Below are 57671 nucleotides of genomic sequence, written 5' to 3'. Positions count from 1 at the left end.
CAGTTCGCGGGAGATTGCCAGCACGACCTCCTTCTCACGGACGCCACCAGGACCGATCGCACCAGGGTCTTCACCGCCGTGTCCGGCGTCGATGGCGATCTTGATATTGCGTTCACCCCCCGGGCTAGAGGGGCGACTGGGCGCCTGGGGCAACGGCGACGCTGTTGGTGGCGCGGGAGCGGTCAGGGTTTCACGCGGCTCGGCATGGTCATACAGGTCGATAACCAGCCGATGCCCGTACTGCTGATTCGGCGGCAAGGCAAAACTCTTCGGGTTGACTGCCCTGGAGAGGTCCAACACCACTCGCAGGTCTTTCTCCTCCCTGGGGGCAGAGCGCACGCCGGTCAATGGCGTATCGCTCAAAGGCAGACCCGACACGTCGGCAGTAAAACGGGCCCCGCTGACATCAATGACCAACCGCTCGGGATTGGACAGACTGAACAGGCTATGGTCGGCGGGACCGGAAAGATCGAATACCAGGCGGGTATTGTCTGGAGCCCGCCATAACCTGACATTCTCTATGTCTACCGCCTGCGCCAGCCCGGCAAACAGCATGCACAGGCCCGCCACTAGCCAGCAAATTGTTACCCGACCTGTACTTCTGCCTTTCAAGATCACGTCTGTGCATCATCCTGTATTTGTAATTGTTGGCAGGCGCTCTGGCCATGCTCACTATGCCCTTCAATCTCAAGCCTGCGACCGGTTTGCGTAGTACTTATGGTAATGGTCATGTCCGGGCTTGGCAAAACCCCCCGCCCCTTGTCGGGCCACTCGACCAGACACAGGCTGTCGGCTGAAAAATAGTCACGAACGCCCAGAAACTCGAGCTCTTCAGGGTCCAGCAGACGATACAGGTCAAAGTGATAAATAGCGCTACCATTCAGCTCATAGGGCTCAACCAGGGTAAAGGTCGGGCTTTTGACAGCGCCCGAATGTCCCTGCGCGCGAATAAGACCTCGGCTCAGGGTAGTCTTGCCCGCACCAAGATCGCCCTGCAAATAGATTACGCCACGCGCCTGCATAGCGCGACCGATGGCCGCGCCGGCAGCCTCCATGGCTTGATCTCCCTGGGCAAGGATGACGTGAATCATGTTATTTCCCGTATATTGAGCAAGCGACGAATAGCCATCATCAGATCGGTAGCCAGCAGGCCGCGCTGACCCTGCTCGGCAGCCTGGTCCCCGGCCAACGCATGCAGCAGGGTTGCATAACGGGCGGCAGTACCAGAAGGCAACTTCTGCGCCAGTAAAGCGCCACACAGACCCGACAGCACATCACCCATGCCAGCCGTGGCCATGCCGGGGTTGCCCGCGGTGCACAAACCGACAGGCTCTCCCCCAGGCTCTCCGCCGCCAACCAGACTACCCACTCCCTTGAGCACCACCGCGCAACCATAACGCCGGGTCAGTTTCTCCAACGCCTGCAGGCGATCTTGCTGAATATCCGATGTAGAACAGCCTAGCAGGCGTGCGGCTTCGGCCGGGTGGGGTGTAATGATACAGTTCTCCCCAAGGTCCCTGCCATCCACAAAACGTTCAGCGATAATATTCAATGCGTCAGCGTCCAGCACCTTGGGAAGATCGCTGCGCAATACAAGGTCCATTATTTCCTGCGCCCATGAACTCCTGCCCAAACCCGGACCCACAACCAGCACGCTGGCACCGGCCATGAGTTCTTCAAGCCCCTGCGGATCATCCACGGAATGGACCATCACCTCGGGGCAGCGGGTGAGCAAGGGGGCGATATGCACACTACGTGTCGCGGCACTTACTTTGCCAGCACCACTGCGCAGCGCGGTTTCAGCAGCAAGCAGCACCGCGCCGCCCATTCCCGGCCCACCCCCAATGACCAGCGCATGTCCGAACATGCCCTTGTGGGAACTGCGCGGTCGCGGGGCAAGCGTTTCAGACCACCCTTCCAGGCCCAGCCGATGGGCAACGGGCAAGGTCATCTCGGCTGGCATATCCGCCAGCCGAGCAAAATGCAGCTCTCCAACGTGATCCGGGCCCTGCCCGGTGAACAGACCTATTTTCAGGGTGATAAAGGTGACCGTCATGTCGGCCGTGACGGCTTCACCCAACACTACACCGCTATCGGCGTGCAGACCGCTAGGCAAGTCGACGGACACTGTGGGCAAACCGCTGGCATTGATCGCTCTGATCGCACCGGCATAAGGCTCGCGGACTTCGGCATCAAGGCCAGTACCAAGCATGGCATCCAATACCACTCCGCGCAGAGACTCACCCTCCTGCCACGCCGTTATTTCGATACCCTCAGCCATCGCCAACCGGTACGCCCGCTGCGCGTCCCCATGCAGCTTTTCGGGTGCACAGAGGGCAAGCACACGCACATCCCAGCCCGCCATACGAGCCAGGCAGGCGACCAGGTAGCCGTCACCCCCATTATTACCACCCCCGCAGAGCACCGTCAGCACGTCCTCATCAGGCCAGCGCCGCAGGAGCTGCTCCCACAGTGCCCCGGCAGCCCGCTGCATCAACTCGCCACCTTCAACACCGCCAGCAATAATCGCCGCGTCGATGGCGCGGGTCTGGGCAGCGTTGTAGATATGGGTCGGCAGTGTGATGGTCATGGGCATGTCCCTTCTGGCAATGTCTGGCACAATTGTAGGTTCTAAACAGCCGCCGCCCCAACTATTCAGGCCCAATCAGTATGACCGACGTTAACGCCAACCCTGCCGCGGACCCTCATACGCTCGGCGAGCAGATCAGGGAACTCGGGCAGGAGCTGGGATTTCAACAGGTGGGCATCAGTGCAGCCCAGATAGGCGAGCATGAAGCGCGCCTCAATGCCTGGCTGGACGCAGGTTACCAGGGCGAGATGGCATGGATGGCGAGCCACGGCAACAAGCGCACCCGCCCCGCCGAACTGATTCCGGGTACCTCTCGGGTCATATCCGTGCGCATGGATTACCTCCCAGCCGATACCGCCATGGCCAAACGACTCAAGCAACCCGAACACGCCTATATTTCCCGCTATGCCCTGGGGCGCGACTATCACAAACTGATGCGCCGCAGGTTACAGCAGCTGGCCGAGCATATTCAGACCCTGATAGGCCCATTCGGTTACCGGGCCTTTGTCGACAGTGCGCCGGTAATGGAACGCGCACTTGCCACCCGGGCAGGCCTTGGCTGGATCGGCAAGAACACCATGCTGATCAATCCAAAAGCCGGCAGTTATTTTTTTCTCGGCGAGCTGTTTACCGATCTGCCCCTGCCCCTGGACCTGCCCCAGGAGAAGGAGCACTGCGGCAGCTGCACAGCCTGCCTGACGACCTGCCCGACTGACGCGTTCGTCGACGCCCACGTACTCGATGCCAGGCGCTGCATTTCCTATCTGACCATCGAACTCAAGGGAGCGATACCCCTGGAACTGCGTCCACTGATGGGCAACCGCGTCTTTGGCTGTGACGACTGTCAGATGGTCTGCCCATGGAACAAGTTCGCCAGGCCGACTGCCGAAAGCGACTTCAACCCCCGTCATCAGCTCGACCAGGCGACACTGGCGCAGCTTTTCCTGTGGGATGAGAACACCTTCATGAGCAAAACAGAAGGCTCTCCGATACGCCGCATCGGTCATGAGCGCTGGCTGCGCAATCTGGCTGTAGGGCTGGGAAATGCGACCACCAGCATCCCGGTAATCGAAGCATTAAAGGCACGCATCGATTACCCCTCGGAACTGGTTCGCGAACATGTCGTCTGGGCTTTGCGGCGCCACGGACATGCACCTTGAGGCATACCTCAGTACTTCAGAAAGTGTTCGCGGTAGTATTTGAGCTCGGCAATCGAATCATATATGTCATCGAGGGCCAGGTGGCTGCTGTCTTTCTTGAAACCAGCCTTGAGATCCGGCGCCCAGCGGGAAACAAGCTCCTTCAGGGTCGAGACGTCGAGATTGCGGTAATGAAAGTATTGCTCCAGATCGGGCATACCCCGGTGCAGAAAACGCCGGTCCTGGCAAATGCTGTTACCGCACATGGGTGACTTGCCTGCGGGCACCCATTGCTGGAGAAATGCCAACGTCTGCGCCTGAGCCTCGGCAGCACTGGTCTGACTCTCCCGTACCCGCTGGGTCAGACCCGAGCTACCATGCTGACGAGTATTCCATTCATCCATACCATCCAGCAGAGCATCGGGCTGCTTCACCGCCATGACGGGCCCCTCCGCCAGCACGTTGAGCTGTGAATCGGTCACTACTGTGGCAATCTCGATGATAACGTCGTTGTCGGTATCCAGACCGGTCATCTCCAGATCGATCCAGATGAGATTCTCGTCGTTGGTCATATGTTCTCCTGCTGTCAGATGGATGTAATCGAGTATACGCGGCGCGTGCTACACTGGCGAAACTTCCGGAAATAGTGCGACACATGGCCAAGCGACACCTCACCCGACGCCAGAACTGGCGGATTCAGAAAATTCAGGACGAGCGCACGGTGCGTGCCAGTCGCAGGGCCGACCAGGCCGAAGAGAGCCTGATTGGCGGTGATCTCGGTCCGGAGCAGCAAGGGCTTGTGATCGCTCACTTTGGCGTACAGGTCGATGTTGAAACGAGCGCCGGACCCGACGCCGGCCAGATACGCCGCTGTCATCTGCGCGCCAATCTGCCCGCGATGGTTACCGGTGACCGGGTCATCTGGCGAGCTGACAACCAGTCCGGCGGGGTGATCGTCGCCCAACTGCCACGCGAGTCCGAACTCAATCGTCCGGATCACCGGGGTCAGCTAAAGCCGGTAGCCGCCAACGTTGACCGACTCGTTATTGTGTTTGCACCCTTGCCCACCCCCTACACAACGCTGATCGATCGTTACCTGGTCGCCGCAGAGCAATCCGGATTGAACCCGCTTCTGGTGCTTAACAAGGCTGACCTGTTACTGGGCGGTGAGTTTGCAGATATTCGGTCCTGGCTGGATGTGTATGCCAGGCTGGGTTATCAGGTACTCGAGCTTTCAGCCAGTTCGGGAGCAGGATTAGGGGAGTTACAGGCGGCGCTGAAGGACCATATCAGCGTATTTGTCGGCCAGTCTGGGGTGGGCAAATCATCTCTGATCAATGCCCTGCTTCCCGGCATCGATCTGCGCGTCGGTGCCCTGTCGGAATCCAGCGGTCAAGGGACGCATACAACCACCACGGCCAAGCTCTTCCACTTTCCGGAGGGGGGCGACCTGATCGACTCACCCGGTATTCGGGAATTCGGGCTTACCCACATCAGCCATGAGGATCTGCTGGAGGGCTTCGTTGAGTTCCGGCCGTTTCTCGGGCACTGCAAATTTCGCGATTGCGCACATTTGCATGAACCGGGTTGCGCGCTACTCAATGCCGTGGAGCGCGGCGATATATCAGCCAGCCGGATCAGCAGCTACCGGCAAATCCTGTCCAGCATTGGTCCGCAAAGCTACTGATCGCTAAGGGTCAAGAGATTGCGGGGTCCCGCCGTCATCGAAGAAGTTTGTCGGCCGCGGAGGTGGTGGCGCAGCATCTTGGCTTGAGGGCTGGATCATGGCCGGTTCAGCAGCAGGCACATCAAAGACAGGTATATCCAGATCCGAATCAGGGCCTGCTGCAGGCAACTGAACGGAATCTGTATCCTCTTCCCTTTCACCCAGGCCATCAAGCATCAGCTCTTCCGCACGCTTGTTAAGCACCACAATATCGATACGTCGATTGATCGGATTCAAGGGATCGGCCCGATCAAACAAGGCAGAGTCAGCAAACCCCACTACTCTTGCAAGCTGATTTTCGGGATAGCCCGCTGCCAGCAAGGTGCGGCGAGCAGCGTTGGCCCTTTCTGTCGACAACTCCCAGTTTCCGTAACCGCGACGACCAACAAAGGGTGCTGCGTCAGTATGACCACCGATACTGATCTTCTTCGGCACGACGGCGATGGTATCGCTGAGGGCCAACAGGATCTCTTCGAAGTAGGGCTGCAATTGCGGGCTGCCGCTGGCGAACATGGGGCGGTTTTCAGCATCCATGATCTGGATACGCAGCCCGTCCTGGGTAATCTCCAGCAGAATCTGATCCTTGAAGCGCTGCAGCACTGGCTCTTCATCAATCTTGTTCTGTAGCTCCTGCAGCAACATCTCCAATTCGAGCTTCTCCACCCGCTCACTCACAACCCGTTCAGCCTGTTGCGCAGCCGACTCGGACTGGCTGTCATCGGGAATACGGGACTGATCGTCCTGCGCGTCGTTGAGCGTGCGATCAGGCGCGACTGTCGGAGTACCGCCCAGATCGATGGCATAGGGACTCCCACCCTCCTCGAACCCGATGGGGTCATTAAAATAACCGGAGATCTGCTTGAGCTGTTCAGGCGTCGCAACGGCCAGCAGCCACATCACCAGGAAAAACGCCATCATCGCCACGGCGAAGTCGGCAAAAGCGATTTTCCAGGCGCCGCCATGGTGACCACCACCCTTACGGGAGATGCGCTTGACGATGATCGGCTGATTATTATCCACCGATCAGCGTCCCTTCACCGACTCTTCAAGCTCCAGAAAGCTGGGACGATGCTCAGGCAAAAGCGCCTTGCGTCCAAACTCGACGGCCAGTGCCGGCGGCAGGCCCTGGGCACTGGCAACCAGGCACATCTTGATGGCTTCGTAGGTGTTGGCTTCCTCATGCGCCTCGTGCTCCATCGCTGCTGCAAAAGGGCCTACAAAGCCGTAGGCCGCCCAGATACCCAGGAATGTACCCACCAGCGCAGTAGCAACCTTTTGACCGATCATTGTGCTATCGGCATCACCCAGAATACTCATGGTGATCACGATACCCAGCACCGCCGCAACAATACCAAAGGCCGGCAAGCCGTCGGCAATACGAGTGACCGCGTGACTGGGGCCTTCAAGCTCTTCGGTGAGGCTGGATATCTCGACATCAAAGAGTGCTTCAAGCTCGTGGGGCGCCATATTGCCGGTCGACATGATGCGCAGGTAATCGCAGATGAATTCGGTCATGTGCTTGTCTTTGAGGATCGCCGGGTACTTGCTGAATATCGGGCTTTCCGCAGGTTCTTCGATGTCCGCTTCAATTGACATCATGCCTTCTCGGCGGCTTTTGTTCAGGACCTCGTAGAGAACGCCAAGTACGTCCAGATAGAAAGCCTTGCCAAAACGGTGGGAAAAAAGGATCACCGGCGCCTTGGCAAACACCTTCTTGATCGTAGTCATGTTGTTGGCGACCATGAATGCGCCGAACGCAGCCCCGCCGATAATCAGGATTTCAAAGGGATGCCAGAGCGCTGCGAGCTGCCCTCCGGAGAGCATGAAGCCCCCCAGCACGCTGCAGAGAACTACCAGATAACCGCCGATTTTCAACATAAAGCCGTCAAATTCCTTGAAAGAAACGAAACCACCGCACCGCGGCAGCAAAACAACCGTGTTCACGTTATAGTCTTGTGAGTAACCAATGCCCTAATTGTAAAGCCGCAAAGCCTATGAGCACAGAACAAGAAAGTAAAAATGCAATCGAGCATGATATCGGCAGCCTGCGGCAAAGCCTGAACAGCTTTGTGTTGCCAATTGAAAAAAGCCAGCAGGTAATGCTGTGCAACCACCTCGAGAGCGAAATGCTGAACCTGTCGGAGCTGACCGCCATGCTCCTGCGGGTGCCCGCTGCAGCACTACAGGTCTGCCGTATAGCGGGTGAGGCAGCACGACGCCGGGACATCGACATTCTCACTCTGGAACACGCATGCAACATGCTGGGCACACAACGCCTTGGCACTATCATCAAGGAACTCCCGGTCCTGGAGGCCGAGCACACACCATACGCCTATCGCCAACTGCTGAGCATCAGCGAGCACGCACTGTCGCAGGCTCAGGGCCTGTTTGCCCATCGCATGGCACGCCTCTGGCACGAAGTCTCCCTTGCCAGCCTGCTGTTCCTGGCGCCCTGCTGGGTTCTGGTCTATCAGCGTCCTGAGGTTTTTGCCGAGTGGGACGCACGTCACCTTGACCAGAAAACCAATGGCAACGGCTTCAGTCACTGGCTACTGGACAGCGATCGGGTACTTGGGCTGGCCCAGCAACTAGCAGAGGATTGGTGGCTGCCCCCATGGATTTTGCAGGGCTATCGGTCCCTGGGCAGCAGCCGCAGAACCATGGTTCGCGCTTTGCACATTGCCCGCGACAGCCAGCATCCTCGGGATCAACAGGCCGCCCTGGACGCCGACCGCAGCCTGTACCGATGGTTGACGCTGCCAGCCAACAGCTTATTGATGGCCAACGGCCTCGCCCTGGGGGCACATCACGACTGGGATGCCAGGCACACACGTCGTTGGCAGCAGCTGACCGCCCTCTATCTGGGCCAACAGGTTGCCGAAGTACAAACCGCCAGCCATGCCAACGCAGTCGAGAGCGCCAGATCCCTGTACAGGCACTACGGCAACTCCGTCTGGCTGCCGGCAGAAGCCTTGATATGGCCCTGTGGCTCACGGCAAAACGAAGGTCGAGGTCCTGAACGGCTATCGGCAGCATCCCCGGACGGCATCAACAACGCTCAACCTCTGGTTGGCGCAGCTCTCTGGCGGAAAAACTGTCTCTCGCTGGTCGCTCAACCTCCAAACTTCACCAGCCTCGCTGCGATAGTCGACACCGCCCTGCAGGCAGTGACTCAGGGCCTTGGATCCGACAAGTGCTGGATCGCACTCTATAACGCTCGCAAACACCAGTTGACTGTTTATGCCGCTGCCGGCTTCGCCGCGGACAGAGATCCGGTGGGCGTCCAGCTCGGCGAGTGCCGAGGTAACGCCTGGGGTCGCTGGCTGCAAAGCAGTACCAGTCATGACCTGAGCATTCCAGGGCGACACCCCAATAAGGAGCTTGTGCCACCGCAGTTGGCTCGACTGACTGGCGACGGCGCCTCGAGCCTGTTCCCATTACTGCACAAGGGCCAGATTATTGGGCTGCTTGGCAGTCAGAGCGGCACGGCCCCGGCACCTCTTGATGAGAAACACCGGAAGGCGCTGATAAAAACCGCAGAATGCCTGAGCCGCGCCCTTGTCGGCTTCATGCAGAAGCCCTGAACCGTTATCATGTTCCCCTATGACGCCTGGAGATACGCATGCTTGAGCCCCTGTTACCACTGCTGATTGAACCTGAAGAGTGTCCGCAGCCCCTGGACCAGAATCTCCTGCGCCTGGTGGATATGTCCTCTCTGGACCAGTACAACAGTGCCCATATACCCGGAGCTGTGCATTTGCCCCCAGCGCGCACCACCTCCAGCGCTCCGGTTCCGGGATTACTGCCGCCACAGGATCAGTTGCAACAGATGCTCGGCGAGCTCGGCCATCATGACGGGCTTCATTATGTGGTTTATGACGACGAGGGCGGCGGCTGGGCCGGACGCTTTATCTGGTTACTCGACTCGATTGGCCACAAGAGTTACAGCTATATCAATGGCGGAATAAGAGCCTGGATCGCAGCGGGACTGCCGACCGAGCAAACGTCAAACAGCGCACCAATCACCTTTCCCCAGCTGCATATCGTGAACTCGCCCAGCATCAGTCTGGATGAGCTCAACGGGAGCCTGAGCAACGAAAATCTGGTCGTCTGGGATGCCCGCTCCCCCGCCGAATATCGGGGCGAGAAGGTCCTGGCCAACAAGGGCGGCCATATCCCAGGCGCAATCAACTTCGAATGGACCGCAGGCATGGATCCAGAGCGAGGGCTGCGACTGCGCAGTGATCTCGCTCGACAGCTCGAAGCACGGGGCATTACCCCTGACAAGCAGATTGTCACCCACTGCCAGACCCACCACCGCTCCGGCTTTACCTATCTGGCGGCAAAAATTCTTGGTTATCCACACGTCAGGGCCTACCCAGGTTCCTGGTCCGAGTGGGGCAACCACCCCGACACCCCCGTCGAATCCTGAGGACACCCAATGCGCGATCGCTTGTTTATCATCATGCAGTACTTGCTGCCCCAGCATCTGCTCTCACGGCTGGCCGGCTGCGTTGCGGACTGCCGCTGGCCATGGCTGAAAAATGCCTTCATCGGCTGGTTCGCCAAGCGGTACCAGGTAGACATGTCCGAGGCAGTCCAGGAGGATCCTACCGCCTACCCCTGCTTCAACGACTTTTTCACCCGTCAGTTGAAAGACGGCGCACGGCCGCTCGATCCGGCAGCGGACAGCATTCTGTGCCCTGCCGATGGAGCGATCAGCCAACTGGGAGCCATCGAGCACGGTCGTATCTTTCAGGCCAAGGGCCAGAGCTTCAGCGCACTGGAACTACTGGGCGGGAATCCCGAGCACGCGGCGTTATTTCAGGGCGGACAGTTTGCCACTGTGTATCTTTCGCCACGGGATTATCACCGGGTGCACATGCCGCTGGGCGGCGTGCTGCGCGAGATGATCTACGTGCCGGGCAAGTTGTTCTCGGTCAACCGCAATACTGCCGAGAATGTGCCCGAGCTGTTTGCACGCAACGAGCGCGTGGTGTGCCTGTTCGATACCGATGCCGGACCAATGGCGGTTGTGCTGGTCGGAGCAATGATCGTCGCCTCCGTCGAAACCCCCTGGGCCGGACTGGTGGCACCACCACGACGTCAACTCAAGACGCAGGCATATGGTCAGGCTGCACCAGGCCTGGGTCGCGGAGAGGAAATGGGGCGATTCAAACTCGGCTCGACCGCCATTGTGCTATTTGGTCCGGGACGCACTGGCTGGAATGACGCCCTCAAGGCCGGCGATGCGGTACGCATGGGCCAGAGCATGGGGCGCTTCAACGCCAATTGATTATCGACCGCATCTGGTCAGGCGCGGTCAAAGCCGAACGCGATCACCTGATCAATGCGCTCGGCCCCCAGCGCCAGCATCACTAATCGATCCACTCCCAACGCGACCCCGGCACAGGACGGCATACCGGCACGCAGCGCCTGTACTAGCAGCTCATCCACCGGTAGAACTGCCTTGCCCGCCTCTTTACGCTGCTGAATGTCTGCGCTGAAACGCCGACTTTGCTCGTCAGGATCGGTCAGCTCCAGATATCCATTGGCCAGCTCCATTCCTTGCACAAACAATTCGAAGCGTGCCGCACTGGGCACCGCATCATCATGCTCGACAATCATGGCCAGCGCAGCCTGCGAAGCTGGAAACGCATACACCAGGGTCGGCTCTATCAGGCTGGGCTCGATACAATGGGAAAACAGCAGCTCAAGCCAACCATCGCGGCTCAACTCCCCAACAAACCCACACCGCTCACGCCCTTGCCTGGCAAGCTCCTCTTCAGAGCAGCAGTGGATGTCCAGCTCAAGCACCTCGGCAAAAAGCGCTGCATAGCCAACGCGTCTGGCCGGAACGCACGCCAGGATGCCACCCACCAACTCGTCAACCTCATCCATCAGGCGATGATGATCAAAGCCTGGCCGATACCACTCCAGCATACTGAATTCCGGATTATGGCGGCCTCCGCTTTCACCATTGCGAAACACCTTGCATAGCTGCCAAATGGGCCCGCTGCCAGCAGCAAGTAGGCGCTTCATGGGGTATTCGGGAGACGTATGCAGATAACGCCAGACAGGCTCACCCCCGCCGTCGGGAACAAAGGCAGTTGCGAATGGGAATAGCTGGGGATCACTCACCGCAGCGACCGAGAGGGCAGGTGTATCTACCTCCAGCACATCCCGGGCAGCGAAAAACTGCCGTATACGATCAATCACCGCCGCTCGGCCGCGCAGCGCCTCTATTGAAGCGGAGGGTTGCCACTGCTGCATATGTTTTCCTCTGCACTGGAATGAGAAAACCGGAGCAATGCTCCGGTTTTTCTATTACATATGAGGCGCTCAACAGGCGCCTCAGGCATCCGCAAATCAGGCGCGTCCGACGTAATCGCCGCTGCGCGTGTCGACCTTGAGTACGTCGCCAACGTTGATGAACAGCGGCACCTTGACCACAGCGCCAGTCATCAGCTTGGCAGGCTTGGTACCACCGCCAGAGGTATCACCGCGCACGCCAGGGTCTGTCTCGACCACTTCAAGCTCTACGAAGTTGGGAGGGGTAACGGCAATCGGCGCACCATTGAACAGGGTTACCTGGTAGATAACCTGTTCCTTGAGCCAGTTGCTGGCTTCACTGATGGCCTTCTCATCCGCGGCAACCTGCTCGAAGGAGCCGTCGGTAGCCATGAAATGCCAGAATTCACCGTCGGCATAGAGATACTCCATCTCGCGGTCCATGACATCGGCACCTTCCAGGCTGTCGCCCGACTTGAAGGTACGCTCGTTCACTCGACCGGTCTTCAGGTTGCGCACCTTGACCCGATTGAACGCCTGACCCTTGCCCGGCTTGACATACTCGTTCTCGAGAATCGCACAGGGATCGCCATCGAGCATCACCTTGAGACCCGGCTTGAATTCGTTGGTAGAATAATTGGCCATACATTTCCCACTGACAGTTTGAACGGAATATCCGGTAACGCGCAGAGCAAAGCTCCAGCCAGCAAACCCGGACTGCGACCGACGTATCGAACCATCGTCAGACGAATGCCCTGCCACCCATGCGCGGAAAGCCGCAATGATACATGTATCTTCGACGCCTGTTGAGCCCGCAAGCTGGCAAAATCTGCTCGCTTCGAGCATCACTGATCCCGCTGAGCTGCTGCGCAGACTCAATCTGGCTCAAACCCTGGCACCACTTGCCAACGCGGCAAGCCGCGAGTTTGCCCTGCGCGTGCCAGAACCCTACCTGAACCGGATGAAGCCTGGAGACCCGAACGACCCCTTGCTCAGACAGGTACTCCCGGTGGGCGAAGAGCTTGAGGATCACCCAGGCTATGTACTCGACCCACTGGGCGAACAGCATGCCAACGCCCTGCCCGGCGTCATACACAAATATCATGGCCGGCTTCTGCTGATTGTCAGCGGCGGCTGCGCAGTCAACTGTCGCTACTGCTTTCGTCGACATTTTCCCTACGAGCAGAACAATCCCGGCACGACCCAGTGGCAGGACGCCATCGACTACATTCGTCAAGATGCCAGCATAAGCGAAGTCATCTTCAGCGGTGGGGACCCGCTGGCAGTCAATGACCGCCGGCTAGCCTGGCTGACGCGGGAAATTGCTGCCATACCCCATGTGCGACGCTTGCGAGTGCATTCCCGGCTCCCGGTAGTCATCCCCCAAAGGGTAACTGACACATTGATTGAAGCCCTGTGCGGTACACGCTTACCTGTCACCATGGTTCTGCACTGCAACCATGCAAACGAAATCGACCAGGATCTGGCCAGGGCGATTCAGCAGATGCGCAGGTCCGGAATGACCCTGCTGAATCAGACAGTGCTGCTGCGTGGCGTTAATCACCAGCTCGAACAATTGATCGATCTGAGCGAAGCACTGGGCGATCAGGGTGTTATACCCTATTATCTCCATGTACTTGATCGGGTCAGAGGTGCGCACCACTTTCACGTGGATGACGCCGACGCCCGACAGCTTGTTGGCAGGATGCTTACTCGACTCCCGGGGTTCCTGGTGCCCCGACTTGTGCGCGAGGTCGCCGGAGAAGCGGCCAAGGTGCCAATTCACGTGGACCTGGTATTGGAGTGAGGCCTCTCGGGTTCAGATGGCCGCCAGGACAAGCGTCATGTCATGGCACAGGACGAGCAGAGCTTCGCGCAAATCAGCGTTTGCTGCTAGAGTATTGACGATGCTGCCTTCTTTTCGCATATTCGGAACCCGCTCCAAAAAAAGCGGAACTCAGACTGGAACGTTTGATAGGGACAAGACCGTTATGGATAGCAACGCCCAAAAGCTGAATTTGCGCATACCTCAGCAGAGCCTCAAATCATTGAGCTTTGCCGAGAGTAGCGAGAAGGGCATTGTGCACTGGATTGCCAATCTGCCGAAAGCCAACATCGGTGAGACGGCCCGGCAACTCTACCAGGGACTGATAGAGATCAATCAGCTCGAGATTTCGCCGGAAAAACGCCTGGCGATACTCGAACAGATTCGCCCCCAGGTACATTATGTATGCAGCGCCCTGTCCCGATACTATCTGGGCCAGTCCATCGTGCTCGAGGACAAGCCTCGCAAGGTGGCTAATCTTTCCCAGTCGCTGCAAAACCATCTTGCCAACGGTTACAAGATTGTCGTCGCCCAGGAACGGCAGGTTCGCTCACGTGATCATGGGCCCATCATCGGCTTGGCAATACAACGGGCCATGCGCGGACTTTGCGGACCCCTGCTCAGAGCATTTCAGCTCTACTGCCCGGTGGCTGATGGTGTCTGGGTCGAGCTGCACCAACTTTATCAACTCGCCCGCAAGCGCAACCTGCACCTGCAACCAATCCAGGACAACGAAAGCCTGGAAGGCAAGCCGCTGAGTGTTGAACAGTGTTATCTGATCGCACTTTTGATGGGTTCTGCCAGGCCCAATCAGATGCGCCAGAGCGCGATGGGCAAACTTTTTGCCGTTCTCGAAGACTGGTCTAAGCTTGCCTCGCTGCTCCCCCCAGACGACCCGAAAACGCTCTTCATCATCAATCCAACGATGGATTGTCCGCCCCGATATCGTTCCCTGATTCGTGACGAAGACTTGTCCGAAAGCCTTGGGCTGAGCACCGACAAGCTTGTCGGGGCTATCAAGGAATACATGCTCAATGGCGAAAGCAAGACTGGCTTGCGCGTTCCGGACGGCCTGGGCGTCGAGATGCTGCAACACCTGAGTCAATCGTGGGGAGATCTGGCTGAGCGTACCTTCAACCGCGTACCTGGCCGAGGCACCCTGAAAATCAGCATCGGGATGAGCGCAACGCACTTTCGCATCGCCCAGAACACATTTGCCAACTTTATCAGCGCTGATGAGCGCGACATCAACCCCTTCTCCGATTCTGCCCAGCGCGCCCGCCAGGAAGGCTGGAGCAGCGCCTTCGACGGCGGTGGCCAGTCAGTGGACTGGGAACCCAGTAACGTCGAACAAATCAATTACAACGAACTCGGTGATAACAGCGCCGACGAGGGCGAGGAGCATTACCCGATCCATGCATTGCCCATCGTCAACCATAGTCCCGGCGGCTTTTGCCTGACGTGGCCCAAGGAAGTGCCAAAGCAACTGCAAGCTGGTGAGTTGCTGGGCGTCCAGGAAGAAAGCGACCAGGACTGGAGCCTGGCCGTCGTGCGCTGGATTCGTCAGGTAAGAGGCGGCGGCACGCAGATGGGCGTCGAATTGATTGCGCCACACTGCACCCCGTGCGCCGCCAAGCTGATCCGCAAGACCGAGCAGCCGAGCCAGTACCTGCGCGCCCTGATTCTGCCCGAAGTGACCGCTATAGACCGACCTGCGACCATTATTACTCCCAGAGTGCCATTCAGCGTCAATAGCAAGGTAATGATCCTGCAAGGTAATCGCGAAATCCGTGGGCACCTGACCGACCGTGTAGCCGCAAGCGGCAGCTTCAGCCAATTCGAATATCGCCTGATCGAAGAACCTGGCGATCCAAAGAACAAGCCCCAGCCTGCTGGCTCCGCACTCACGGTCAGTACCGATGATGACTTTGACTCCCTCTGGAAGTCTCTGTAAATTCAGGTCTTGAAAACACCGGGCCGCGTCGGCCCGACTCAGTCTGGAAGACCATGGGCACCGATACTCACGCCATCAGATTATTGATTCTGGACGACTCGCAAAACAATGCCGAGCGCCTGGTTAGCATCCTGCGAAACGCAGGTCACGCCACCCGTGCCCACCGTATCACCTCGATTGAAGACCTGCAGGAATCACTCCAGCAGAATTGGGATCTGTGCCTGGCGGCTGCTGAAACCAGCTTTATGGCCGCCACTGATGCCCAGGCCATGATCATCCGCCAGTCCCGCGATATACCCTTCGTGCTCATCACCAGCGACATGACCGAGAGCATTCGGACAGAAGCCCTTGGCCAAGGCATGCATGATGCAGTAGCAGACACCTCCGACGCACTGCTTGCCCTGGTGGTCAAACGTGAACTGGCCAGTCTCTCTGCACGCCGCCAGCAACGTATTGCCGAGCAATCACTGCGAGAGACCGAAAAACGCTGCCAACTATTGCTCGACAGCTCCGTTGACGCCATTGCCTATGTACACGATGGCATGCACATTTATGCCAACCGGGCCTATATTCGACTGTTCGGCTATGACGATGCCGATGATCTGGCGGCCGAACCCATGGTCGGACTCATAGCGTCCAAAGACCAGGCTGATTTCAAGGTTTTCCTGCGTCATCACAACGACAAGGGTGGCCAGAATGAAATGCGCTGCTGCGGTGTGGACGTGGACGGCAAGCAGTTCCCGGTCACCCTGAGTTTTTCCCCCGCCAGTTATGATGGCGAGCCCTGTACGCAGGTAGTCATACGTGTCGAAACGGCGAGTGCCGATTTCGAGCAGAAGCTCAAGACCCTGGCCAGCCAGGATCTGGTCACAGGTCTGTTCAACCGTGCCTACTTCCAGGAAGAGCTGGAGAAGGTCAGTGAGCAGGTGGTCCAGGGTGGCATGGCCAGCTCGCTGATTTACATGAGCGTGGACAGCTTCAACGCGGTGCAGACCGACATCGGGATCGGCAGTGCCGACCTGCTGCTGGCTGACCTGGCCCAGATACTGCGCAAGGCGTTCCCCGAGTCGACGCTGATTTCGCGCTTCAGCGACGACGCCTTCAGTATTCTGCTCAACGGCAAGGAACCCGAAGCGATTCTCAAGGCTCTGGATAACTTGCGCGGCAAGATCGAAGCAAACCTGTTCGAGGCGAGCGGGAGAACATTACAGATAACAGTCAGCATGGGGGTTTCTTCTATCAATGAAACCAGCCCCAAGCCCGAGGAGGCCATCGACCGCGCCCACCGCCTGGCCGAACAGGTCAGTCAGGCCGGCGGCAACGCAATCAAGATCTTCAACCCGCTGGAAGAACTGGCCAACCAGGCCAACCGCGGGAACCTGATTGCACTGGTAACCCATGCGCTCGAGACCAACGGTTTCAAACTGCTCTTTCAACCGGTAATTAGTCTGCGTGGCGACAATCACGAGCATTATGAGACCTACCTGCGTCTGCTCAACTCCCAGGGAGAAGAAGTACCCGCGGGCGAGTTTCTGCCAGCCATAAGTGACGCCGGGCTCGCAGCCCAGATTGATCGCTGGGTGATCTGCCAGGCTATCCGGCTGCTTGCCGGGCAACGCGGCAAGGGTTCTGATACACGGCTACTGATCAATCTCAGTAGCGCCAGCCTGCAGGACCCTCAACTAGCCCATTGGTTATCGGGCTTACTGCAGGAAAATCGGCTGCCCTCCGATTGCATCATATTCCAGTTCAACGATGCCGACGCCAACACATACATGAAGCAGGCCAAGGCGCTGACCGAATCCCTGAAAACGATGCATTGCAAAGTATCGCTGAGCCATTTTGGCTGCGCACTCAATCCCTATGCCGCACTCAAACACCTACAGGTCGACTTCATCAAGATTGATGGCTCCTTCGCCCGCGATCTGTCGGACCCGGAGGCAGTCAAAACCCTGAAAGAAATGATAGGAACACTGCATGGCATGGGCAAGTTGACCATTGTCCCTTACGTAGACAGCGCGACCATGATGCCGACCCTCTGGCAAGCAGGGGTCAACTATATTCAGGGCCACTACCTGCAGTCGCCGAGCGACAGCATGAATTACGATTTCTCCGCCGAGTAATCGGCGGCTCAGAAGCCTTCCCTATCGCGGAACCCCAATAAATAGAGGATGCCATCCAGACCCAAAGTAGAGATAGCCTGCTTGGCTGACTGCTTGACCAACGGCTTGGCGCGGAAGGCCACTCCCAGTCCGGCAATGGATAGCATCGGCAAATCGTTAGCTCCATCACCCACCGCGATTGTCTGTTCCAGGCTGATGCCCTCACGCTCAGCCAGCTCACGCAACAGATCGGCCTTACGCTGGCCGTCAACTATGGGTTCTACCACCTCACCAGTAACCATGCCGTTCTCGATTGGCAACGCATTGGCGTAAACATAATCGATACCCAACCGCTTCTGCAGTCCTTCGGCAAAATAACTGAAGCCACCTGAAAGAATGGCGGTCTTGTAACCCAGCCTACGTAACTGGCTTATCAGGGTCTCAGCGCCCTCAGTCATGCGCAACGAGCCGGCAACTTCCTCCAGTACGGATTCCGGGAGGCCTTTGAGCAGCGCCATACGTTCACGGAAACTGGCCTTGAAATCCAACTCGCCAAGCATGGCACGCTCGGTGATCTCGGATACCTGATCGCCCACTCCAGCGGCCTTGGCCAGCTCGTCGATAACCTCCGCATCGATCAGCGTCGAGTCCATATCGAAAACGACCAGCCGACGATTGCGTCTGAAGATACCATCCTGCTGGAAGGCGATATCGACATTGAGCTCCTGGGCAATTGTCAGAAACTCGGCGCGCATCCGAGCTGGATCACCGGGCTCGCCGCGTACCGAGAACTCGATACAGCCCTTGCCCTGATCAGCAGGCAAACCTTCCGGAATACGACCGGACAGGCGGTCAATATGATCGATGTTCAATCCGTAGCGTGCGGTGATCTCGCTGACCCGGGCGATGTGATCGGCGGTCACTCGCCGGGCAAGCAAGGTGACTATATGCCGGGGCTTACCCTGTCCAGTCACCCAGCGTCCATACTCTTCGGCACTGACTGGCGTAAAGCGTACCTGTTGGTCCAGCTCGTAGCCGCGAAAAAGCACATCCTTGAGGACGTCAGCCATGACTTCACCGCCAGCCATTTCCACCAGGATGCCAAAAGAAAGGGTGTCGTGAATAACCGCCTGCCCGATATCCAGAATATTCACTTCGGCACGGGCCAGAATACCGGTAATAGCGGCGGTTAGACCGGGCCGGTCCGGGCCGGTGATGTTGATCAGCACGATTTCCTTCAAGATACTCGCTCCAGTCTCAACTTGATAATACGGCCATTCTACCTTCAATTGCCTACCAGCTCACAGATGCAGCCTTTTGCCGCCTGACGGGAATGGCTATACTTTGCACAGTCAGGCTTCAGGCAAACGCCGCTACCGGCACTTTCCTTGCTGACAGTCTCTCCTTTTGTTCATTTCCTCACCAATAGAGCCATACCTTGAACCAGATACCCCCGGCTTCCGACAACCTGTTTCTACGCTGCCACGCCGCCTGGCGTTCGCACAGCACGAAACTGACCGGCAAGCTGCTGTTACTAACAATTATTCCACTCGTGGCGGTCATAGTGCTTCTGGGTGTCGCGAAAATTCAGCTGCATGCCGATGCAGCCCGCAATGCCGATGCCATCGGCACCGAACTGGCCAGACAGATCGCTGCATCGGTGGCAGATCCTCTGGCCGCAGACGATCAATTGAGCCTCAATATTCAGCTGGCACAGTGGAAGCGTAATCCCCTGATCAGTCATGTCCGACTCTTTACCGCCGAAAACCGCCTGATTGCCGAAGCTGGAAGCGAGCCAGGGCGCAGCAAGGTAGCGCCCGGTCAGGGGCAGTTCGACGCCACGGTACATTTTCAGGAAGCAATGGTCGGTGAAGTACAGCTGCATCTTGCCGCCGAACCCTTTGTCGGCCCGTCCAACAACTTGCTCTGGCGCCTGTTCTGGGGCGTGTTGATTCTGATATTGCTGGCAGGACTGACGGCATGGCGTCTGGGCATTGGCATGCGCCAGACTGCGCGCGATCTGGGCCTGTGGTATGGCGACTCAGGACACCCAGCCCCGGGCTCTCAACGCCGTGACGAGCTTGGGGATCTGGCGCGCGCACTCGGAAAGCGCCGGATTGTTGATCTTCCACCGGAACCTGAACCTGAACCTGAGACAGCGCCACCGGCAGAAAAACCTATCTCGCATGACGAAGAGACTCAGCTGGAGCCAGGCGACAAGATAACCGCAGAGCCATCGTTGGAGACAGAAAGCTCACTGATTCCCGACCAAACAAAGGCGGCGCCAGCAAAGGCAGTTGAAACACCAGAGCAAGCCGATCACGACCAAGAAATGACTGCCACTACAGTGGCCCAAGCTGAGCAAGCGCCCCTGACTGAAGCGCCGTCTTTACCGGCGCACAACGCCGAAAACGAATCGCAGCAAGCCACACCGCCTGCCATCACGCAGCGTGAGTCGGCCATATTGGCGGTAAGACTTGGCAACCAGGAAGCGCTGAGGCGCCTTCCACGCCCGAGATTGATGGCGGTACTCGAACGCTACCGGGAGCAGCTTCAGCGGGCCTGCGAACTGTATAATGGCCACCTGCATACCCTCCACGATGGCACCAGCCTGCTGGTATTTCATGCCGCTGAATGTCGCCAGGACGAACTGGCCCACGCGCTGTGCTGTGGGGAGCTCTTGCGTGTCCTGGGCCATGAATTGCAGGTGGAGATCGCCGATTCGGGCATTACCCTGCACGTACAGCTGGCAATCGGTCACAGCGTGGATTTGGGATCGGTATCAGACACCGATCTGGCAGCCAGGGATGAATGCCTGGCAATACTCGACATAGTCCAACACAGCCGCAACCTGCTGCTGCTAGACACCAGTCTGGCTGACAGCGACGCGCTGAAGCAACGGGGCGTAGTCCGCCGACTGGCAAGTCAGCCGGGGATCTACTGTATCGAAAGACTAAAAGGTCCTTATCAGTCCATGCTGGAGCGCCAGCTCACGCACTTTTACCATCAGCGTCCGCACTGACAGCACCTTTACCCTGCTCCACGCTGACCTGATCCACCTTCTGAAAGCCGCGTGGCAACTTGTTGCCACGCCGGCCGCGCTCCCCCCGGTAATGCTCGAGATCGCTGGGCCGCAAGGTCAGAGTGCGTTTACCGGCGGCGAGCACCAGATTGGCCTCGCGTGGCAGCACCGCAATATCCAGCACATACTCTTCACGGCTCTTCACCCGCGCAGAAGGCACCGAGAGAATCTTGTTACCCTTGCCCTTGGCCAGTCTTGGCAGATCGGCCAGGGGAAAGACCAGTAAACGCCCCTCATTCGACACTGCGACAACCTGATCTTCCTTGCCATTGGCTATTGCCACGGGGTTCATCACCTTGCCCCCCTCAGGCACCGACAGCAGGGCTTTACCATTCTTGTTTTTCGCCAGCAGATCTGCGCCCTGGGCAACGAAGCCATAGCCTGCATCGGATGCCAGCAGGTACAAGGCCTGATCATCGGGCATCAAAACACTTTCAAAACGCGCACCCGGTACGGGGTTTAATCGCCCGGTCAGCGGCTCGCCCTGGCCCCGTGCAGACGGCAGGGTATGGGCCAGCAGAGAATAACTGCGGCCGGTCGAGTCGATGAATACCACCTGCTGATTCGAGCGACCGCTAGCCTGCGCCAGAAAGGCGTCACCCGCCTTGTAGGCCAGGCTGGCGCCATCCACGTCATGCCCCTTGGCGCAGCGCACCCAGCCCTTTTCCGAGAGCACCACGGTAACCGGCTCCGAGGGCAACAGTTCGGTCTCTGATAGGGCCTTCGCCTCACGCCGCTCGACCAGCGGCGAGCGGCGGTCATCACCGTAGGTCTCGCCATCGGCAATCAACTCATCACGAACCAGATTGCGCAGCAGCTTGTCGCTGCCCAGCAAGGCCTGCAGCTTGTCACGCTCCTCGGCCAGCGCATCCTGCTCACCGCGAATCTTCATCTCTTCCAGGCGGGCCAACTGACGCAGACGAGTATCGAGAATGTAGTCCGCCTGCAGTTCGCTCAGGGCAAAACGGCTCATCAGCTCGGCCCGCGGATGCTCTTCGGTACGGATGATATGAATCACCTCGTCCAGATTGAGCATCGCGATCATCAAACCTTCCAACAGATGCAAGCGCGCCAGCACTTTATCGAGGCGAAACTGCAGGCGGCGACGCACTGTGGATATGCGAAAACCCAGCCACTCACCGATCAGTCCGCGCAGATCCTTCACCGCCGGCCGGCCATCGGTGCCGATCACGTTCATATTGATCCGGTAGCTGTGCTCCAGCTCGGTGGTGGCAAACAGGTGCTGCATCAGTTCTTCGGCATCCACCCTATTGGAGCGCGGCACAATGACGATGCGGGTGGGGTTTTCGTGATCAGACTCATCGCGCAGGTCAGCTACCATTGGCAGTTTTTTCGCCTGCATCTGCGCGGCTATCTGCTCCAGTACCTTGGAACCCGATACCTGATGCGGCAGCGCAGTGATGACGATATCGCCGTCTTCACGCGTCCATACCGCGCGGGCCTTGACCGAGCCGCGACCGCTGGCATACATCTTCAGCAGGTCGCTGCGCGGCGTAATGATTTCAGCCTCTGTGGGGTAATCGGGGCCCTGGATGTGCTCCATCAGCTCGTCGAGCCCCGCCCCCGGGTCATCCAGCAGTCGCACACAGGCGGCGGCTACTTCACGCAGGTTATGTGGCGGTACATCAGTCGCCATACCCACGGCAATACCGGTGGTACCGTTGAGCAGCAGATTCGGCAACCGGGCAGGCAACACCATGGGCTCATCCAGGGTGCCGTCGAAGTTGGGTTGCCAGTCAACCGTGCCCTGCCCTACTTCGGTCAGCAATACCTCACTGTAGCGGGCCAGGCGCGCCTCGGTATAACGCATCGCTGCGAAGGATTTGGGATCATCAGGCGCACCCCAGTTACCCTGACCGTCAACCAGCGTATAGCGGTAGGAGAACGGCTGAGCCATCAGCACCATGGCCTCGTAACAGGCCGAGTCGCCATGGGGGTGATATTTGCCCAGCACGTCGCCGATGGTGCGGGCGGATTTCTTGTGCTTGGAGGTGGCGCTGAGTCCGAGCTCGCTCATTGCATAGATGATGCGCCGCTGCACCGGCTTGAGGCCGTCACCAATGTGCGGCAGGGCGCGATCCATGATCACGTACATGGAGTAGTTGAGGTAGGCTTCCTCGGTGAAAGCAGACAATGCCCGACGCTCGACCCCATCCATACTCAGATCCAGACTGTCACTCATACATATCCTCTGTTTGGCATAGCTGGCAGGCTGACCCGCCAACGTGTGTCAGCGATGCTGACGCAATATCAGTTGTCCGCCGCGCTGGGTAAAATCCAGCTGACGCAGCGCGCTCATTCCGAGCAGAATCTCTTCGCCGTCCATACCAGGCACAATACCGGCATTGACGTCGTTCAGCCGGATCGCACCCAGCTGTAATGTATCAATGCGGGTGGTGAAGCTGTCGGCATTACCGTTGGCCGTAGTCACGGTTATGCGCCGCCCTTCGGGCAATCCCAGACGCTTGGCCAGATTGGCCGGAACTGCAACGAAGGTGGCACCCGTGTCGAGCAGGAAAGTCACCTCCTGACCATTGATTGCGCCCGTCATCAGATAATGCCCCTGGGGGTTGGATTCAAGGTGCACTTCGATACCGCCGTCGGTGGCAATCGATTCGGGGGCCCGATTCGGATTGAGCCTCTGCTCCTCTAGGCCGGAAAACCACATAGCCGCCAGACCGAGCCCGATAACCCAGGCAAGAATCATCATGACCTTGCCGATGCGTTGTGTTGATCCGGTCTCGCTCAAGGGCCAGCTCTCCAGGCGGTTAAGTCCGCGTTAATTGCAGCTCACAAAAGTACTTCCGCCATGTCGCCCTTGCTTTCCAGCCAGATTTTGCGGTCCGGCGCACGCTTCTTCGACAGGAGCATGTCCATAAGGGCTTCGGTGCCCGGCATATCATCAATGGTCAACTGCACCAGGCGCCTTGTATCTGGCGCCATGGTGGTTTCACGCAGTTGCAGCGGATTCATCTCGCCTAGACCCTTGAATCGCGTTACCTGAATCTTGCCGCGTTTACCCTCGGCTTCGATACGATCGAGGATGCCCTGTTTTTCCGCATCATCCAACGCGTAGAACAACTCCTTGCCAATATCGATCCGGTACAGCGGTGGCATCGCCACGAACACATGTCCCGCAGCGACCAATGGTTGGAAATGCTTGACGAACAGGGCGCACAACAGCGTTGCAATGTGCAGACCATCCGAGTCGGCATCAGCCAGGATGCAGATTTTGCCATAGCGCAATTGCAGCAGATCCGGCGAACCCGGGTCGACCCCGATAGCCACAGCTATGTCATGGACCTCCTGGGAGGCCAGTACTTCGCCAGAGTCTACTTCCCAGGTATTGAGAATCTTGCCACGTAGCGGCATGACCGCCTGAAACTCCTTGTCCCGCGCCTGCTTGGCGCTACCGCCGGCAGAATCACCCTCGACCAGGAAGAGTTCGGAGCGGCGACTGTCCTGCCCCGCACAATCAGCCAGCTTGCCTGGCAATGCAGGGCCCTGGGTGATGCGCTTGCGTTCGATCTTCTTGCCCGCCTTGAGCCGGCGCCCGGCGTGATTGATCGCCAGCTCAGCGATCAGCATACCGATATCCGCATGCTGATTGAGCCAGAGACTGAAGGCGTCCTTGACCACACCTGAAACGAATGCAGCAGACTCACGCGAAGACAAGCGCTCCTTGGTCTGACCGGAAAATTGCGCTTCGGCCATTTTCAGCGACAAAACATAGCTGACGCGCTCCCAGATATCCTCCGGGGCCAGTTTCACTCCCCGCGGCAGCAGATTGCGGAACTCGCAGAACTCACGGATAGCGTCCAGCAACCCGGCACGCAAACCGTTCACGTGAGTGCCGCCCTGAGCGGTAGGGATCAGGTTGACGTAGCTTTCCTGCACCAGATCTCCGCCTTCCGGCAACCAGAGCACTGCCCAGTCGACTGTTTCCTGACGCGCCTTGAGGCTGCCGGTAAATGGCTCCTCCGGCAGCTTTGGCCATTCGGCGCAGGAATCCATCAGGTAATCGCGCAGACCGTCCTCGTAAAACCAGGTGTGCTGCTCACCGGACTGACGATCATCAAACTCGACCGTGAGACCCGGACAGAGTACTGCCTTGGCCTTGAGCAGGTGTTTCAGGCGGCTGATACTGAATTTGGGAGAATCGAAATAATCGGGATTGGGGTGGAAGGTGACAGTGGTGCCCGTATTGCGCTTGCCAACGGTACCAATAATCTCCAGCTCGGTGACCTTTTCGCCGTTTTCGAAGGCCATGGCGTATTCCTGGCCGTCACGGCGCACCCGCACGTCAACGCGCAGCGAGAGCGCATTGACCACCGAAATGCCCACACCATGGAGGCCGCCTGAGAACATGTAGTTCTTGCTGGAAAACTTGCCGCCGGCATGCAGCCGGGTAAAGATCAGCTCCACCCCGGAGACGCCCTCCTCGGCGTGCATGTCCACCGGCATACCACGACCGTCATCGGATACTTCCAGAGCGTTGTCGGCGTGCAGGATGACCGAAAGTCGACGGGCATGCCCGGCCAGTGCTTCATCTACACTGTTGTCGATCACTTCCTGGGCCAGGTGATTGGGTCTGGTGGTGTCGGTGTACATCCCCGGGCGGCGGCGCACCGGGTCCAGACCACTGAGAACTTCCAGTGCATCGGCGTTATAGGTCGATTGAGACATAGGCTGCCTGGTTATCCTTGATTCTTGTCATGCGGGGGAGAGTAACATTCACGGGATAATAACGCGTAAATCAAAGGTGCGACCCCGTAATCGCGTCCATGCCGGAGCAGCAGTTAATTGTTTCCGGCGCGGTGGAGTTCAGTATCCTACCGCGCCCGGGTCGGGTAGAAAACGTCCTGATTCCAGACGCGACACGCTTGTTTCAACCTGCCCATCTGGCAGCAACATCAGGGTGCGGTAACCCGGCGCCTGCGTGTCGGTGGCAAAGTCCGAGCTATGACTGGCGAACTGTACGCAGGTCGACGGCGTAGCAAGCAGACGAATCCCCTCAAGCTGCTGGTCCAGTTCCTGATGAATATGCCCCCAGAGAACCACCTTGACGTTCTTGTGAGTGTGCAACCGCGCCCAGAGATCATTCGCATTAAGCAACCCCAGCGGGTCCATCCAGTCACACCCGATCGGAACCGGATGATGATGCAGGCAGACCATGACAAAACGCTCGCCCGCGCTATCGATGGCCTGTTGCAGGATGCTCAGCTGCTGCGCCGCCAGGTGGCCAGCCACCGTGCCCGGAATACTCGAGTCAAGCAGCACAATACGCCAATTACCGGCGTCGACCCATTCCTGGGTCAGGCCTGAGTCTGCACCAATGCGAGCCATGACCGCTGCGTCATCGTGATTACCGGGAATCCAGCAGCAAGGTGCCGGCAGAGCGTCAACAATCTCGATGAATCGGTGGTAGGCACGTTCGTTACCGTCCTGAGCAATATCACCCGTGGCCAGAACGAGATCCATCTGCGGCACCTCATCGCGTACCAGATCGACTACCGCACGCAGGCTGGCGTGAGTATCCAGACCCAAGAGGTCCGCATCGGGATCTGCATACAGATGCGAATCCGTAAGCTGCACGATGCAGATTGTGTCTGATTGATTTCCTATCGGTGACAACATCTATCACCTGCTCCTGGTCACTGTTGTTCGCCTATGATGGCAACAAGATGGCGCTGATTCCAGCGACTGGTTAACAGCCCGGGCATATTCCGGGTGGCATGCAACATCACCGCTGAATGATAACAGGCTGGGCGCTGCGCCCATACTGCTGGCAATAGCCGAGCCATTCACCAAGAAACTGATTGAGCTGGAATTTCTCATCAGGCTGCAGCATCTGTTCATTCGGATAGGGATACACCCCGCGGAAGCGCCGGCGATTGTAGGCTGCCACAACCTCCGCCATCCCGGCATCATGGTAAAGCCGCACCTCCATGCTCGGCGGCGTAAGCCATTCATGTTCGCGCTGATGAGTCAGGCGCAGTGTGGTGGTGTAACGACACCGCTCAAGCACGTGGAGACTGAGGCTTTGCGATTGGCCGTCCTCCGCTTCGACCAACAGTCTCAGATAGTCAGCGTTGGCCATATCCGGCATCAGCCTGGTCAACCGCCAATAATTGGCTTCGCATACAGCCTGGAGGCCAACCAAATCGACCTTATAGCGAGGCTTGCGCAGGGCATTCATGGCTGTGCGCCCGCCTCTTCGCGCAAATGCGCAGAATGCATGCTCAACCATTGCAGCCCGATTATGCTCGCCGCGTTATCAATCTGACCGTTTTCCATGGCCTTGATCGCGTCGGTTCGCGGCCAGACGCTAACGCGAATATCCTCACCCTCGGAGTCCAGGCCATGAATGCCGCCAATACCCCTGCTATCGACCAGCGCGCAATACAAGTGTACGCGTTCATCACTACCTCCCGGCGACGGGTAGTAGCGGGTAATCGGCAGCAATTTCAACAACGTCAGATCGGCCTCCTCGCGCGCCTCGCGATGGGCCACCTCTTCCGGACTTTCACCAGCGTCAAACAAACCGGCGACCAGCTCAATCAGCCAGGGCCGTTCGCTCTTGTCCAATGCGCCGACCCGCACCTGCTCAAGCAGCACAACCGAGTCAGTCCAGGGATCATAGGGCAGCACACACACGGCATCGCGGCGCACGAAAAGCTCGCGCCGCAGCTCTGGCCCCCAGCCACCCCGGAAAAGGCGATGGCGCAGGGTAAGAATATCCATCCGATAGAAACCGTTGAAGCCGGTTTCCCGGCGGATAATCTCGACGTCGTCGCGTGTAAAGGTGTCCAACCAGAAGCCCCCGGATCAATGTGTGCGTTTGAGGCACTAAGCTCGCACACCTGCCGGGGCTTCGGCAAGGCTTCAGACCTTTTGATACAACTGCGAGCCGCTGGACCTGAATTCTGCGGACTTGGCTTTCATTCCCTCCTCCATTGCCAGATCAACTGCCTCGATGCGCTGACCGGCAGCGTATTCACGCACTTCCTGGGTAATCTTCATGGAGCAGAACTTGGGCCCGCACATGGAGCAGAAATGCGCGACCTTGGCCGAGTCCTTGGGCAGAGTCTCATCGTGATAGCTGCGAGCGGTATCCGGATCCAGGCCCAGATTGAACTGGTCTTCCCAACGGAACTCGAAACGCGCCTTGGACAGCGCGTTGTCGCGAATCTGCGCGCCGGGGTGCCCCTTGGCCAGGTCTGCTGCATGCGCTGCGATCTTGTAGGTAATGATACCGGTCTTGACGTCGTCCCGATTAGGCAACCCCAGATGCTCCTTGGGCGTCACGTAACAGAGCATCGCGCAACCGAACCAGCCGATCATTGCAGCGCCAATGCCTGAAGTGATGTGGTCGTAGCCCGGAGCTATGTCCGTGGTCAGCGGCCCCAGGGTATAGAAAGGCGCTTCGTCACAGCATTCGAGCTGCTTGTCCATATTCTCCTTGATCAACTGCATCGGAACATGCCCCGGTCCTTCGATCATCACCTGGACATCATGCTTCCAGGCGATCTTCGTCAACTCGCCGAGCGTCTCCAGCTCGCCAAACTGCGCCTCGTCGTTGGCATCGGCAATAGAGCCAGGACGCAGGCCGTCGCCGAGGGAGAAAGACACATCGTAGGCCTTCATGATTTCGCAGATGTCCTCAAAATGCGTGTAGAGGAAGCTTTCCTTGTGATGCGCAAGACACCACTTGGCCATGATCGACCCACCCCGCGAGACGATACCGGTAACCCTTTTGGCGGTCATCGGTACATAGCGCAGCAGTACACCGGCATGGATGGTGAAATAATCCACACCCTGCTCGGCCTGCTCGATCAGCGTGTCACGGAAGATATCCCAGGTCAGGTCCTCGGCCACGCCGTTGACCTTTTCCAGCGCCTGGTAAATCGGCACCGTGCCTATTGGCACGGGTGAGTTGCGGATGATCCACTCACGGGTTTCATGGATATTCTTGCCGGTGGACAGATCCATCACCGTGTCCGAGCCCCAACGGATACCCCAGGTCATCTTCTCCACTTCCTCTTCGATTGAAGAGCCCAATGCGGAGTTACCGATATTGCCGTTGATCTTGACCAGGAAATTGCGGCCGATAATCATCGGCTCAATCTCGGGGTGATTGATATTGGCTGGAATGATCGCACGACCCCGGGCCACTTCCTCACGAACGAATTCGGCGGTGATCTCCTTCGGGATAGACGCACCAAAACTCTGCCCGGGATGCTGATTGGACAGCAGGCCAGCTTCGCGGGCCTCCTGCAGCTTCATGTTCTCGCGGATAGCGATGTATTCCATCTCCGGCGTGATGATGCCCTGGCGCGCGTAATGCATCTGCGAAACGTTGCAGCCAGCCTTGGCCCGGCGCGGATGGCGCACGTGGGCAAAGCGCATGTTGTCCAGGGCTGAATCGGCCAGGCGTTGCCTGCCGAAATCGGAGCTGAGACCGGGCAGTATTTCGGTATCACCACGCTCCTCGATCCAGGCACTGCGCACATCGGCCAGACCCGCTCGCAAATCGATACTGACGTCCGGATCGGTATAGGGGCCGGAAGTGTCGTAAACCGTGACTGGCGCGTTCTTCTCGCCGCCCAGCTCGGTTGGAGTGTCGGCCAGACTGATTTCACGCATGGGTACCCGGATATCAGGGCGCGAACCAGTCACGTAGATCTTGCGCGACTTGGGAAATGGCTGTGAGGCGGCGCCATCGGCCCCGGAGGTGGGAATGGCACTGTCGGTATGCTTGATGTTCATTATTGTGCTCCGCTGCGTTGTGGCTCGCAGGGAACCGAAACGGCAGGCAGCACGGACCTTAGAAGGTCTGCGGGCAGGCACGCATCTCGATTCCTACGCCGGTATCAACCGGATCAGGTTCAACGGGTATTATCTCAGCCGTCGGCAAAGCCGCAGGCACCCCGTCAAGATGAGCAACCAGATTATCATAGCTACACGAGAGAGCGCGAAACACTTTGTTCCGCACCAGGTCCCAAGCATTGCTTGACCACCAGCCGACATCTCCTTAGCCTTGGTTGATTATTTCTCCCATGCGAAGGAACTCTGCATGCTGCGCCCTCTTTACGTTGCCATTGTACTGGCAGGACTCTCAGGCCAGGCCGCCGCCCAGGCTGACCTGATGACCGTTTACCAGGAAGCCCTCCTTTACAGTGCCGATCTGGCCGCAGCCGAGGCGGACACGCTCGCGCGGCAAGAGGCCTTGCCCCAGGCACGCGCCCTGCTGCTGCCCAATATCAGCCTGGGTGCGGGCGTTGCACGTGAGCGCCTTGAAGTGGAAGGTCAGGGCAACGACACCTACAACACTGACTATTACCAGGCCAACCTGACCCAACCCTTGTTCCGCGCCGAACGCTGGTTCAATTATCAAGCTGCCAAGTCTGTCACTGCCCAGGCGATGGTCGAGTTTTCAGCCATTCAGCAGGACCTGATCATCGAGGTGGCCGAAGCCTACTTCAATGTGCTGCGTGCCTCAGACAACCTGGCGACCGCCCGTGCCGAGGAAGACGCCTTCGAACGGCAGCTTGACCAGGCACGCGAACGTTTCGAAGTCGGCCTGTCCGCCCGCACGGATGTACTCGAAGCGCTGGCTGGATACGACACTGCCCGAGCTACCCGGTTGACCGCACAGACCAATCTGACGGTCAGCTACCAGGCGCTGACACGCTTGACCCTGAGCGACTACGACAGCCTGGCGGGCATACGCCACGAAATGCCGATCATGCCGCCACTCCCGGCGAACCTGCAGGAGTGGGTAGATACCGCAGCCAGTCAGAATCTCAGCCTGCAAGCCAGTCGACTGGCCGTGAACACGGCCGAGGACACACTGCGTAGCAGCAAGGCGACATTTGCGCCCACCGTTGATGCCTTCGCCCGCTACAACCACAGTAGTGGTGGGGCCGATCTTGGCGGTGTTCCCCTTGGCGCCACAAACAGAAATGGGGATACGGAACAGGCCAGCATCGGTATCGAAGTCACCCTGCCGCTGTTCACAGGCGGAAGTAGAAGTTCTCAGGTTCGCGAGTCGGGCTATCGCCTGAGCCAGAGCGAGCGCCTGAGCGAAGCCAGGTTGCGTGAGGTCGTGGAGAGCACGCGCAATCTGTTCCGCACGGTCACTTCCAGCGTGGAGGAAGTGGAAGCACGCAGGCAGGCAATCATTTCTGCACGGGCGGCCCGCGATGCGACCCAGACAGGGTACGAAGTAGGCACACGCAACGTGGTGGACGTTCTCGAAGCCGAGCGCAACCTGTTTCGAGCAGTCCGCGACTACAACACCACTCGCTACAACTACATCATTGATACGCTGCGACTGAAGCAGGCCGCCGGCACACTGAGTCCGGAAGACCTCATGGAGCTCTCCCAGTGGCTCGACCCACAATACAACCCTGACGAAGACTTCATTCCTCCATTTGACGAGGAAGAGGTTCAGAGCATGACGATGCAACGGCCTGCAGTTGAACGCAGTGGCTCCGCAGAACCCAACGGGCCAGTTGAGCGCGGCGGCCCGTTCGAGATGGATGCAGACGCCACCAACGAACCGGTGCGCAGCACGTTTTGACTTGTCAGCCCCTCGCTGTAGGTTCAGCGAGGGGTGTCATAGCAGAAGCGCTCAGTGACGACTGTCAATGCCAGCGTCACGATCGAGCCTGACGGCAATACCCTCCAGAAGTCTTTCCAGCGCCCCCTGATTGTCCCTGACTACTGACAGCCCCGCTGCACCCGCCTGTCGAGCCACCTTCGGTTCAGCCAAAAAATGTGCAACGGCGCCGGCCAGCTCGGCCTGGTTCTGCACACGCTGCAATGCGCCCGCGCCCTCAAGCAGTTCGCTGATTTCCGTAAAATTGAACGAGTGCGGGCCTGATATGATCGGCAAGCCCAGCGCTGCGGGCTCCAGGTAATTATGTCCACCGTGGGCTATCAGAGAACCACCCACAAAGGCGGCATCCGAGCATGCGTAGAACATCAACAACTCACCCATGCTATCACCAAGCAGAACCTGGTCTGCCCGCATCGGAATCTCACCGCTGCTGCGCCTGATAAACTTCAAATTCGCACTCTCGAGCAATCTGGCCACATCACTGAACCTTTCCGGATGCCGAGGCACCAGGATCAGCAACGCGTCCGGATGCAGCGCCAACACCTCTCGATGCGCAGCGATCACCTGCTCATCCTCCCCACCATGGGTGCTGGCCGCTATCCATACCGGCCTATCGCCCCATAACCCGCGCAGGCTTGCTGCCTGCTCAAGCACAATCGGGTCGGGCTGTAGATCAAACTTGATACTGCCGGTAATGGACATCGCGCTCTGGTCCACCCCCAGACGAGCAAACCGCTGGGCTTCGGCCTGGGTTTGCACTGCCACCCAGTCAAGCGCAGCAAACATCGGTCGCACCAGCCAGGCCACACGCTGATAACCCCGTGCGGATCGCTCGGAAAGCCGCGCATTGGCCAGGACCAGCGGCACATTGGCGGCCTTGGCCTCGTGCACCATGTTTGGCCATAACTCGGTTTCCATTATCACCCCAATACGCGGACGCAGCCGGCTGATAAAACGACCTTGCAGCCAGGGTAAATCATATGGCAGGTAGGCATGTCCGACCCTGTCACCAAACAGCTTGCGGATCTGTTCCGAGCCTGTCGGCGTCATACAGGTAATGGTGACAGGCAGCTGCGGATAGCGCTCTAGTAACGCCCTGACCATTGGCGCAGCAGCAATGGTTTCGCCCACGGATACCGCGTGCACCCAGATACCATCGGGACGCAGATCACCGCCGAGGCCGAGCCGCTCATGCCAGCGCCGAGCATAGGCTGGTGCCTTGCGGGCACGGAGCAGCAAGCGAAGCAGAACAAGGGGCATGCACAAAGTGAAAAACAGACTATAGAGGGTACGCGTCATTCAAGATCCTCGGTGGGCAAGGCGCACAGAACACCGTTCCAGCGTGCGACTCATAGTAGCAGATGTGACCACAGGCACCGGCAGTGTCTATACTAGCCCCCTTTAGTCATACATAGCGCGCAAGCGCCGGAGTCCATGAGTAAAACTCTCGAAACCGACATCTGTATTCTGGGCGGCGGCATCGCCGGCCTGTGGCTCAACGCCCGCCTGCGAGGCCTGGGCTACAGCACCCTGCTGATCGAGCGTGGCGCGCTCGGCGGCGGACAAAGTGGCAAGTCCCAGGGCATCATTCACGGCGGCACCAAGTATGCACTGCACGGAAAGTTGACGGCAGCGTCAGAATCCATCGCCGGCATGCCCAATCGCTGGCGAGCCTCGCTGCAGGGCGATGGTGAGCTTGACCTACGCGGCGTACGGCTGCTTTCGGAGCATCATTATCTCTGGTCTCCGGGCAGCCTGATCAGCAATCTGGCCGGTTTTTTTGCCAGCAAGGCGTTGCGCGGCAAGGTAGATGCGGTCAAGGGCAAGGACCTGCCCGAGGTGTTTGCCAACCCCAGCTTTCGGGGCAAGGTCTACCGCCTGGCCGAACTGGTGATCGATGTGCCGGATGCCGTGAGGCGCTTGAGCGAACTTGCTGGCGACAGTCTGGTTTCAGACAGCGCACCGCAGATCGAGCGTCGCGACGATGGCAGCATCAACGCCGTACGTATCAACGGGCATCAGATCAAGGCCCAGCGGTACGTCCTGACCGCCGGCGAAGGCAACGAAGCACTCCTTCAGGATTGGGGCGTCAGCCAGCCGGCCATGCAGCGACGTCCCCTGCAAATGGTGCTGGTCAAGGGGCCTAACCTGCCCCCCCTCTACGCCCATTGCCTGGGCAGCAGCCCCAAGCCGCGCATGACGATAACCACGCATCCGTGCGCCGATGGGCAGTGGTGCTGGTATCTGGGTGGCGAACTTGCCGAGCAGGGAGTACATCTCACCCCGGATGCGCTGGTGAGCAAAGCCCAGCAGGAACTCAAGGAATTGCTGCCCTGGGTCGATCTTGCCAATTGCCAATGGACAACCCTGCCGGTCAATCGGGCGGAGCCAGCACAGAGCGGCCTCGTACGCCCTGATACCGCGTACCTGCAACCAGTCCAGAATGTACTGGTCAGTTGGCCGACCAAGCTCGCCCTGGCCCCGGATCTGAGCGACCAGGCAGTGAGCCAACTGCAAAGTCAGGGAATCCGTCCGAGTCTGAACGATGATTACTCGGGCCTGCCTCGCCCGCAACTGGCAGCACCAGCCTGGGATATCTGTTTCCCATGAGTAGCCTTCAGCCCTTTCATCGACGCCTGGGGAGCACCGGACTGACGGTATCTCCCCTGGGGCTGGGTACGGTCAAATTCGGGCGCAACCAGGGCGTAAAGTATCCCGACAGCTTTGATCTGCCGGACGACCGTCAGGCACGAGACATTCTCGCCCTGGCACAGGATCTGGGCATCAATCTGCTGGATACTGCACCAGCCTACGGGAGCAGCGAGGAGCGGCTGGGCGGACTGCTCGGGCGTCGCCGTCACGACTGGGTGATCTGCACCAAGGTCGGCGAGGAATTTGAGCACGGCCAATCGCACTTCGATTTCACCGCCGACCACACGCGCATGTCGATCGAGCGCTCGCTAAGGCGCCTGAAAACCGATTACCTCGATCTGGTACTGGTACATTCCGATGGCAATGACATCCGCGTCCTTGGGGAAGCCGTCTATCCGACCCTGATACAGCTCAAGCGTGCTGGCCTCATTCGCGCTTTCGGTTTCTCCGGCAAGACTGTCGAAGGTGGTATTCGCGCATTGGATGAGGGTGATTGCGCTATGGTGACGTACAATCTGCAGGAACAGCAGGAAAAGCCCGTGCTCGACCATGCGTTGTCACACAACAAGGGCATACTGATCAAAAAGGCGTTGGCCAGCGGGCATGCGTGCCTGCAGGGTGAAGACCCGATGTTCGCCAGTCTTCAGCTCATTTACAGCCATCCAGCCGTCGCCAGTGCCGTGATTGGCACCATCAACCAAACCCACCTGCGCGAGAACGTCGCCACGGCGCTCAGGGTTTTGCATCGATAAGAGGCAAGCGCATGTCACGCATCATCGCCCGCAAGGATCCCGGGGTATTCAGAACCCAGGCCATTGAAGTCAAAGCCAGCTCAGAGGTGCTCTGCTATACACCCGTAGGCAACCCCCTGAGTTTTGCCCAAATGCAGGCCCTGCGCGAACCCGTTGAAATCGACGATCCGGATAACTTCGAGCTGATTGCAGCCAACCTAGGCGTCTCGGTGGATCTTAGCCTCAACTGGCAGGGCAGACAGTTCCGTGTGTTGATCCGGCAGAAACGAGCCGACCAGGGTGACAGCGTGCTCAAGCTGATTTCCGGTTACGTACCTGCCCATGAACTCAGGGTCCCGTTGCTTCCGGTAATGACCGAGCTAGCCGAAGAGTTGCTGATCGAATGCAGCCACGGCTGGCTACAGGGCAGTTATCTCGAGACCTGGCTACCGACCCCCTATGCCCCGCTGCTGTCACGCTGCAAGCGCTACTCCTACAAGCTGACACCCAGACAGTGCGGCACCCGGCCGATCCTGTGCCGTGAGCTGCACCTTGTCGAACGCCCCCGCGCTTACCTGCATCTGCCAACAAACTCATTGCAACTGGTTTACGCCATGCAACTGGAGCTGCCAGAAAAATGCACCGATCTGACTCTTCTGCATGCCGATGAAAGGCTTGAGCAGAGCACTGGCGAGCTTGTCGTAGAAATGGATTATCAGAAACCCGAGATTTTTCTGGCTGAAATATGCGACGGCAAAGCCACTGGCGAACTGTTCAGTCTGATACGCGGCGAGCTGCAACCACGTCGACCAAAGAATCGGTTTTTCAGCGAAGCCATGGCCGCTCAACAGGGATGGGTTGTTGATGCGCGCCGCTGCGACTGGGACGAGGGTCTGCAGCGGCTCTGAGAAATTTCAGTCCTTATCCCGTTCGCGGATACGCTCGACGATAGCCGTCGTCGAGCAGCTTTCAACGAAGTTCAGCACCTTCACCTCGCCACCCCAGCTATTCACCAGCGGCGCGCCTACCACCTGGTCAACACTGTAATCCCCGCCCTTGACCAGAATGTCGGGCCTGAGGGCCTTGAGCAATTCCTCGGGGGTGTCTTCGGCAAAGCTGACCACCCAGTCAACCGCACCCAGGCCGGCCAGCACCGTCATGCGCCGTTCGACACTATTGATTGGTCGCCCCGGACCCTTCAACCGACTGACCGACGCGTCATCATTGATCGCCACAATGAGACGGTCGCCAAGGCTGCGCGCCTCTTCCAGGTAGCCCACGTGGCCGGCATGGATGATGTCGAAACAGCCATTGGTGAATACAATTCTCTCGCCGTGGGCGCGTGCGTCCTCGACCGCCTGAACCAACTGCTCCAGTCCGACCACACCGCGCTCGCTACCCTGCTCGCGCTGCACTGCCCGGCGCAGCTCCGGCGCGCTGATCGCCGCCGTACCCAGCTTGCCAATAACAATCCCTGCAGCCAGATTGGATAAACCAACCGCGTTGGGCATCGATTCCCCGGCAGCAAGAGCAGCGGCCAAAGTAGAAATAACGGTATCCCCGGCACCCGTCACATCAAATACTTCCCGCGCCCTGGCGGGCATATGCAGCGCCGGCTCTCCGCGACGCAGCAACGTCATACCCTGCTCACTCCGGGTCACCAGCATCGCATCGAGCTGCAGATCCTCGACCAGCGCCATACCCTTCTCGACCAGCATCTGCTCGCTACTGCAGTGACCTACAACCGCCTCGAACTCGGTCATATTCGGGGTAATAAGGGTCGCACCACGGTAGATGCTGAAATCCTTGCCCTTGGGGTCGGCAAGCACCGGCACGCCGCGCGCTTTAGCCAGAGCAATCAGTGCTTGATGATTAACCAGCGCGCCTTTGCCGTAATCCGACAGGATCATCACCTTGACCTTGTCAAGCAGGCCACGCACCGCCTCAAGAATCGCCTCACCGTCAGTCTCGAAGGGTTCCTCGAAATCCAGACGAATCAGTTGCTGGTGGCGGCTCATCACGCGCAGCTTGGTTATGGTAGGACGATCGGCATGGGCCTGAAAATCGCAATAGACACCGGCGGCGTTCAAGCGTTGGCGCAAACTCAATGCAGCCTCATCTTCGCCTGTGACACCCACCAACCAGGCCGGCGCACCCAAGGCTGCAATATTCAGGGCCACGTTGCCCGCACCGCCGGGCCGATCCTCGATCTGGTCAACCTTTACCACCGGCACCGGAGCTTCCGGGGATATACGGTGAGTAGGCCCATGCCAGTAACGATCGAGCATGACATCACCCACCACCAGTACCGGTGCGGAATCAAAACGTGGCATGGTCAGCTTCATTGGTTCTACCTGTATTCAGTCGGCCCCTGGGGGCTAGTAAAAGAGATTCAGGCCTCGGCAGCCGGCTCATCCCGGAACTGCATGCTGTGCAGCCGCGCGTAATAACCATTCTGCGCAATCAGCTCGGCGTGACTACCACGCTCTACAATTCGGCCCTGGTCCATCACCATGATGATATCGGCCTTCTCGATGGTGGACAGTCGATGCGCAATCACCAGGGTGGTACGACCTTCCATCACCCGGTCCAACGCGCCCTGAATATGCCGCTCTGACTCAGTGTCGAGGGCCGACGTCGCCTCATCCAGAATCAGCACGGGAGCATCCTTCAATAGCGCCCGGGCTATGGCCAGCCGCTGGCGTTGACCGCCAGAGAGCAGCACGCCGTTTTCACCGACCATGGTATCGAGCCCCTGAGGCATCTTGTCGATGAATTCCTTGGCATAGGCTGCCTCCACCGCCCGCTCGATCGCCTCGCGGGGTGCACCGGCCAGATCGCCATAAGCGATATTATTGGCGATCGTATCGTTGAACAGCGTGACGTGCTGGGTGACCAGGGCAATATGCCGGCGAAGATTGCGTAGCCGGAAATCTTCCACATCCACACCGTCGAGCAGAATATGCCCCTTGTCGTGGTGGTAAAAACGCGGAATCAGGCTCACCAGGGTCGACTTGCCACTACCCGAGCGACCCACCAGAGCGACCATCTGCCCCGGCTGGACTCGAAAGTTGATGCCCTCAAGCACGTTCTTGTCGGTATTGGGATAACTGAAATCAAGATCACGAACTTCGATCTCTCCCGAAACGCGCTCACGCTCGGTAGTACCCTTGTCGGTCTCCGGCTCTTCATCCAGCTGCTCAAAGATGCTCTCGGCGGCAGCGATGCCCTTCTGAATGTTTGCACTGACCTCGGATAACTGGCGGATCGGCTTGGGCAGCAGCGCTGCAGCGGTGATATAGGAAACCAGGTCACCCACAGTCGAGTCTCCACGCAGGAACAGTACAAGAAACATCACAATCGCCATTGCACTGAAGGTCACCAACTGCAATGTCGGAGTGAATACCGCGCCCGTGCGCGTCATCTTCAATCCGCGCTGACGGTTGGCTTCGCTTGCCTGATAGAACCTCCGGGTTTCGTACTCCTCTCCACCAAAACTGCGAACCACCCGATAGCCGGAAATGGTTTCCGAGGTGACATGGGTAACATCTCCCATCGCCGCCTGAATCTTGTGACTCTGCTTGCGAAACTTCTTGCTCGTGCTGTTCACCATCAAGCCGATCACCGGAAGTATCGCCATCAATACCAGCGTCAGTTGCCAGTTCATCCACAGCAGGTAGGCAAACAAAAAGATCACCGTCATGCCTTCACGAAATACCACCTTGATGGCATCAGTCGCGGCGCCGGTCACCATGGTGACGTTAAAGGTAATGCGGGATACCAGATGACCTGAATTGTGGTTGTCCAGATAGCGATTGGGCAGTGTAAGCAAATTATTGAACAGGGCCGTACGCAAATCATGCACCACACCGAGTGATACCTTGGCAATGTAATAGTTGCCCAGAAAGGAGCCTGCACCCTGGTAGAACGCCACCACGATAATGAAAAGGGGGAAGCCCCAGATCAGGGGCACACCCAGAAACATCCCACCTGCACCCTGAGTCAAACCGTCGACAAAGTATTTGAGCATCCACGCCATCGCTGGCTGGCTCGAAGCGAAAATCATGAAACCCAGAATACTGATACCAAACGGCAGCCAGTAGGGCTTCACATACCCCAGTAGACGCATGTAGATCCGCGCACTGGATCGGGCGAAACTTTCTTTTTCGGAATCAGACATGAGCACTTCGCGAAAATGGACCGGAGGCAGAGTTTAACACAGCAATCCGGAGGCGCAGCGGGCACTGTAAAAGTACGCTAAACTGCCGTTTTGATTCAGGAAAGCCCAATGCAGTCGATGAGTAGCGAGCAGTTCGCGGCCATGCGCATAAACGCCGAGGTTATCGAAAAGGATGGCCATGGCGAGAAAGTTTTGCGGCTGACTGACGGCACCTATCTGAAGCTGTTCCGACGCAAGAGCTGGTTCTCGAAAACTGTGTTCTTCCCGCCTGCCGAGCGTTTTGCGGTTAACGCCGCAGAGCTTGCACAAATGGGTATCCCCTGCCCCCATATTATCAGTGTGTTCAAGCTAAACGAACCTTACCGCTCGGTAGTCCATTACAGTCCTCTGGAAGGTATAACCCTGCGGCAGTTATTAAATGAAGACCCCAGCCTGGAACAACTCGAGCTGTTCGGCATGCTTGGCGAGTTCATCACGCACCTGCACGAACTGGGCGTTTATTTTCGCTCACTGCACCTGGGCAATATCGTGCTGACACCCGCAGGCAACCTGGGTCTGATTGATATTTCCGACATGCGTTGCCTGGGCAAACCTCTACCCAAGCGAATGCGCAATCGAAACTATCGGCATTTGCTACGCTACGAGAAAGACTGGGCTCTGGTGCACCCCCTGGCGGCTAGCCTGGTACGCCAGTAAATTCAAATCAAATCAGAACTGTGTAGGGAGCCTGTGGCGTGACGATAAAACTCTATTGGTGGCGCGGCGAAGGTGCGCAAGACAGCACAAAGCAAAACTTTGGTGATTATCTGTCCCCTCTGATTGTAGAGATGGTTTCAGGCAAACCTGTGGTGCACGCTTCGCCTGCGCACGCTGACATGATCGCCATTGGCTCCATACTTTCCAGGGAGCGCAAGGCAAAGCGGTTTCTGATCAAGCGCAAATTACATATTTGGGGCGCCGGTACAGACTCGGCCGAACGCATTTTTTCAGGACGCCATCATTACCATGCGGTCAGGGGCGAAAAAACCCGGGAGCAGATTCAGGGCCTAGCAACAATGCCAGCCCTGGGCGACCCCGGGTTACTGACTGACCGCTGGTGGTCCGGCAGGCCCAAACCTGAAAAAAAATACAGACTCGGACTGATTCCACACTTTGTAGATCAGCAGAACGCAGCAATGCAGGATCTGGCCAAACTCGGCGGGGTTCGGGTTATAAGTGTTTTTGATCCGGTTGAAGACGTTGCCAGACAAATACAACAATGTGATTTTATAGCATCGTCCAGCATGCACGGCTTGATCCTAGCAGATTCGTTCGGCATACCAAACAGGCGTCTTGTCTTTTCTCGCGGCATCATTTCCGACTTGAAATTTGTCGATTATTACTCTGCTTTTCAGATGGGTGAGCCGCAGGCAACCACACCGATTGAATGGATTCAGACGGAGGGGACGCATCCCGTCATTGAAGACCCTTACGAAAGACCCGGGCTTGAATCTATCAAGGACAAGCTTGTCAGCGCGTTCCCAAAATCAATCTGACGCACCACCTTTTGCGCGAGTTGCGAATATCAAGCGCAGCCATTTCGACAAATAGTCCCAACGGAAGGCTTGTCGCGGCGACAACTTGAAAGCTTTCTTGTAGTAAGCCAGCGCATCCTTCCGTCGAGCTGCTCGATAACAACTGCGAAATGCAGATAAAGCCCGCTTTGCCTCATATTGTCGGCGATAGGGCTGAATCCAATCCGGCATGCTCTCGAATACAGTCTCTGCAATAAGCGCGCTGTTGGCGATGGTGAGTGAAACATCATTGCGCAAGCTATCTTGGTGCTTGTAAATCACTGCCAGGGGAGCCTGAAGGGTCATGCACTTTGGCTGCGATAACATATAAGCAAAGACCGCGATATCCTCGGCCTGCCGCAAATGTTCTGGATAAGGCCTTTCTCTTACTGCCGTAGTCCGGAATATCGAACACCCATGAGAAATGCTGATTCGCTTGTTTAACAAATAATCCAACAGCCGCTGTTTCTCATCGGAGGCAACACGACTGGGCTCATGGTATTTTTCACGTCCATCCGGATAGGCAGCGATGTGACCCCCCAGCAGCAGATCCGTGTCGGGATGCTCGGTCAATACCGAACATATTTTTTCGATCGAGCCGGGACAAAGCGCATCATCTGCGTCAAGAAACAGGACCCAGATGCCATTGCAATACTCCAACGCACGGTTCCTGGCCGCAGCCGGACCGGTGTTAGGCTGTATCAGATACCCTGCGTTGACTTCTGCGGGCAAGATGTGGCCAGCCAACAATGATGCTGTGTCGTCGGTTGATCCATCGTCAATGACAATCAGCTCACTCTCACTGCAGAGCTGAGAGGCGACGGAATCGATTGCTCTGCAAACAACCTTCGCATAATTGTAGGTAGTTATGACGATTGAAAGCCTGGCCTGTTTACGGGGCCACTCTTCTGACATTAATCGCATTAATTTGCCCTCGAAGCGAAGTCGTCATTGACCATCTCGCGCAATGCATCAACTGCCAACTCCGACCCCAGCCTACTCAGATGATGAGAATCCCGATAAAGCGGCTTGTCATTGAGCGCCACGTTACAGTTCTTTTCATCACAAAAAACGGAGTCGAGATTTACAATCGAAAATGCATAAGTATCTTCGAGGCCGGCAATGTAATGCTTGAATGAAGCGCCTTGCTCAAGGTGCACGGACAAGGGTGTGCGTATTTCCATATTATTATCAAAGAGCTTTTGTCGAGCCAGAACGGCCGGCACTTCGTAAGCAATTTTTGGCACCTGAAGAATAACTGTGGCGTGGATATCGCGTTCTTTCAGATAATCCAGTGTTCGCTCAAAGCCCGCTTTGAAACCAACCTCAGGCGGGCCATCGGATTTTTTATCATAGATAAACCATACCCCAACCAACACGACGTTGCGGATAGATGGATGTCGATCCAGATACCGGACAACAGCATCATTGAAGTCCTTGCATGAAATATCTGAAGCCATGAAATCCTGAGTTCCGAGCACTGGTGGACATACAGATTTGGCCAGAAACCTGCCGGAGACACCCTCTTGATGTGCCGCGATATCCATACCATGAGCCAGAGACAACGCATGCGAGTCGCCCCATAAGAGAAAATTGGGCTGGCCCTCTACGCCAAGGGTACACACATCGCTATCACCGTCGATCTGGTCCGGACTTAAACCGAAGCAGGGTCGACGAAAAGGAATAGTCTCCTTCTCTATAGCTTCGATAGCGGCGATTTCAGGTGGCAGACGAAATGCCGCTCCTCGGGTAATCATCCCCGGCAACGAAACGAGGATGATCAAAAAGGTTATCAGACCCGCACCCCAGAACAGTTGCTTTCGAGCTATACCTTTTCCGCTCTTTCGGCGGAAGGGGTTTTCGACAAATCGCCATGAGGCCCATCCGAGCCCACAAGCCACAACAAAAAGCACGACCTGCTGCTGAGCGTTCAGCGGCTCGATCAGGTAATAACGGACAAAAACAAACAACGGCCAGTGCCACAGATACAGGGAGTAGGATAACAACCCTATAAAAACCAAAGGTCTCCATCCGAGCAGAGTTCCGACGACTGATCTCCCTCCCATCCCGGCATAAATAATCAACGCGGCGCCTGTGACCGCCGGCAAAGCCGTCAAACCCGGAAAAGCAGAATCCTTATCAAGCAAAAATATGCTGGCTACTATCAGCACCAGACCAAAAACAGACAGACCGTCGCGCAGCCATTGCGACCTGGCCAAAGGCACAAAACCCGTTGCCAGCAAGGCTCCCGCAAGTAACTCCCAGGCACGCAGATGCACCAAATAAAACGCAGATTCAGGCCTTGACGATAGCGCGTTCTGCGCATCTATAAGGGACGCTATTGCACACGTCAGTAAGATCCAATTGAGTTTGGCCGGAAAAAAGCGAACCAGCAGAATAAGTAGAGGAGGAAAAAGGATGTAAAACTGCTCTTCGACGGCCAAAGACCAGGTATGGAGCAGGGGGATATTCTCGACAGGATCATCAAAATAATCTGTCTTACCCCAATAATGGACATTTGCGAGAAAAATGACTGCCGCTGCCAAACCCTCAGAAAAGAGCCGGAAATCGAGAGGTAGCAGCATAAACCATGCGACAAGCGTACTAACGAGTAGCACGGCAATGAGCGCTGGAAATAATCGCCGGATTCGCCTTTCGTAAAAATGAGCGTAACTGAACTTACCCTCCATCACCTCACGATAAATGATGGAAGTGATCAAGAATCCGGAAATAACAAAGAAAACATCGACCCCAATGAAGCCCCCCGAAAACAAGGCCACATCCAGGTGAAAAAGCACCACCGGGAGAACCGCCAGGGCTCGTAGACCATCGATATCCCTGCGATAGCTTAGTACTTTACTCATAGAACTCGTTCACGAATGGTAGGGTCAAAAAACCTGAAGCGGCAGCGTGTAATCAACACGCTGCCGATGAAATATCGGTTTAACTCAGCTGCCCTACCGACTTTTTCACCACCAATATATCCTCCATGATCAGATACTCCAGATCCGACCCGAAGAACATATCCAGTGCATCCTTGGGTGAACAGACCATCGGCTCGCCGCGGCGGTTGAGTGACGTGTTGAGCACCACCCCGTTGCCGGTGACCCGTTCAAGCTCTTTCATCAGATCGTAATAGCGCGGATTGTAGTCGCGCTTGAGCACCTGGGCGCGAGCGGTTCCGTCCTCATGGACCACTTCGTGTACGCGACTTTTCCACTCGTCGTTCACTTCGAACGTGAATGTCATGAACGGAGACGGATGATCCATGCCGAGCATCTGGGGCGCGACAGTGTCGAGCATCGACGGGCAGAACGGGCGCCAGCGCTCACGGAACTTGATCTGGGCGTTGATGCGATCGGCGACGCCCTTGACGCTCGGGCAACCGATTATCGAGCGACCGCCCAAGGCTCGCGGTCCGAACTCCATCCGACCCTGGAACCAGGCCACAGGGTTGCCTTCGTGCAGCACCTTGGCAATCTCACCCGTCACATCGTCGAGCTTTTCCCACTGGGGATTGCCGGGGTGGCGGGCGCAGGCCGCGATAATATCTTCATTGCTGTAGCTGGGCCCCAAGTAAACGTGTTCCATCTTCTCGACGGGGACGCCGTTCTGCTCGGAGATATAGGCTGCAGCACCAACGGCGGTGCCGGCGTCACCGGATGCCGGCTGCACAAACAACTCTTTCACTTCCGGACGGGCAATAATGCGCTGGTTGAGTTTGACGTTAAGCGCGCAGCCGCCGGCAAAGGCGATCTTGCCGGTCTCGCGCAGAATGTCACCCAGGTAATACTCCATCATCTCCAGCGCGAGCTTCTCGAATAGCGCCTGCATGCTGGCGGCGTAATGGATATAGGGATCATCGGCAATGTCGCCTTCGCGCTTGGGCCCCAGCCACTCGATCAGCTTGGGTGAAAAGTAATAGCCCTTGCCCTTTTCCTTGTGGCGCCGGAAACCGATCACGTTGGCGTAGTCGGTGTTGATGATCAGCTCACCATTCTCGAATTTGGCCAGCCGTGAAAAGTCGTACTTGCTGGCATCCCCGTATGGCGCCATGCCCATAACCTTGAACTCGCCATCGAGCATCTCAAAGCCCAGGTACTCGGTCAAAGCGCCATACAGACCGCCAAGAGAGTCCGGATCGTAGAATTCCTTGATCTTATGGATCTTGCCGTTCTCGCCATAACCGAAGAAGGTTGTGGCGTATTCGCCCTTACCATCGATACCCATGATGGCGGTTTTTTCCTTGAAGCCGGAGCAATGGTAGGCACTGGAAGCATGGGCAAGGTGGTGTTCCACCGGCTCCAGGCGTACTTTTTTGGCATCGAAACCGAGCTGTTCGAGACACCACAGAATTTTCTTGCGATAACGCTTGAAGCGACGATTACCGGTCAGGATGGCATCAAGCGCACGATCTGGTGCGTACCAGTAGCGCTTGGCATAGTGCCAACGGGCCTTGCCAAAGATACTGATGGGTGCGAATGGGATAGTCACGATATCGACATCAGCAGGCGTGATACCGGCCTGTTCCAGACAGAATTTCGCCGACTCGTAAGGCATGCGATTCTTGGCATGCTTATCGCGCACAAATCGCTCTTCCTCCACTGCGGCGATCAGCTTGCCGTCTATGTACAACGCTGCGGAAGGGTCATGGCTCAATGCGCCGGAGAGTCCGAGAATAGTCAATGCCACAGGTTCGCCTCATGGATCATGAAATCAATCATTTGATTTTACACCCTGAGACACTCGATTGACGAACACCAAACCGGGCAATTTACTGGTTCTTCACGGAAATGCGGGGTGACTCAGGATTTTTAACGTTTTGAACGGCGCGGACATGCGATATCTCGATAATGACCGACGGCAAGAGGGAAAATGCAGACATACCGTTCGCAAGTGTGCATCTGGGGGAGCGGGTAAATTATCCCACAGACGTCACTCGCTGAAAGGCAACGGCAAACTTCTGCCGAATATCGTCCTTCATTTCTTCAATATTCAGTGGTGCCGGCGACCAGTCAATTCGATTCGATAGCGCATGATTTCTGATCCGTGCAGCAGGACCGTGCTCGTAAACATAGTTGATGCCAACCAGGTCGTTTATGATCTTCACCCGATAATCATCCTGCTTATTTTTATCATAGAGAAAAACCACAGGTATACCCATTGCGATACATGGCATGGCGCAATGAATTTTGGATGTTACGACAAGTCGTGCACGGTCACGGTACTGTTTCAGCAACTCTTCCGCCAACATCAATTTGAGCTTGGAGTCGGTGATTGGCAGTCTGATTTTTGCCTGGTCCACCACAATAGCTTCTTTTCTCAAGCTTCTGGGTAGAGCATGTTTTGCCGTATCGCTGAGCCCTGCCAGGAAAACTTGACCATTTTCAGGTGTCGTTTCGCGACGAGGCAGGGTCAAAGTAACGCACTTACTGTAGTAGGCATCAATGCCATGCGCCTGCATCAAAGCCAAGGTTCCCTGATCCCTGCAGCCGATTGGCGCCCATTTCTTCAAGTAGTCTATGCCTGCAGGAGTAAAAATATGCTTTTGCGATTCCGGCCTGACATGAAATGCAAAGAAAACGGGATAAACCTTTGCCGATGGTGGCCAGTTATCGGTGTTCATGAAGAAGCCATTCATGGGGACTACGCATTCAGTATCCACATGATTCAAGGCCTCTCGGCAGACGTAACCATCCACCTTTGGCAAAAGGCGGCTGACAGCCAGCGACTGAATATCGTCACCCAAATTGAAAAAACGCTCGAAAACCGGACTGGTAAACTCTAGAACTCTTATATCCACCTAACTCTCCTGGGCGTATGTGCGATCATGTTTTAACCCGTTTCAGCCACTGTCGAAGCAACTGTTTTTTGAATCGACGCCACCGGCGCATAATTCTACTCTTCCATGCTGGTCGCGTCGCTATAACCTCCCAAGCATCGCGCACAGGATCATTATGCATGCCCAACTCATCGAGAAAGCTGACGTTGTCTCGGGCGAAGGTTTTTGCAGATTCGCTTTCGAGCAACAATCCACGAATCGACCCCGCCGACATCTTACTCGGGAACGTCTGCGAAGCCGGCAAAGCACCTAAGCCATAGAGGGTTGTCATGGTCCGCAAACATTTCTCACACCTTCCGCAATTGTAAGCGCCCTCAAGCTTTTCCCAGCATACCCGCAGATGTCTCAAGGCAAGAGGCTCCGAGGCGATAAGTCTGACCTTGTCAGTTCGAGTCGCTTCACATCCATCGTGGACAACTGCAATAGCCTCGTCGGCAAAAAGAACATCCGTTTCTGGATGAGACGCCCACGGCATAAGCTCTGCCGTCGCAAAAGAAGAAGGGATGTAAATACAGTCCAGATAATCATCCAGTAGCCGCACAATCGTGCCCAAACCAAATCCATGGCCATGTAACCCCCATTTCCCAAAGTCCTTGAACAGGCGGATCGCATTGGTCTCTATCTCAATAAAACGAACGCCAGTTTCCTTTTCGATAGCCTGCCCCATTGCCGATATCGCTCGACGCTTCTCACGGTCTTCCAACTTAACGTCATAACCATGCACGTAGATTAAATCGGTAAGCACAGAGCGGTGCTTTAAAAAGGTGTAAAAAGAATCTACTCCTCCAGTAAAAAAACAGCCAATGCGGCCCGTTGATTGCTTTTCAATCTGCTTGGTATGGTGACATTTGAATGATGACCGATAGAACTCAGGAAACCATTTAGAAAAGATATCGAAAAGCTTCTCTTGGTTTTTAATAAAGCTTTCAGAAACAGGATCACTGATCAGAAGATCACAGCCGTTACGCATTGCCCCGAGCGCAGCCATGCAGATAGCGGCTTCCACGCTGCCACTGAGTTTGAGTCGCGTAGCACTAAAATACACCTCGTAGGCTTTGCCCTTGACTTCAATATCATAATAAACTTTATGATCTCGGGCACTAGCGGCTTTCTTGCAAATCACAATAGAATTGGCGGGAGTAATAATCTGCATAACCTTCGATAGTCTCGATCAATTTCATAAAACAAACTCAGTTCATGCGACTAAAATTCAAAACATAAACCGTGGAATAGTATTCATATATTTATGTGTTTCAGATTAAAACTTTACCTTGAGCTTTGCCAGATGGTGCTGGCAACGAAGCATCCGCTTTTTCCACCTCAAACGAAAACGCGCAACCCATATTGGCCGCTCAATCTGCGCGCATATCGCGTGCTCCAAGGCTGAGAGGTTGCGCCCTGAATTACGCAACAAGCGTAAATTTTCTTGGGGGAATATTCGCATACCCGCGCGCGGTAAACAGACTGCCGCTACCCGAGCAGGGTCTAAAGGCAAGGGGAAAACCGGCGCTTTATCAAGCACACCAAGAATTTCAAGTGACGTCATGGTACGCATACATTTTTCACAGCGACAGCAGTTGTACATGCCGTCGACTCGCTCCCAGCACACACGCAAATTTTGCAGCGCCAGCGGTTCACCTGCCAAATGTTTTATCTTGTCCATTCGACGAGCCTCACAGGCGTCATGCACTATCTGTAGTCGCTCATCGGAAAACAGATGATCCGTATACAGCCAGCTACCCCATGGCTTTTGTTCGTCCACGCTGAATGAGCCTGGAATTCTTACCTCACCAATGTTTCCTGCCAACATACGAGCTACAGCTATCAAGGCAAGACCGTGTGCATGAAGAGGCCAACTCCCAAAATCTTGCAATACCTTACCAAGATTGCTTTCAACCGGGAGGTAATTGACTCCTAAAGCTTCAGCTACTGACAGGCACGTGGCATCAACAGCTGCCCGACGCGGAAAATCATCAAGGCGAACATCAAAACCGTGAATATAGACAATATCGGTTATCTGCTCCTTACCTTTGATCAGGGTGAAAAAAGAGTCCGCACCACCGGAAAAAAAACTTGCGCAACCCGCACCCTTGGACGCAATCGTGGCTTTATAGGTGCCCAACGGCTTAATATTAACCGGCTGGAAATCAGTGAAACTTTCAGTGAACCGACGCATGTACTCGTACACGCCCGCCAGGAACGACTCTGATAATTCCCCGTCGACCCGCAGATCCCAGCCCTTGCGCATACCTGCTAGTACGGCCAGGGCAACACCGGCCTCAAGGCCCGGCTGTGGCTGAAGTCCCCTGCCTGAGATATATACTTGATAGTCACGCACCGGCGTCACGATTGAAAATTCGATCCGGGCAGTTGAATTCTCAGTTACAGGTTCCCAGCTGACTTGACGTAGTACAATTTCAGTCATAGTGAGAAACTCGCGCCTTGACTGCCGTTAACAACCGAAGCGACCAGGGAATGCGACAGCTTCCTGGCGATGGGCGCCAGCCCAGACCAAGCCAAGAGTGACGCATAGTGGCTAAATCGGGTGATAAATCCAGACCAAACAGCTTGCTCATAAAAGCATGCATATTCTTATCTGTAGGCAGCTCCCAGCTGTAGGCCGCATCGGCCCAGAGTACGCGTTCAAAACCGGCCTGTTTCAGTCCCACTGCGTCAGCCTCATGCAAAAAATCACCTTGATGACCGTTCGAATTCCATCGGTCCACAAAATCATTAAGAAACTCTCCAACCGGGGTAGCTCTGCCTACGTCCATTATCACCAGACGTCCGCCAGGGCGTAACAAACGAAACCACTCCTGATAAAGCTCAACGCGATTAAATTCGTGATGAACGCCGGTAAGACTCCCAACAACATCAAAACTGGCTCCGACCAACCCAGTCGCACGTAGAGAGGTTTTTTTGCAGTTGACGCCTGCAATCTTGCACGCCCGGTCAAACGCGGGTGCCGGATCCACGCCCTGATATTGGTGGAGGTTTGAAACGTAGCGCGCAAGCGTGCCGTTACCACAAGGCGCGTCAAGCAGGCGCTCACCTTGTTGCAGTTTCAGGTAACCGAAAAATGCTGAAAATTCTTCCACACGCGCGTCTGGCCAACGTTCGCAAGCTTCAATGTATTGACCCGCACGCTTACCAAATATTGCCGAATAGTCCATTTCAGCTTCACCTTCCTTTGCTTATCGAGGTACGTGGGCTTCCAGCCATCTTCTCAGCGGGCTATCTTCTGGCCAATTGCGAATCAAGCGAGACCGATCCTTGGTCCAGGCTCGCTGCCAATCCTGCTGACTACTGTGAGCACTGAGAGCATCCAGATCAATTAACCAAAGGACCTTTCCGTCCCATAGCAAATTAGTCGCTTTGAAGTCGCCGTGGGTCACCCTCGACTCAATTAGCTGCTTGAATACAATGAGAATCGCAGTAGCTTCATCACTTTCGGGCACTCTTTCTCCAGCGCTACCAAAATGAGTCAACAAATCAGTACCCGAACAATACTCGGTTATTAACCAGGCACGACGGCGTAACGGGCCAAAACGACTTTCGATCATCGCCAGAGGAGCGGGCGTGGCAATCCCCAGGAACTGCAGCCTGTGGCCGGCAAGCCAGGAATGCCATGCCCGGCTTGGGCGCCAGAAGCGCGTCAACCAGTGACGTAGTCCCTTGATGTTGTAACGCTTGATGACCACGGGGCCATCTTGGGTCTCTGCCAGAGTAACGCTGCTACTGCCACCGTCTTTCATGGTGGGCGCGGCAGCGAAAGGCTGATCGGGATCATTGAGCAAGGCTTGCAGCGCCTCGGCCTTGCTGCGCACTACCGAGGTAAAACGTGACCAGCTTTTTTGCACCATGAAATGGGTGCAGTCGCGCACGGCCTTGGCCAACCAGGCATTCAGCCGTTTGACGCGGACCTCTCTTACCTGCCGGAGCAGCCGGTCAGGGTTGAGCGAGCGTTCGGCGTTCACCTGCAGATAGTCAATCAGCAGCAGTTCCATCATGGTGTCCCAGCACGAATCAAGCTGGGCAAAGAAGATGGCAAGGTTGTCTTCCGCCTCCCGAGCGCTGATTGGCTGGCCCGGGGAGAGCACCTTGATAGCATCCCCATCAATGACGTGCACCTGACCTTCGTGCAACAGGAAATTGCCCATGTGGAGATCGGTCTGGATCAGACCAGCGCGATGCATAAGTGCGATGCTGCGCAATGCGCTGCCCATGAGGGCCATGGCCTCAGGGTCGCCAGGCGCAAGGACCGATTTACCAGTCAAAGCACAAAGCGCGTCCCATTGCTGCTGTAGCGTCTGCGCACTCTCAAGGTAATGGGTACACAGATAGAATCCTTCATGCTCCAGTTCGCCCAGGGCAACGATGCCGGGCGTATGGATTTGTGCCGTATCAAGTGCGCCCAGCCCGTCCATCTCCCGCTGCCAGTGCTGCCTGGCACGGGAAGCGATGAACAGCTTGACCAACACCGCCTGCCCCGCAAGCTCTCCGGCGCCCACCAGCCTCTGCTGCGGCAACACGCGCAGCCAATCAGTGACTGTCAGCTCACCTGAGGGAGTCGCCACGGTAAGTGGCGCGGGAGGTTCCCGACCACTTTGACGCAAGGTCTGAATAATACTTTGGGTCAAGCTGCTGCCTTCCTCTTGATTCGCCTGTCAATTTTCATGATCCAGCCTCGAGCCTCATCGTCCAGCTTGCGCTTGTCGAGGTAAGACAGCAGAAAGCTCAACCTCTGTGCTCTGGACGGCTTTTGTGTGCGCCTGTTGAGGGTGGCGAGGTCGGACACCCGGTCGTGCTTTCCCAGCCAGCTGCGCCGGGTCTTCTCCAGATCGATCAGCCGGGCTTCTGCCTGACCGTGCCTGAGCTTGACGAAAATGTGTTTTGCATACAGACAATTATGCACATTGCCCGTCTGGTGCAGGCGTTTGACCAGCATTGCAATAGCCTGAATCAGTGTCTTCTTGTCCGTGTACGCGAGCGTATCCCACTTCTCCAGCCATTGATCCAGGGGATCAAAGTCATCCAGCGCACAGGTCAGCAAGAGCGCCCGTTTATGGCCTGCCTGGCGTCTCTCGGCAAAGGCAACCGCTTTCAGGGCAGGCACCTGATAACGGGCGTAAGCCTGGATGGCCCGGTACTCCCGGGCAAAGGTAGGCTCGCCAAACGGCTTCAGTACACTGCGAGTCAGATGGTTATCCTGGCGCTTCAGATAAAAACCGTGGCTTCTGCCCTGATCATCCTCCAGATCAAGACGGTAAACAGTGCTCCATCCACCACGGGTGGTATTGGGGGCGTCGACTGCATCCAGCTTGAGATTCCATAAAGCCTCAAAGCTGTTCAGTCGATGGCGCGCAAGCAACCTTCCCGAGTCGCCCGGCGCAAAAAAATCCTTGCTCATATTCATCCTAACCATGAATTTGTAACAAGGATAACGCAAATAATCGCTTACAGCTTGTCTCGTCCTGAGTCAGCGCTACTTGAGCTCACTCGCCCTGCGCGCCATTACCTGCGCAAGCAAGTGCCTTGAGGGCCCCGTCAGACGCTGCTTCCCGGTATAGGCGAGCAAAAACCGCAGCTTCTGACCCGGCGTTACTACCTGGCTCTTGCGCAACAGGCTGCGTAGGTCTCTGATCTTGTCCCGCTGGCCAAACCATGCGTGCCGGGTTTCTACCAGGTCGATCAGTCGCGCACCGGCCCCGTCATCGTCGAGCTTGAGAAAGATATGTCTCGGGTACAGATTGTTGTGCATCCGCTCGGCATTGTGCAGTGAGCGAACCAGAGCCGCTGCCGCCAGAATCAGATCCTGTCTGTCGCGCCAGGCCAGTGAGCTCCAGCGCTCGAACCACCAGGTAAGGGGTTTGTAGATATCCAGCGCCCGTGTCAGCAGAATCGCCTGTTGATGCCCATCCACGCTTCGCCGGGCAAAGAAGGCGGCTTCCAGCGCTGGGATACCCTGATGGGCGAAATGCTGGATTGCACGAAATTCGCGGGAAAAGGTGGGCTCTCCCAGCGGGCACCTGAGACTTCTCGCGAGCTGGTGATCCTGACGTTTGAGATAGAAGCTTTGCGGGTTGCCGTTGGCATCCTCCAGCTCGATACGCACAACTTTCTTTACCCCCTTGCCACTCGGGGGCGCAGTGGTACTGTCGTTCTCGCCATAGCGCCACAGTGCCTCGAAGCTATCAAGACCATGCCGTGCCAGCACGTCCTGCGCATTCACCGCAATAAAGACTTCGCTCTTCATTCGCGCCCCCTGAAAAAAGCCTCAACCGCTCTGATGCGCTTCTTGTCTTTGGTCGTCAATCGGGGGCTTTCGCAATAATCATGATAAAACCGCAAGCGCTGGGTGCGGGACAGGACCTGCTTGCCCAGTTTGTCCAGACAAGCGAGGTCCTTGATGATCCGGTACTCGAGCACAGGTCCCCACCAGAACGAACCACTGGGGCAGTCGATCATGAATACATCGGGAAAGGGTTTTTCATCGACCAGGATATTGCGCCATTTCAGATCGTTATGAGCAAACCGTTGAACATGCATCATGCGTGTCGCGTGGGCGATCTGACGCGATACATGATTCACCCAGACGCGGTCCTTGAAACGGGGATCTCCGTCCTTGGCGATATGCGCCAGATCGGCGGTGCCGGCAAGATCCTGGGTAACCAGGGCGCCGCGATAAAAGGCGCCGTTTCGACGCTCCAGACCAAAGCCGACAATAGTGGCCGAGGGTATGCCCCACGCCTGAAAGTGCTGCAGATTCTCCCATTCTGCCTGGATTCGCGCCCGGCCAATGTAGCGACGCAGATTCTTGCCGGCGCCGGTGTAGCGTTTGACGTAATAGTAGCGATCAGCCACCCACACCTTGTGCACGGTACTGATCGGATCGCTGGTGATCTGTTCGCCTTCCAGCGCAAACACCGTATCCAGATCAGCGAAGACCTCGCCGCTGACACCGGTGGCATATTCGGGATTCAACGTCCAACCCGTCATGCATTCGAACCCTTGGCATACTTGCGCTCGAATCGCGCCTGCAATTGTCCGGCCTTGGCCTCGAGCATCGCCAACAAAGCGGCCTCATCGACCAGTACCTGGCGTAGGGGCCGGGCGAAGTATTCCCGCAAAAATCGCAGCTTGTCGCGACGGGTGAGCCCGATATTCAATGCCGAAAAATACAAACCGGCCAGATCCTTGTCCCTCCAGCGACGCGGTACGCTGGGGCGGATCTGCGCGCGGTGCAGATCAATCAGGGAAAGCCGGAAATGCTCAGGCGTCGGCGGCTGGTCGGTATGCAGCAAAAAGTGGCAGATATAGCAATCACGGTGGTTCACGCCAGCCTGATGCATCCGCCGGGTCATGCTCGCGACTTCCTTGATCAAGGCCCGTTTGAGCGCAGGCGGCGGCGGCGTGGTGGTCCAGTCGAGACTGAAGTCCTCGAGGCTGATCGTGGGAGCCAGTTCCTCGGTAATGATGAAGGAGTGCCGATTCGCCGGATTGGCTCCGCGCTCGCCAAAGGCCACTGCAGTCATGGTGGGCACATGTGCGGCCGTGAGCGCATGGATCGCCTCCCACTCCTGGTCCGCGCCCAGTACCGGACGCTTCAGCGTGAGCCAGTTCTTCAGAATCTCGCCCCAGCCCACGCCACGATGAATCTTGACGAAATAGCCCTGCCCTGCGACTTCCGTGCGCAACGTACGACGCGCTTCCAGCTCACGGAAGACTTCACCCTGCAGCGCCTCGACCTGCCGGAAGGCGTCCTGGCCGGCCCACAATGTGGCGAAAGGTTCGGATAGATGCAGGGTCAAACAGTCTCTCCCAGAATCACGTCAGCTGCACGCTCCGGCAGACTGTAGAGATCGGCCCGGTCGGCAAACGCCAGTGCATTCTCGTGCCAGCGCAGACGCACCTCTCGGTCCTCAAGCACCTGCAGCAACGTGTGGTTGAATTGGCGCTGCTGGAAAGGCGTGGGTATCACGCGGCCACAATCGGCTTCTTCAATATAGTGTGCGTAGCCACATACATCAGTCACCAGCACAGGCAGACCCGCGACCAGCGCTTCGAGCAGCACCGTTCCGGTATTCTCGTTATACGCGGGATGCACCAGCACATCGGCGCCCAACAGAAACCGTGGAACATCGTCCCTGCCTGCCAGAAAGTCGACCTGATCACTAATGCCGGCGGCGCGCGCCTGCATCTGAAAGGGCTTGGCGTCGTCCTGTCCGATGACGATCAGTCGCGTACGCTTGCGCATATTGCCTGGCAAGCTGGCCAGCGCGGCAATCGAGCGGTCCAGGCCCTTGGTCTTGAAGCCGGAGCCCACCTGCAGTAACAGCAGATCGTCATCCGCCAGCCCGAACTCCGCACGCAGTGCGGCGCGTTGCGCGGCGGCATCGGGCGGCATTCTGCGGTCCGGCGCAATACCCGGCGGCAGGAGATGAAAGCGATCCTCCGGTGTGCGGTAATGCTTCATGAACAGGGGCTTCTGCACTTCGGAGATCATCAGGATCTCGGTACCTCGCTCCGGTGCAAAAACCGCTTTCTCATACTCGGCGAAATGCCGGTACCGACCCCAGAGGCGGTACAGCGGATTGCGCAGTGTCTGCGCCTTGTCCTCGAAACAGGGGTCGGCGGCATAGTACACATCCAGTCCCGGCATCTTGTTGAAGCCCACAACCCTCTCCACCGGCCGCTTGGCAAGATCCGCCTGCACCCAGGCAGTGAATTTCTCGTTGCGGCGATGATTGGACAGTGCTTTGACCGGGGCGACCAGTACTTCGAAACCCTCAGGCACATCGCCTTCCCAGATCAGCGTGTAAACGCGGATAGCATGTCCGCGCTCCTGACACACGCGCGCTATACGCATGAAGTCGCGCTGCAGTCCGCCAAAGGGGAAATACTTGTACAGCACAAAAGCCAGTTGCATCAGAGCACTCTCTCGTCCGTCAGCAGCCCTTCCAGTTGAGTCATGACTCTTTCCGGGTGCAGGCGGGTAAAGCATAAGGGTTGCTCGCGGTGCAGGTCGAACTCGCGAGCATCTGCGGGCGTGGGCGTGTAAACACAGCGTTTCTGCATGCACGGGGCGCAGGGGAAGTCACTGGCCAGATGGATCTGGGAGCTGCCGTAGGCACCGGTAAACCCGGCATTGGTTGGCCCGAACAGGGAGATCCCGGGTACGTCGAGCGCGGCAGCCAAATGGCCAAGCCCCGTATCAACCGCAACGCAGGCGCGAGCTCCCGCAATGATCCGGGCAATGCCTGCCAGCTGCATTGGTGGCAAGACCTGAACCCCGTCCAGATCAGCGGCAATGCGCTCAGCTCTCGCCTTTTCAGCTGGGTTGCCCCATGGCAGACGCACCTCGATTCCCTGTTCTATGGTCAACTCGGCCAATCGCCGCCAGTACAACTCCGGCCAATGTTTGGAGGCCCATGTAGTACCGTGCAGAAACAGCACATACGGTCGTGTCGCCGGGCCACCGCTGAAATATTCGCAATCCAGACCATAATCACCCAGGCCATCAGGCAATTGATAGCCCAGCGCAGCAGCGAACAACTGACGCACTCGCTCAACCGCATGCTGGCCCCAAGGCACATCCAAACCGCGATCATAGAAGCGACTCGCCAAAGGCTCGCGCGCGGAGGTGCGATCCAGCCCCACAACAGGACCCTGAGCATAGCGGGTCAGAAATGCACTCTTGAGCAAGCCCTGGGCGTCAATGATCAGGTCGTAGGGAGTACTTTTGAGACGCTGCCGAACGTTTTTCCATTCGCCGCTGCGCATGGTCTTAAATGGACTCTTGCGCCAGCGGCGTATCGCTACAGGAATGACCTGAGCAACGGCTGGATGCCAGGCGGGAATTTCGGCAAAGGCCTCTTCCACTACCCAGTCGAACTCGATATCAGGTATCGAGCGCCGCGCATCGGTCAAGGCTGGCAACGTATGAATCACATCCCCCATCGAGGAGGTCTTGATCAGCAGCACGCGCATGGTCAGCTGTCCCGCGGATCGGCAAGAGGCTCGCTGACCAGCCGACCCAGAGCGGTTGTAACCAGCTCGGGACGCAAGTCGCGCAGACAGTTGTAATGACCAAAACGGCAGGTGCGCTCAAAGCACGGACTGCATTCCAGACCAAGCTGGAGCGTCTCCACGCTACTGGCCAGCGGCGGCGTGAACCCGGGCGACGTGGAGCCGTAAACGGCCACCAACGGCCGGTCGAGCGCTGCCGCCACGTGCATCAGCCCCGAGTCATTGCTGACGACAGCGCTGGCGCAGGACAGAAGGTCAATTGCCTCGGCAAGACTGGTGTCGCCTGAAAGGTTGACGGACTCTTCGCGCAGGCCGGGTATCAATCGCTGGCGGATATCCTCGCCAACCGGATGGTCCTTCTTGGAGCCGAATATCCAGACTTGCCAACCCTGGCGTATCTTTTCATCGGCCACAGCCGCGTAGTGCTCCGAAGGCCAACGTTTGGACTCGCCAAATTCTGCGCCGGGGCACAGCGCCAGCACCGGCCGATCCAGAGTCAATCCGAAACGGCTCAGCGCAGCATCAAGGCTCACCTGTTCAATCTGCAATGCAGGTTTGGGGTATGGCTCAGGCAAGTGAGCACCAGGCTCAAATGCCAGTGCCATGAACCGCTCGATCATCAGCGGATAGCGCGCCTTGTTCAGTACCCGGGCATCGTTGAGCAGACCGTAGCGCATCTCGCCGCGCCAACCTGTGCGCTTGGGAATACCGGCAAAGAATGGCACCAACGCGGACTTGAAGGAATTGGGCAGCACGATCGCCTGGTCGTACCGTCCCGCCAGCTCCTTGCCAATGCGTCGGCGAGTACCCAGTTCAAGCACGCCATGACCCAACGGAAAGCTGAGCGCCTGACGTACCTGCGGCATACGTTCGAGGATCGGCCGACTCCACTCGGGAGCCAGCACGTCGATCTGGCAATCCGCGCCATGCTGCGACTGGAGGCAGGCGAATAGCGTCTGCGCCATCACCATGTCGCCAACCCAGCTTGGCCCCACGATCAGAATTCTCATAAGCAGCAAGCCTCAAGCTGCAAGAAAGCCCGAAACGGCGGCAAGCGTCCGATTCCCGACAGTTTGCAGCTTGCAGCTTGCAGCTTGCAGCTCTCAGCTGACAAGCGTGCGCCACTCAGGGTGCGCTGCGGTCTGACCGCTGACCAGGTCGAAATAGGCCTTTTGCAACTTCTCGGTGATCGGCCCACGATGCCCAGCACCAATCTGCCGACAATCGAGCTCGCGAATCGGGGTTACTTCAGCGGCGGTGCCGGTAAAGAAAGCCTCGTCAGCGATATATACCTCGTCACGGGTAATGCGCTTTTCGACAATCGGAATGT

General features: G+C 57.2%; 49 protein-coding genes, 1 pseudogene and 1 riboswitch (1 of these 51 cut by a window edge). Of the genes and pseudogenes, 15 read left to right on the top strand and 35 right to left on the bottom strand.

What is annotated here, in order from left to right; all coding sequences use genetic code 11:
* The 3 genes in view from FZF01_RS11340 to FZF01_RS11330 are tightly spaced (at most 59 nt apart) and all read right to left on the bottom strand, a layout consistent with a single transcriptional unit that may run on beyond the window.
* Positions 1-555: the 5' portion of an N-acetylmuramoyl-L-alanine amidase gene (locus FZF01_RS11340; protein ID WP_150278298.1), read on the bottom strand. The gene continues 807 nt to the left of window position 1, outside the view; the window shows 555 of its 1362 coding nt (coding positions 1-555); its start codon is at positions 553-555; its stop codon lies beyond the left edge, outside the window.
* Between the two features lie 59 nt (positions 556-614).
* Entirely contained in the window at positions 615-1091 is a 477-nt protein-coding gene (tsaE, locus tag FZF01_RS11335; protein WP_150278297.1) for a tRNA (adenosine(37)-N6)-threonylcarbamoyltransferase complex ATPase subunit type 1 TsaE, read from the bottom strand.
* Positions 1088-2590 carry an NAD(P)H-hydrate dehydratase gene (locus tag FZF01_RS11330; protein ID WP_150278296.1) on the bottom strand — a complete coding sequence of 501 codons (1503 nt, stop codon included), beginning with the start codon at positions 2588-2590 and terminating at the stop codon, positions 1088-1090. The genes tsaE and FZF01_RS11330 overlap by 4 nt, the downstream gene beginning before the upstream one ends.
* 80 nt (positions 2591-2670) lie before the next feature.
* Here FZF01_RS11330 and queG point away from each other — a divergent pair, with 80 nt between their 5' ends.
* Positions 2671-3750, top strand: a complete 1080-nt coding sequence (queG, locus tag FZF01_RS11325) for a tRNA epoxyqueuosine(34) reductase QueG (protein WP_150278295.1) — start codon at positions 2671-2673, stop codon at positions 3748-3750.
* An 8-nt stretch (positions 3751-3758) separates the two neighbouring features.
* On the opposite strand, the gene orn is transcribed toward queG, so the two are convergent.
* A complete protein-coding gene (gene orn, locus FZF01_RS11320) occupies positions 3759-4301 on the bottom strand; it encodes an oligoribonuclease (protein ID WP_150278294.1) in 543 nt (180 codons plus the stop codon).
* Positions 4302-4384: 83 nt separating this feature from the next.
* Between orn and rsgA the strand changes: the two genes are divergently transcribed.
* Positions 4385-5416, top strand: a complete 1032-nt coding sequence (rsgA, locus tag FZF01_RS11315; protein ID WP_150278293.1) for a small ribosomal subunit biogenesis GTPase RsgA — start codon at positions 4385-4387, stop codon at positions 5414-5416.
* Between the two features lie 3 nt (positions 5417-5419).
* On the opposite strand, the gene motB is transcribed toward rsgA, so the two are convergent.
* Both motB and motA read right to left on the bottom strand, forming a co-directional pair.
* Entirely contained in the window at positions 5420-6475 is a 1056-nt protein-coding gene (gene motB / locus FZF01_RS11310) for a flagellar motor protein MotB (protein ID WP_150278292.1), read from the bottom strand.
* A 3-nt stretch (positions 6476-6478) separates the two neighbouring features.
* Positions 6479-7333 carry a flagellar motor stator protein MotA gene (gene motA / locus FZF01_RS11305; protein ID WP_150278291.1) on the bottom strand — a complete coding sequence of 285 codons (855 nt, stop codon included), beginning with the start codon at positions 7331-7333 and terminating at the stop codon, positions 6479-6481.
* Positions 7334-7449: 116 nt separating this feature from the next.
* Here motA and FZF01_RS11300 point away from each other — a divergent pair, with 116 nt between their 5' ends.
* The 3 genes from FZF01_RS11300 to asd are packed head-to-tail and all read left to right on the top strand — an operon-like array spanning position 7450 to position 10751.
* Complete coding sequence (locus tag FZF01_RS11300) at positions 7450-9039, top strand: GAF domain-containing protein (protein WP_150278290.1); 1590 nt, start codon at positions 7450-7452, stop codon at positions 9037-9039.
* A 38-nt stretch (positions 9040-9077) separates the two neighbouring features.
* Entirely contained in the window at positions 9078-9887 is an 810-nt protein-coding gene (locus FZF01_RS11295) for a rhodanese-like domain-containing protein (RefSeq protein WP_150278289.1), read from the top strand.
* A gap of 9 nt (positions 9888-9896) precedes the next feature.
* Positions 9897-10751, top strand: a complete 855-nt coding sequence (gene asd, locus FZF01_RS11290) for an archaetidylserine decarboxylase (RefSeq protein ID WP_150278288.1) — start codon at positions 9897-9899, stop codon at positions 10749-10751.
* 17 nt (positions 10752-10768) lie between these two features.
* On the opposite strand, the gene epmA is transcribed toward asd, so the two are convergent.
* Together epmA and efp are read right to left on the bottom strand one after the other, a co-directional pair.
* A complete protein-coding gene (gene epmA / locus FZF01_RS11285; RefSeq protein WP_150278287.1) occupies positions 10769-11728 on the bottom strand; it encodes an elongation factor P--(R)-beta-lysine ligase in 960 nt (319 codons plus the stop codon).
* Between the two features lie 96 nt (positions 11729-11824).
* A complete protein-coding gene (efp, locus tag FZF01_RS11280; protein ID WP_150278286.1) occupies positions 11825-12391 on the bottom strand; it encodes an elongation factor P in 567 nt (188 codons plus the stop codon).
* 136 nt (positions 12392-12527) lie between these two features.
* Here efp and epmB point away from each other — a divergent pair, with 136 nt between their 5' ends.
* The 3 genes from epmB to FZF01_RS11265 all read left to right on the top strand — a co-directional run bounded on the left by epmB (position 12528) and on the right by FZF01_RS11265 (position 17648).
* A complete protein-coding gene (gene epmB / locus FZF01_RS11275) occupies positions 12528-13553 on the top strand; it encodes an EF-P beta-lysylation protein EpmB (RefSeq protein ID WP_150278285.1) in 1026 nt (341 codons plus the stop codon).
* Between the two features lie 184 nt (positions 13554-13737).
* On the top strand, positions 13738-15525 hold the full coding sequence (locus FZF01_RS11270; protein ID WP_150278284.1) for a molecular chaperone: 1788 nt from the start codon (positions 13738-13740) through the stop codon (positions 15523-15525).
* Positions 15526-15578: 53 nt separating this feature from the next.
* The gene (locus FZF01_RS11265) at positions 15579-17648 is read left to right on the top strand and encodes an EAL domain-containing response regulator (RefSeq protein WP_150278283.1); all 2070 of its coding nucleotides are present in this window, start codon (positions 15579-15581) and stop codon (positions 17646-17648) included.
* Positions 17649-17656: 8 nt separating this feature from the next.
* Here FZF01_RS11265 and serB read toward each other — a convergent pair whose 3' ends face one another.
* Positions 17657-18868, bottom strand: coding sequence for a phosphoserine phosphatase SerB (gene serB, locus FZF01_RS11260; RefSeq protein WP_150278282.1), 1212 nt, complete (start codon positions 18866-18868; stop codon positions 17657-17659).
* A 197-nt stretch (positions 18869-19065) separates the two neighbouring features.
* On the opposite strand from serB, the gene FZF01_RS11255 reads away from it, so the two are divergent.
* Positions 19066-20649 (top strand): hypothetical protein, encoded by a 1584-nt coding sequence (locus tag FZF01_RS11255; protein ID WP_150278281.1) that lies wholly within the window; start codon positions 19066-19068, stop codon positions 20647-20649.
* On the opposite strand, the gene parC is transcribed toward FZF01_RS11255, so the two are convergent.
* The 7 genes from parC to thiC form a co-directional block, all read right to left on the bottom strand.
* On the bottom strand, positions 20618-22912 hold the full coding sequence (gene parC, locus FZF01_RS11250) for a DNA topoisomerase IV subunit A (RefSeq protein ID WP_150278280.1): 2295 nt from the start codon (positions 22910-22912) through the stop codon (positions 20618-20620). The two genes, FZF01_RS11255 and parC, sit on opposite strands and share 32 nt — an antisense overlap.
* Before the next feature lie 48 nt (positions 22913-22960).
* A complete protein-coding gene (locus FZF01_RS11245; protein ID WP_373286436.1) occupies positions 22961-23479 on the bottom strand; it encodes a retropepsin-like aspartic protease family protein in 519 nt (172 codons plus the stop codon).
* 41 nt (positions 23480-23520) lie between these two features.
* Positions 23521-25416: a DNA topoisomerase IV subunit B gene (gene parE, locus FZF01_RS11240; RefSeq protein WP_150278279.1), complete on the bottom strand. Its 1896-nt coding sequence runs from the start codon at positions 25414-25416 to the stop codon at positions 23521-23523.
* Positions 25417-25554: 138 nt separating this feature from the next.
* Positions 25555-26367, bottom strand: coding sequence for a 3',5'-cyclic-AMP phosphodiesterase (gene cpdA / locus FZF01_RS11235; RefSeq protein WP_150278278.1), 813 nt, complete (start codon positions 26365-26367; stop codon positions 25555-25557).
* 106 nt (positions 26368-26473) lie between these two features.
* The gene (locus FZF01_RS11230) at positions 26474-26929 is read right to left on the bottom strand and encodes a DUF1249 domain-containing protein (RefSeq protein WP_150278277.1); all 456 of its coding nucleotides are present in this window, start codon (positions 26927-26929) and stop codon (positions 26474-26476) included.
* Complete coding sequence (locus FZF01_RS11225; protein WP_150278276.1) at positions 26926-27543, bottom strand: NUDIX domain-containing protein; 618 nt, start codon at positions 27541-27543, stop codon at positions 26926-26928. The genes FZF01_RS11230 and FZF01_RS11225 overlap by 4 nt, the downstream gene beginning before the upstream one ends.
* Before the next feature lie 72 nt (positions 27544-27615).
* Positions 27616-29499 carry a phosphomethylpyrimidine synthase ThiC gene (gene thiC / locus FZF01_RS11220; RefSeq protein WP_150278275.1) on the bottom strand — a complete coding sequence of 628 codons (1884 nt, stop codon included), beginning with the start codon at positions 29497-29499 and terminating at the stop codon, positions 27616-27618.
* Positions 29500-29572: 73 nt separating this feature from the next.
* Positions 29573-29673, bottom strand: a riboswitch (TPP riboswitch).
* 133 nt (positions 29674-29806) lie between these two features.
* Between thiC and FZF01_RS11215 the strand changes: the two genes are divergently transcribed.
* On the top strand, positions 29807-31315 hold the full coding sequence (locus FZF01_RS11215) for a TolC family outer membrane protein (RefSeq protein WP_150278274.1): 1509 nt from the start codon (positions 29807-29809) through the stop codon (positions 31313-31315).
* A gap of 51 nt (positions 31316-31366) precedes the next feature.
* Here FZF01_RS11215 and waaA read toward each other — a convergent pair whose 3' ends face one another.
* Positions 31367-32653 (bottom strand): lipid IV(A) 3-deoxy-D-manno-octulosonic acid transferase, encoded by a 1287-nt coding sequence (gene waaA, locus FZF01_RS11210; protein WP_150278273.1) that lies wholly within the window; start codon positions 32651-32653, stop codon positions 31367-31369.
* Positions 32654-32788: 135 nt separating this feature from the next.
* Here waaA and FZF01_RS11205 point away from each other — a divergent pair, with 135 nt between their 5' ends.
* Genes FZF01_RS11205 through FZF01_RS11195 form a run of 3 tightly spaced genes read left to right on the top strand, consistent with a single transcriptional unit; the run spans position 32789 to position 35645 of the window.
* On the top strand, positions 32789-33964 hold the full coding sequence (locus FZF01_RS11205; RefSeq protein WP_150278272.1) for an FAD-dependent oxidoreductase: 1176 nt from the start codon (positions 32789-32791) through the stop codon (positions 33962-33964).
* Complete coding sequence (locus FZF01_RS11200; protein WP_150278271.1) at positions 33961-34758, top strand: aldo/keto reductase; 798 nt, start codon at positions 33961-33963, stop codon at positions 34756-34758. Before FZF01_RS11205 ends, FZF01_RS11200 begins: the two co-directional genes overlap by 4 nt.
* 11 nt (positions 34759-34769) lie before the next feature.
* A complete protein-coding gene (locus FZF01_RS11195) occupies positions 34770-35645 on the top strand; it encodes a metal ABC transporter ATPase (RefSeq protein ID WP_150278270.1) in 876 nt (291 codons plus the stop codon).
* Positions 35646-35651: 6 nt separating this feature from the next.
* Here FZF01_RS11195 and hldE read toward each other — a convergent pair whose 3' ends face one another.
* Together hldE and msbA are read right to left on the bottom strand one after the other, a co-directional pair.
* A complete protein-coding gene (hldE, locus tag FZF01_RS11190) occupies positions 35652-37082 on the bottom strand; it encodes a bifunctional D-glycero-beta-D-manno-heptose-7-phosphate kinase/D-glycero-beta-D-manno-heptose 1-phosphate adenylyltransferase HldE (RefSeq protein WP_150278269.1) in 1431 nt (476 codons plus the stop codon).
* A 47-nt stretch (positions 37083-37129) separates the two neighbouring features.
* Positions 37130-38917, bottom strand: coding sequence for a lipid A export permease/ATP-binding protein MsbA (msbA, locus tag FZF01_RS11185; RefSeq protein ID WP_150278268.1), 1788 nt, complete (start codon positions 38915-38917; stop codon positions 37130-37132).
* A 108-nt stretch (positions 38918-39025) separates the two neighbouring features.
* Here msbA and FZF01_RS11180 point away from each other — a divergent pair, with 108 nt between their 5' ends.
* Together FZF01_RS11180 and FZF01_RS11175 are read left to right on the top strand one after the other, a co-directional pair.
* Complete coding sequence (locus FZF01_RS11180) at positions 39026-39613, top strand: BUD32 family EKC/KEOPS complex subunit (protein ID WP_150278267.1); 588 nt, start codon at positions 39026-39028, stop codon at positions 39611-39613.
* A gap of 38 nt (positions 39614-39651) precedes the next feature.
* Positions 39652-40452 (top strand): polysaccharide pyruvyl transferase family protein, encoded by an 801-nt coding sequence (locus FZF01_RS11175; protein ID WP_150278266.1) that lies wholly within the window; start codon positions 39652-39654, stop codon positions 40450-40452.
* On the opposite strand, the gene FZF01_RS11170 is transcribed toward FZF01_RS11175, so the two are convergent.
* The 16 genes and pseudogenes from FZF01_RS11170 to FZF01_RS19585 form a co-directional block, all read right to left on the bottom strand.
* Positions 40444-41385: a glycosyltransferase family 2 protein gene (locus FZF01_RS11170; RefSeq protein ID WP_188434404.1), complete on the bottom strand. Its 942-nt coding sequence runs from the start codon at positions 41383-41385 to the stop codon at positions 40444-40446. The two genes, FZF01_RS11175 and FZF01_RS11170, sit on opposite strands and share 9 nt — an antisense overlap.
* A gap of 8 nt (positions 41386-41393) precedes the next feature.
* On the bottom strand, positions 41394-43334 hold the full coding sequence (locus FZF01_RS11165; protein WP_150278264.1) for an acyltransferase family protein: 1941 nt from the start codon (positions 43332-43334) through the stop codon (positions 41394-41396).
* Positions 43335-43413: 79 nt separating this feature from the next.
* Positions 43414-45162 (bottom strand): carbamoyltransferase family protein, encoded by a 1749-nt coding sequence (locus FZF01_RS11160; protein ID WP_150278263.1) that lies wholly within the window; start codon positions 45160-45162, stop codon positions 43414-43416.
* Positions 45163-45391: 229 nt separating this feature from the next.
* Complete coding sequence (locus tag FZF01_RS11155) at positions 45392-46273, bottom strand: polysaccharide pyruvyl transferase family protein (protein ID WP_150278262.1); 882 nt, start codon at positions 46271-46273, stop codon at positions 45392-45394.
* 25 nt (positions 46274-46298) lie between these two features.
* Entirely contained in the window at positions 46299-47465 is a 1167-nt protein-coding gene (locus tag FZF01_RS11150; protein WP_150278261.1) for a hypothetical protein, read from the bottom strand.
* A gap of 105 nt (positions 47466-47570) precedes the next feature.
* A complete protein-coding gene (locus FZF01_RS11145) occupies positions 47571-48737 on the bottom strand; it encodes a hypothetical protein (RefSeq protein WP_150278260.1) in 1167 nt (388 codons plus the stop codon).
* Entirely contained in the window at positions 48730-49485 is a 756-nt protein-coding gene (locus tag FZF01_RS11140) for a class I SAM-dependent methyltransferase (RefSeq protein WP_150278259.1), read from the bottom strand. The genes FZF01_RS11145 and FZF01_RS11140 overlap by 8 nt, the downstream gene beginning before the upstream one ends.
* Before the next feature lie 21 nt (positions 49486-49506).
* Entirely contained in the window at positions 49507-50952 is a 1446-nt protein-coding gene (locus FZF01_RS11135) for a lipopolysaccharide kinase InaA family protein (RefSeq protein ID WP_150278258.1), read from the bottom strand.
* Entirely contained in the window at positions 50949-51722 is a 774-nt protein-coding gene (locus tag FZF01_RS11130; RefSeq protein WP_150278257.1) for a lipopolysaccharide kinase InaA family protein, read from the bottom strand. Before FZF01_RS11130 ends, FZF01_RS11135 begins: the two co-directional genes overlap by 4 nt.
* A 75-nt stretch (positions 51723-51797) precedes the next feature.
* The gene (locus FZF01_RS11125) at positions 51798-52568 is read right to left on the bottom strand and encodes a lipopolysaccharide kinase InaA family protein (RefSeq protein WP_150278256.1); all 771 of its coding nucleotides are present in this window, start codon (positions 52566-52568) and stop codon (positions 51798-51800) included.
* Positions 52565-53311: a lipopolysaccharide kinase InaA family protein gene (locus FZF01_RS11120; RefSeq protein WP_150278255.1), complete on the bottom strand. Its 747-nt coding sequence runs from the start codon at positions 53309-53311 to the stop codon at positions 52565-52567. Before FZF01_RS11120 ends, FZF01_RS11125 begins: the two co-directional genes overlap by 4 nt.
* Positions 53308-54123, bottom strand: a complete 816-nt coding sequence (gene rfaP, locus FZF01_RS11115) for a lipopolysaccharide core heptose(I) kinase RfaP (RefSeq protein ID WP_150278254.1) — start codon at positions 54121-54123, stop codon at positions 53308-53310. Before rfaP ends, FZF01_RS11120 begins: the two co-directional genes overlap by 4 nt.
* A complete protein-coding gene (locus FZF01_RS11110; protein ID WP_150278253.1) occupies positions 54120-55241 on the bottom strand; it encodes a glycosyltransferase family 4 protein in 1122 nt (373 codons plus the stop codon). The genes rfaP and FZF01_RS11110 overlap by 4 nt, the downstream gene beginning before the upstream one ends.
* Positions 55241-56302: a lipopolysaccharide heptosyltransferase I gene (gene waaC, locus FZF01_RS11105; protein ID WP_150278252.1), complete on the bottom strand. Its 1062-nt coding sequence runs from the start codon at positions 56300-56302 to the stop codon at positions 55241-55243. Before waaC ends, FZF01_RS11110 begins: the two co-directional genes overlap by 1 nt.
* Before the next feature lie 2 nt (positions 56303-56304).
* Complete coding sequence (gene waaF, locus FZF01_RS11100) at positions 56305-57351, bottom strand: lipopolysaccharide heptosyltransferase II (protein ID WP_150278251.1); 1047 nt, start codon at positions 57349-57351, stop codon at positions 56305-56307.
* A gap of 93 nt (positions 57352-57444) precedes the next feature.
* A pseudogene (locus tag FZF01_RS19585) lies at positions 57445-57671 on the bottom strand (branched chain amino acid aminotransferase); the annotation flags it as partial.

The sequence above is a fragment of the Halopseudomonas salina genome (assembly GCF_008641105.1).
Note: the sequence above shows the minus strand (reverse complement) of the source record. Positions and strands in the feature narration are given on the sequence as shown.

Coding starts and splice junctions, on each gene's coding strand:
- tsaE (WP_150278297.1), bottom strand. CDS start 1,091: ATGATTCACGTCATCCTTGCCCAGGGAGATCAAGCCATGGAGGCTGCC.
- FZF01_RS11330 (WP_150278296.1), bottom strand. CDS start 2,590: ATGACCATCACACTGCCGACCCATATCTACAACGCTGCCCAGACCCGC.
- queG (WP_150278295.1), top strand. CDS start 2,671: ATGACCGACGTTAACGCCAACCCTGCCGCGGACCCTCATACGCTCGGC.
- orn (WP_150278294.1), bottom strand. CDS start 4,301: ATGACCAACGACGAGAATCTCATCTGGATCGATCTGGAGATGACCGGT.
- rsgA (WP_150278293.1), top strand. CDS start 4,385: ATGGCCAAGCGACACCTCACCCGACGCCAGAACTGGCGGATTCAGAAA.
- motA (WP_150278291.1), bottom strand. CDS start 7,333: ATGTTGAAAATCGGCGGTTATCTGGTAGTTCTCTGCAGCGTGCTGGGG.
- FZF01_RS11300 (WP_150278290.1), top strand. CDS start 7,450: ATGAGCACAGAACAAGAAAGTAAAAATGCAATCGAGCATGATATCGGC.
- FZF01_RS11295 (WP_150278289.1), top strand. CDS start 9,078: ATGCTTGAGCCCCTGTTACCACTGCTGATTGAACCTGAAGAGTGTCCG.
- asd (WP_150278288.1), top strand. CDS start 9,897: ATGCGCGATCGCTTGTTTATCATCATGCAGTACTTGCTGCCCCAGCAT.
- epmA (WP_150278287.1), bottom strand. CDS start 11,728: ATGCAGCAGTGGCAACCCTCCGCTTCAATAGAGGCGCTGCGCGGCCGA.
- efp (WP_150278286.1), bottom strand. CDS start 12,391: ATGGCCAATTATTCTACCAACGAATTCAAGCCGGGTCTCAAGGTGATG.
- epmB (WP_150278285.1), top strand. CDS start 12,528: ATGATACATGTATCTTCGACGCCTGTTGAGCCCGCAAGCTGGCAAAAT.
- FZF01_RS11270 (WP_150278284.1), top strand. CDS start 13,738: ATGGATAGCAACGCCCAAAAGCTGAATTTGCGCATACCTCAGCAGAGC.
- FZF01_RS11265 (WP_150278283.1), top strand. CDS start 15,579: ATGGGCACCGATACTCACGCCATCAGATTATTGATTCTGGACGACTCG.
- parC (WP_150278280.1), bottom strand. CDS start 22,912: ATGAGTGACAGTCTGGATCTGAGTATGGATGGGGTCGAGCGTCGGGCA.
- parE (WP_150278279.1), bottom strand. CDS start 25,416: ATGTCTCAATCGACCTATAACGCCGATGCACTGGAAGTTCTCAGTGGT.
- cpdA (WP_150278278.1), bottom strand. CDS start 26,367: ATGTTGTCACCGATAGGAAATCAATCAGACACAATCTGCATCGTGCAG.
- FZF01_RS11230 (WP_150278277.1), bottom strand. CDS start 26,929: ATGAATGCCCTGCGCAAGCCTCGCTATAAGGTCGATTTGGTTGGCCTC.
- thiC (WP_150278275.1), bottom strand. CDS start 29,499: ATGAACATCAAGCATACCGACAGTGCCATTCCCACCTCCGGGGCCGAT.
- FZF01_RS11215 (WP_150278274.1), top strand. CDS start 29,807: ATGCTGCGCCCTCTTTACGTTGCCATTGTACTGGCAGGACTCTCAGGC.
- waaA (WP_150278273.1), bottom strand. CDS start 32,653: ATGACGCGTACCCTCTATAGTCTGTTTTTCACTTTGTGCATGCCCCTT.
- FZF01_RS11205 (WP_150278272.1), top strand. CDS start 32,789: ATGAGTAAAACTCTCGAAACCGACATCTGTATTCTGGGCGGCGGCATC.
- FZF01_RS11200 (WP_150278271.1), top strand. CDS start 33,961: ATGAGTAGCCTTCAGCCCTTTCATCGACGCCTGGGGAGCACCGGACTG.
- FZF01_RS11195 (WP_150278270.1), top strand. CDS start 34,770: ATGTCACGCATCATCGCCCGCAAGGATCCCGGGGTATTCAGAACCCAG.
- hldE (WP_150278269.1), bottom strand. CDS start 37,082: ATGAAGCTGACCATGCCACGTTTTGATTCCGCACCGGTACTGGTGGTG.
- msbA (WP_150278268.1), bottom strand. CDS start 38,917: ATGTCTGATTCCGAAAAAGAAAGTTTCGCCCGATCCAGTGCGCGGATC.
- FZF01_RS11180 (WP_150278267.1), top strand. CDS start 39,026: ATGCAGTCGATGAGTAGCGAGCAGTTCGCGGCCATGCGCATAAACGCC.
- FZF01_RS11170 (WP_188434404.1), bottom strand. CDS start 41,385: ATGTCAGAAGAGTGGCCCCGTAAACAGGCCAGGCTTTCAATCGTCATA.
- FZF01_RS11165 (WP_150278264.1), bottom strand. CDS start 43,334: ATGAGTAAAGTACTAAGCTATCGCAGGGATATCGATGGTCTACGAGCC.
- FZF01_RS11150 (WP_150278261.1), bottom strand. CDS start 47,465: ATGCAGATTATTACTCCCGCCAATTCTATTGTGATTTGCAAGAAAGCC.
- FZF01_RS11145 (WP_150278260.1), bottom strand. CDS start 48,737: ATGACTGAAATTGTACTACGTCAAGTCAGCTGGGAACCTGTAACTGAG.
- FZF01_RS11140 (WP_150278259.1), bottom strand. CDS start 49,485: ATGGACTATTCGGCAATATTTGGTAAGCGTGCGGGTCAATACATTGAA.
- FZF01_RS11130 (WP_150278257.1), bottom strand. CDS start 51,722: ATGAGCAAGGATTTTTTTGCGCCGGGCGACTCGGGAAGGTTGCTTGCG.
- FZF01_RS11125 (WP_150278256.1), bottom strand. CDS start 52,568: ATGAAGAGCGAAGTCTTTATTGCGGTGAATGCGCAGGACGTGCTGGCA.
- FZF01_RS11120 (WP_150278255.1), bottom strand. CDS start 53,311: ATGACGGGTTGGACGTTGAATCCCGAATATGCCACCGGTGTCAGCGGC.
- FZF01_RS11110 (WP_150278253.1), bottom strand. CDS start 55,241: ATGCAACTGGCTTTTGTGCTGTACAAGTATTTCCCCTTTGGCGGACTG.
- waaC (WP_150278252.1), bottom strand. CDS start 56,302: ATGCGCGTGCTGCTGATCAAGACCTCCTCGATGGGGGATGTGATTCAT.
- waaF (WP_150278251.1), bottom strand. CDS start 57,351: ATGAGAATTCTGATCGTGGGGCCAAGCTGGGTTGGCGACATGGTGATG.